This is a genomic window from Silanimonas sp., from assembly GCF_027531545.1.
Lineage (GTDB): Bacteria > Pseudomonadota > Gammaproteobacteria > Xanthomonadales > Xanthomonadaceae > Silanimonas.
Genome location: NZ_JAPZSC010000007.1, coordinates 1 through 56,511 on the forward strand (window position 1 = coordinate 1; position 56,511 = coordinate 56,511).

The 56,511-nt window shown below is 68.2% G+C and carries 49 protein-coding genes and 3 tRNA genes (1 of these 52 only partly in view); 12 read left to right on the forward strand and 40 right to left on the reverse strand.

Annotated elements, in window-relative coordinates; translation table 11 throughout:
* Nucleotides 1–1,105 precede the first annotated feature (1,105 nt).
* The 29 genes from O9280_RS07125 to O9280_RS07265 form a co-directional block, all read right to left on the reverse strand.
* Entirely contained in the window at nt 1,106–1,690 is a 585-nt protein-coding gene (locus O9280_RS07125; RefSeq protein WP_298340638.1) for a hypothetical protein, read from the reverse strand.
* 42 nt (nt 1,691–1,732) lie between these two features.
* Nucleotides 1,733–4,411, reverse strand: coding sequence for a DEAD/DEAH box helicase family protein (locus O9280_RS07130; protein WP_298340640.1), 2,679 nt, complete (start codon nt 4,409–4,411; stop codon nt 1,733–1,735).
* 155 nt (nt 4,412–4,566) lie between these two features.
* Nucleotides 4,567–6,450, reverse strand: coding sequence for an ATP-binding protein (locus O9280_RS07135; protein ID WP_298340641.1), 1,884 nt, complete (start codon nt 6,448–6,450; stop codon nt 4,567–4,569).
* The gene (locus O9280_RS07140) at nt 6,447–9,731 is read right to left on the reverse strand and encodes a DNA methyltransferase (RefSeq protein WP_298340644.1); all 3,285 of its coding nucleotides are present in this window, start codon (nt 9,729–9,731) and stop codon (nt 6,447–6,449) included. Before O9280_RS07140 ends, O9280_RS07135 begins: the two co-directional genes overlap by 4 nt.
* Before the next feature lie 561 nt (nt 9,732–10,292).
* Nucleotides 10,293–12,713 carry an EAL domain-containing protein gene (locus O9280_RS07145; protein WP_298340647.1) on the reverse strand — a complete coding sequence of 807 codons (2,421 nt, stop codon included), beginning with the start codon at nt 12,711–12,713 and terminating at the stop codon, nt 10,293–10,295.
* Nucleotides 12,710–14,107, reverse strand: coding sequence for an HD-GYP domain-containing protein (locus tag O9280_RS07150; RefSeq protein ID WP_298340649.1), 1,398 nt, complete (start codon nt 14,105–14,107; stop codon nt 12,710–12,712). The genes O9280_RS07145 and O9280_RS07150 overlap by 4 nt, the downstream gene beginning before the upstream one ends.
* Before the next feature lie 106 nt (nt 14,108–14,213).
* Nucleotides 14,214–14,300: transfer RNA gene (locus O9280_RS07155), tRNA-Leu, on the reverse strand.
* Nucleotides 14,301–14,364: 64 nt separating this feature from the next.
* Nucleotides 14,365–14,438 (reverse strand) — tRNA-Cys (locus tag O9280_RS07160).
* 46 nt (nt 14,439–14,484) lie between these two features.
* Nucleotides 14,485–14,560: transfer RNA gene (locus O9280_RS07165), tRNA-Gly, on the reverse strand.
* A gap of 80 nt (nt 14,561–14,640) precedes the next feature.
* Nucleotides 14,641–15,222: a CDP-diacylglycerol--glycerol-3-phosphate 3-phosphatidyltransferase gene (gene pgsA / locus O9280_RS07170; RefSeq protein ID WP_297874903.1), complete on the reverse strand. Its 582-nt coding sequence runs from the start codon at nt 15,220–15,222 to the stop codon at nt 14,641–14,643.
* Nucleotides 15,219–17,093: an excinuclease ABC subunit UvrC gene (uvrC, locus tag O9280_RS07175; protein WP_298340651.1), complete on the reverse strand. Its 1,875-nt coding sequence runs from the start codon at nt 17,091–17,093 to the stop codon at nt 15,219–15,221. Before uvrC ends, pgsA begins: the two co-directional genes overlap by 4 nt.
* Nucleotides 17,090–18,535, reverse strand: coding sequence for a redoxin domain-containing protein (locus O9280_RS07180; protein WP_298340653.1), 1,446 nt, complete (start codon nt 18,533–18,535; stop codon nt 17,090–17,092). The genes uvrC and O9280_RS07180 overlap by 4 nt, the downstream gene beginning before the upstream one ends.
* A 27-nt stretch (nt 18,536–18,562) precedes the next feature.
* The gene (kdsB, locus tag O9280_RS07185) at nt 18,563–19,327 is read right to left on the reverse strand and encodes a 3-deoxy-manno-octulosonate cytidylyltransferase (protein ID WP_298340655.1); all 765 of its coding nucleotides are present in this window, start codon (nt 19,325–19,327) and stop codon (nt 18,563–18,565) included.
* A complete protein-coding gene (gene lpxK / locus O9280_RS07190; RefSeq protein WP_298340657.1) occupies nt 19,314–20,339 on the reverse strand; it encodes a tetraacyldisaccharide 4'-kinase in 1,026 nt (341 codons plus the stop codon). The genes kdsB and lpxK overlap by 14 nt, the downstream gene beginning before the upstream one ends.
* On the reverse strand, nt 20,332–22,089 hold the full coding sequence (msbA, locus tag O9280_RS07195; protein ID WP_298340659.1) for a lipid A export permease/ATP-binding protein MsbA: 1,758 nt from the start codon (nt 22,087–22,089) through the stop codon (nt 20,332–20,334). The genes lpxK and msbA overlap by 8 nt, the downstream gene beginning before the upstream one ends.
* A complete protein-coding gene (locus O9280_RS07200; RefSeq protein WP_297866386.1) occupies nt 22,086–22,508 on the reverse strand; it encodes a biopolymer transporter ExbD in 423 nt (140 codons plus the stop codon). The genes msbA and O9280_RS07200 overlap by 4 nt, the downstream gene beginning before the upstream one ends.
* Nucleotides 22,505–23,146: a MotA/TolQ/ExbB proton channel family protein gene (locus O9280_RS07205; RefSeq protein ID WP_297866387.1), complete on the reverse strand. Its 642-nt coding sequence runs from the start codon at nt 23,144–23,146 to the stop codon at nt 22,505–22,507. The genes O9280_RS07200 and O9280_RS07205 overlap by 4 nt, the downstream gene beginning before the upstream one ends.
* An 85-nt stretch (nt 23,147–23,231) precedes the next feature.
* Nucleotides 23,232–25,520 carry a ComEC/Rec2 family competence protein gene (locus O9280_RS07210; protein ID WP_298340661.1) on the reverse strand — a complete coding sequence of 763 codons (2,289 nt, stop codon included), beginning with the start codon at nt 25,518–25,520 and terminating at the stop codon, nt 23,232–23,234.
* 1 nt (nt 25,521) lies between these two features.
* On the reverse strand, nt 25,522–26,220 hold the full coding sequence (gene lolD, locus O9280_RS07215) for a lipoprotein-releasing ABC transporter ATP-binding protein LolD (protein ID WP_298340662.1): 699 nt from the start codon (nt 26,218–26,220) through the stop codon (nt 25,522–25,524).
* On the reverse strand, nt 26,213–27,457 hold the full coding sequence (locus tag O9280_RS07220; RefSeq protein WP_298340664.1) for a lipoprotein-releasing ABC transporter permease subunit: 1,245 nt from the start codon (nt 27,455–27,457) through the stop codon (nt 26,213–26,215). Before O9280_RS07220 ends, lolD begins: the two co-directional genes overlap by 8 nt.
* Before the next feature lie 2 nt (nt 27,458–27,459).
* Entirely contained in the window at nt 27,460–27,849 is a 390-nt protein-coding gene (locus O9280_RS07225) for a hypothetical protein (protein ID WP_298340666.1), read from the reverse strand.
* A gap of 28 nt (nt 27,850–27,877) precedes the next feature.
* Entirely contained in the window at nt 27,878–28,132 is a 255-nt protein-coding gene (locus tag O9280_RS07230) for a succinate dehydrogenase assembly factor 2 (protein ID WP_297866392.1), read from the reverse strand.
* Between the two features lie 28 nt (nt 28,133–28,160).
* On the reverse strand, nt 28,161–28,589 hold the full coding sequence (locus tag O9280_RS07235; RefSeq protein WP_298340668.1) for an MAPEG family protein: 429 nt from the start codon (nt 28,587–28,589) through the stop codon (nt 28,161–28,163).
* Complete coding sequence (locus tag O9280_RS07240; RefSeq protein WP_298340670.1) at nt 28,589–29,377, reverse strand: succinate dehydrogenase iron-sulfur subunit; 789 nt, start codon at nt 29,375–29,377, stop codon at nt 28,589–28,591. The genes O9280_RS07235 and O9280_RS07240 overlap by 1 nt, the downstream gene beginning before the upstream one ends.
* 14 nt (nt 29,378–29,391) lie before the next feature.
* Complete coding sequence (locus O9280_RS07245) at nt 29,392–29,760, reverse strand: Mpo1-like protein (RefSeq protein ID WP_298340672.1); 369 nt, start codon at nt 29,758–29,760, stop codon at nt 29,392–29,394.
* 1 nt (nt 29,761) lies between these two features.
* Complete coding sequence (gene sdhA, locus O9280_RS07250; protein WP_298340674.1) at nt 29,762–31,555, reverse strand: succinate dehydrogenase flavoprotein subunit; 1,794 nt, start codon at nt 31,553–31,555, stop codon at nt 29,762–29,764.
* Nucleotides 31,556–31,562: 7 nt separating this feature from the next.
* Nucleotides 31,563–31,946, reverse strand: a complete 384-nt coding sequence (gene sdhD / locus O9280_RS07255; RefSeq protein WP_298340676.1) for a succinate dehydrogenase, hydrophobic membrane anchor protein — start codon at nt 31,944–31,946, stop codon at nt 31,563–31,565.
* Nucleotides 31,943–32,338: a succinate dehydrogenase, cytochrome b556 subunit gene (gene sdhC, locus O9280_RS07260; protein WP_298340679.1), complete on the reverse strand. Its 396-nt coding sequence runs from the start codon at nt 32,336–32,338 to the stop codon at nt 31,943–31,945. Before sdhC ends, sdhD begins: the two co-directional genes overlap by 4 nt.
* Nucleotides 32,339–32,383: 45 nt before the next feature.
* On the reverse strand, nt 32,384–32,497 hold the full coding sequence (locus O9280_RS07265; protein WP_297866399.1) for a DUF1674 domain-containing protein: 114 nt from the start codon (nt 32,495–32,497) through the stop codon (nt 32,384–32,386).
* A 96-nt stretch (nt 32,498–32,593) separates the two neighbouring features.
* On the opposite strand from O9280_RS07265, the gene O9280_RS07270 reads away from it, so the two are divergent.
* Both O9280_RS07270 and O9280_RS07275 read left to right on the forward strand, forming a co-directional pair.
* Nucleotides 32,594–33,490, forward strand: a complete 897-nt coding sequence (locus O9280_RS07270) for a folate-binding protein (protein WP_298340681.1) — start codon at nt 32,594–32,596, stop codon at nt 33,488–33,490.
* 80 nt (nt 33,491–33,570) lie between these two features.
* Nucleotides 33,571–34,467 (forward strand): PhnD/SsuA/transferrin family substrate-binding protein, encoded by an 897-nt coding sequence (locus O9280_RS07275; RefSeq protein WP_298340683.1) that lies wholly within the window; start codon nt 33,571–33,573, stop codon nt 34,465–34,467.
* Nucleotides 34,468–34,491: 24 nt separating this feature from the next.
* On the opposite strand, the gene O9280_RS07280 is transcribed toward O9280_RS07275, so the two are convergent.
* Both O9280_RS07280 and O9280_RS07285 read right to left on the reverse strand, forming a co-directional pair.
* Entirely contained in the window at nt 34,492–35,379 is an 888-nt protein-coding gene (locus O9280_RS07280) for an adenylate/guanylate cyclase domain-containing protein (protein ID WP_298340685.1), read from the reverse strand.
* Between the two features lie 31 nt (nt 35,380–35,410).
* The gene (locus O9280_RS07285) at nt 35,411–37,690 is read right to left on the reverse strand and encodes a thiamine pyrophosphate-dependent enzyme (protein WP_298340687.1); all 2,280 of its coding nucleotides are present in this window, start codon (nt 37,688–37,690) and stop codon (nt 35,411–35,413) included.
* Between the two features lie 118 nt (nt 37,691–37,808).
* Here O9280_RS07285 and O9280_RS07290 point away from each other — a divergent pair, with 118 nt between their 5' ends.
* Nucleotides 37,809–39,125 carry an MFS transporter gene (locus O9280_RS07290; protein ID WP_298340689.1) on the forward strand — a complete coding sequence of 439 codons (1,317 nt, stop codon included), beginning with the start codon at nt 37,809–37,811 and terminating at the stop codon, nt 39,123–39,125.
* A 2-nt stretch (nt 39,126–39,127) separates the two neighbouring features.
* Here the strand turns inward: O9280_RS07290 and O9280_RS07295 are convergent, their stop codons facing one another.
* From O9280_RS07295 to O9280_RS07310, 4 genes are all read right to left on the reverse strand, one after another.
* Nucleotides 39,128–39,721, reverse strand: a complete 594-nt coding sequence (locus O9280_RS07295; protein ID WP_298340691.1) for a glutathione S-transferase family protein — start codon at nt 39,719–39,721, stop codon at nt 39,128–39,130.
* Nucleotides 39,718–40,287 (reverse strand): GNAT family N-acetyltransferase, encoded by a 570-nt coding sequence (locus O9280_RS07300; RefSeq protein WP_343228734.1) that lies wholly within the window; start codon nt 40,285–40,287, stop codon nt 39,718–39,720. The genes O9280_RS07295 and O9280_RS07300 overlap by 4 nt, the downstream gene beginning before the upstream one ends.
* Before the next feature lie 40 nt (nt 40,288–40,327).
* Nucleotides 40,328–41,491, reverse strand: coding sequence for an acyl-CoA dehydrogenase family protein (locus O9280_RS07305; protein ID WP_298340693.1), 1,164 nt, complete (start codon nt 41,489–41,491; stop codon nt 40,328–40,330).
* 114 nt (nt 41,492–41,605) lie between these two features.
* A complete protein-coding gene (locus tag O9280_RS07310) occupies nt 41,606–42,295 on the reverse strand; it encodes a glycine zipper 2TM domain-containing protein (RefSeq protein WP_298340695.1) in 690 nt (229 codons plus the stop codon).
* Between the two features lie 136 nt (nt 42,296–42,431).
* Between O9280_RS07310 and O9280_RS07315 the strand changes: the two genes are divergently transcribed.
* Both O9280_RS07315 and O9280_RS07320 read left to right on the forward strand, forming a co-directional pair.
* Complete coding sequence (locus O9280_RS07315) at nt 42,432–42,704, forward strand: DUF6116 family protein (RefSeq protein WP_298340697.1); 273 nt, start codon at nt 42,432–42,434, stop codon at nt 42,702–42,704.
* Entirely contained in the window at nt 42,705–43,466 is a 762-nt protein-coding gene (locus O9280_RS07320; protein WP_298340699.1) for a TatD family hydrolase, read from the forward strand. It abuts the gene before it with no gap.
* Between the two features lie 38 nt (nt 43,467–43,504).
* On the opposite strand, the gene O9280_RS07325 is transcribed toward O9280_RS07320, so the two are convergent.
* Entirely contained in the window at nt 43,505–44,335 is an 831-nt protein-coding gene (locus O9280_RS07325) for a tRNA threonylcarbamoyladenosine dehydratase (protein ID WP_298340702.1), read from the reverse strand.
* Between the two features lie 105 nt (nt 44,336–44,440).
* Here O9280_RS07325 and O9280_RS07330 point away from each other — a divergent pair, with 105 nt between their 5' ends.
* Complete coding sequence (locus tag O9280_RS07330; protein ID WP_298340704.1) at nt 44,441–44,926, forward strand: glycine zipper 2TM domain-containing protein; 486 nt, start codon at nt 44,441–44,443, stop codon at nt 44,924–44,926.
* 58 nt (nt 44,927–44,984) lie between these two features.
* Nucleotides 44,985–45,383 (forward strand): hypothetical protein, encoded by a 399-nt coding sequence (locus tag O9280_RS07335; protein WP_298340706.1) that lies wholly within the window; start codon nt 44,985–44,987, stop codon nt 45,381–45,383.
* Here O9280_RS07335 and O9280_RS07340 read toward each other — a convergent pair.
* Nucleotides 45,373–46,182 carry an alpha/beta hydrolase gene (locus O9280_RS07340; protein ID WP_298340708.1) on the reverse strand — a complete coding sequence of 270 codons (810 nt, stop codon included), beginning with the start codon at nt 46,180–46,182 and terminating at the stop codon, nt 45,373–45,375. The two genes, O9280_RS07335 and O9280_RS07340, sit on opposite strands and share 11 nt — an antisense overlap.
* Nucleotides 46,183–46,242: 60 nt before the next feature.
* On the opposite strand from O9280_RS07340, the gene O9280_RS07345 reads away from it, so the two are divergent.
* From O9280_RS07345 to O9280_RS07355, 3 genes are all read left to right on the forward strand, one after another.
* Nucleotides 46,243–48,525, forward strand: coding sequence for a DUF5916 domain-containing protein (locus O9280_RS07345; RefSeq protein WP_298340710.1), 2,283 nt, complete (start codon nt 46,243–46,245; stop codon nt 48,523–48,525).
* A 94-nt stretch (nt 48,526–48,619) separates the two neighbouring features.
* A complete protein-coding gene (locus tag O9280_RS07350) occupies nt 48,620–49,774 on the forward strand; it encodes an HD domain-containing phosphohydrolase (protein ID WP_298340712.1) in 1,155 nt (384 codons plus the stop codon).
* Between the two features lie 8 nt (nt 49,775–49,782).
* A complete protein-coding gene (locus O9280_RS07355; RefSeq protein ID WP_298340715.1) occupies nt 49,783–50,283 on the forward strand; it encodes a DUF456 domain-containing protein in 501 nt (166 codons plus the stop codon).
* Between the two features lie 54 nt (nt 50,284–50,337).
* Here O9280_RS07355 and O9280_RS07360 read toward each other — a convergent pair whose 3' ends face one another.
* Together O9280_RS07360 and O9280_RS07365 are read right to left on the reverse strand one after the other, a co-directional pair.
* The gene (locus O9280_RS07360; RefSeq protein WP_298340717.1) at nt 50,338–52,857 is read right to left on the reverse strand and encodes an FtsX-like permease family protein; all 2,520 of its coding nucleotides are present in this window, start codon (nt 52,855–52,857) and stop codon (nt 50,338–50,340) included.
* Nucleotides 52,854–53,558 (reverse strand): ABC transporter ATP-binding protein, encoded by a 705-nt coding sequence (locus O9280_RS07365; RefSeq protein WP_298340719.1) that lies wholly within the window; start codon nt 53,556–53,558, stop codon nt 52,854–52,856. Before O9280_RS07365 ends, O9280_RS07360 begins: the two co-directional genes overlap by 4 nt.
* A gap of 4 nt (nt 53,559–53,562) precedes the next feature.
* Here O9280_RS07365 and O9280_RS07370 point away from each other — a divergent pair, with 4 nt between their 5' ends.
* Together O9280_RS07370 and O9280_RS07375 are read left to right on the forward strand one after the other, a co-directional pair.
* A complete protein-coding gene (locus tag O9280_RS07370) occupies nt 53,563–54,345 on the forward strand; it encodes an arylesterase (RefSeq protein WP_298340721.1) in 783 nt (260 codons plus the stop codon).
* Between the two features lie 102 nt (nt 54,346–54,447).
* Nucleotides 54,448–55,899, forward strand: a complete 1,452-nt coding sequence (locus O9280_RS07375; RefSeq protein WP_298340723.1) for a solute:sodium symporter family transporter — start codon at nt 54,448–54,450, stop codon at nt 55,897–55,899.
* Here O9280_RS07375 and O9280_RS07380 read toward each other — a convergent pair.
* Nucleotides 55,815–56,511 carry the 3' portion of a DUF2189 domain-containing protein gene (locus O9280_RS07380; protein WP_298340725.1) on the reverse strand. It continues 95 nt past the right edge of the window, so only the last 697 of its 792 coding nucleotides appear in the window; the start codon falls outside the window, past its right edge — the gene reads right to left on this strand; its stop codon occupies nt 55,815–55,817. The genes O9280_RS07375 and O9280_RS07380 overlap by 85 nt on opposite strands.

Below are 56,511 nucleotides of genomic sequence, written 5' to 3' on the forward strand. Positions count from 1 at the left end.
GCCCTGACGGGCCAATACCTTGATCTCCACCGACTCCTCCTGGCTCAGCATCCAGGCGACCTCCAAAAGGTCGCCATCCTCGCCGGGGTGGGTCAGATTTACTTCGGCGACGGTGGGTCAGTTTTCAGTCGGCGGTGACACTTCCGCACGATGTCACCAAGTCGCCCAACTGGCGACGAGCCTCCGGGAACGCGATTAAGCTCGTGATTGACCTCGCATCACAATTCAACGGAACGAACAACGGGGATCTTTCCGCCCCGTTCTCGTCCATGAAGGCGCGCGGCTGGAAATCGTCAGGGACACTCAAGCGGGCCGAACAGGAGGCCTTGCACTACGGGCTGATCGAGAAAACGCGTCAGGGCGGCCTGAACTGCTGCAATCTCTATGCACTCACGTGGAAACCCATTGACGAGTGCAAAGGGAAGCTTGATGTCAGTCCAACGCGGGTTGCTAGCGGGGCCTGGCGAACGGACGCTCCGCGCTTCGAAAACAAAGCGCCAGTTCGGAAATCGAACATGCCCAATGCTGTTTTCGGACCAGTGAGGCTAAAGGATGCCCGAGCGCAACATCGAATTTCGAACAAGTCAAACGCTTTCTCGGTGACTGATCAGTTCGAAAATCGAACGCCTTTATAGATTTACCAAGCGCAGCCAAGTCAGTGAGCGAAGAACATAGTTCAACGCACCAACGGACTGCCAGTCTTTCTCGGCTCGGCACTGATCGAGCTTTAGATCAGCCAGCCCGCCCCACCAACTCAACACCGAGGCGCCAATGCCTAGAGCCCCCTACGTCATGTTTCCCTTCGATGAGATTAGGAGTCTAGTGGCAGAGCGCTGCCCAACCGGGGAGCTTTCTCTGCTCCATGAAGAGCTTGAGCCCGAGGCCGAACGGATAACGGGGCTCCCTCTGGATCACCCTGAGCGCCAACTCCTAGCGCTGCTTCGCCTGCGAGCCACCTTTATCCGGAGCCCGCTGTACAGAACGCCTGACCGGCTCAACGACCTTCGCAGTTGGATGATGCTGCAGAGCGGCCGCCCGCTCTCGGCCTAAACGCATCATCGGCGAATTGGGCGGAGTAAGGGACGGATCTACGCTTGCCACGAACCTAAATCGGCAAGAACATCGCGTGCTCTTCGTATTCGACCAGCCTATCCGGCCCAGGACCAACATCAATGCGAATGCCTTGCGCCCTTATCGAATCGATGAGCTTTTCCGCGTCTTGCTGAGAGTATGCGGGCCGACAAATCAAGGCGCCGACTTTCGCTGAGATGTTTGCCAGACTTGCAGGCCGCTCCTCATCGTCAAGCAACTTACAGGCAACAAAGAATGCAGCTTGTTCGTGCGACAACTTGCTCGTGAGCGCTGCTGCGAAAGCAGAAAGAAACATTACGTAGCTTGAGGGATCGTTCGGCACACGCGTGAGGGCAATAACTGCAGTCGCGACAGCGAACCAGTTTACGTTCAAGAACGATGTGCGAGTTGCTTGAACGGACTCCTTGCCCACGATGAGAAATCCTAGGTTCTCACCGTGATAGCTCGGATCAACGTGGACGATCTTTGGGTTCGCCACAATTAGTAGTAATGCGAGGTCAATTTCGGACTTTGGCTCCAGTTGAGATTGAGCGAGAGCACTGCGAGCCGCACCGCGCACATGATGCTTTAGCGTGGCTTCCGTAATTCCTAGTGGCATGAGGCCTCCATTATTGACTTACGCACCTACTCCTCAACCTGCTCAGCTCTTGGTGCGAGTCCCCGAAGAGTGCGCAGTTATGACATCTTGAGTGAGCGCCGGATCGAACAGCACATCCACCGCCCACCGACCGAACCCACCCTTCTGATTGACGCCTTGCACCCACGCGGACAGCGCGGCACGCTTGGCGCGATTCTGGTCGTCGTCCACACCCTTGATCTCAAGCACCAGCGTGACGCTGTTCTTCAAGCGCACGAGAAAGTCCGGAATGAATCGACGGCGTGAGCCGCGCCACATGTAGTAGATCTGGAAGCCGAGGTGATCATTCTTGGCGTAAGCGCTGACCAGCGGCGAGGACTCGAGCACGTTACAGACGTGCCCCTCCCATGCGCTGTCGCCCACGACATGGCTGATCTGGGACTTCACCGTCTCGATCCTCGGGCGTGTCGTGAACCACGTCCGCATGTCGCGGGTGGATCCGATCGGAGCGCCCTCGTCGAAGATCAGCTCGATGCGCTCGGCGTTGTGCTCGTCCACGTAACGCAGCAGGTGGGCGACCACGCGATCCAGATTCAGGGAGATCAGAACGCGTCGACGCACTGGCTCCTGGTGGAACAAACCGGGGATCTCGAGGCGATCGGACGCGAGGAACTGCTCCACGAGCCGGACGAGCTGGGTCAGCAGGTAGTCCGTCGAGCCGCTGAAGCGCTGGCGGAGTTGGTCGGCCGCCTTGCGGGCAGCAAGGAAAATCAGCCGCTGCAATCGGAAAGCCTCGGGAATCGCCGCAAGGTCCACGGTATGGATCTTGCTCCAGTCGGTCGCCCCGCCCAGCGCGGGCGCGAACTCGGCCGTGATCGGCGTGTTCTGCGGTTCGAGCGCGAGGACGTCCACCTTCTCCCACGGCACGACCAGTTCGGGTCGGACGATGGGGTCGACGCGGAGGACATTGGGCCAGCGGATCTCGTACTCGCCCCGCTCCTTGAGCGATTCGATCTGGGTGCTGTTTTTCGGTGGCGGCGGCGCTTCGCCGCCCTCGCCCACGTCCTGGAAGATCGACAGCGGTACGCCGAACACGTTCACGTACTCAGGTAGGAAAAGCTGCCGCTCGACGCCGTCCGGCCCGATCACCGGCTCTGTGTCGTAGCTCACGCGGCGCAGGCCTCGGCCGATCACCTGCTCGCAGAGCAACTGGCTGGTGAAGGCACGCAGGCCGAGGATGTGGGTGACGTTCTTGGCGTCCCAGCCCTCGGAGAGCATGGCGACCGAAATCACCTTCTGCAGGTTCTGGCCGGCCGTTCCCCGTTTGCCGACGTTGTCGACGATGGCCCGGAGAATGTCCTCCTTCTTCTCGCTCAACAGCGCCTCGCGGCGATCGATGGGCAGGCCCGAGGCCTCCACGATCTGATGCAGCCTCGCCTCGTAGTCCTTGTCGGCCGCAGCGGCCTCGCCAATCTCAGCCTTCTCCAGCACCTTGGAGTCCACCCGGAGCGTCCGGGTGGGCGCCTGTAGTTCCGGCCAGTGGACGTCGCCTCGCTTGAAGTAGTGCTCGATACGCGCCGCTGTCTCCGTCCGGTTGCAGACCGTCAGCATCACGGGGGGGGCTGGATGCCCGGCCTCCTTCCACTGGCGGGCCGTCTCGCGCCAGTCCGCCCCTAACAGCGTGTAGGCGTCCTGGACAAGCTGAGGCAACGGATCGGTAGGAATCGCTCCCTTGCGGTTCAGGTCCTCCCCCACCTCCTTCTCGCGATAGAGGTGGTAGAGCTTGGGCTTGAGCGTGGCGGCGTTTGGCACCGCGCCATCACGGACCACCACGCGCGGCGTCTTCACTAAGCCGGCCTCGATGGCGTCGTTCAGGCCGAAATCCGAGATGATCCAGTCGAACAGGCCCTCGTCGGTGTTGGTCCGCCCTGTCGGCGCAAAGGGCGTCGCGGAGAGATCGAAACAGCGAATCAGGCGGCGGGTCTTGTGGATCCGGTCGAGCCCTTCGATCCAGCGGGTCGCCTCCTCGAGGTCGATACCCCGCTCTTCGGCCTCTTTCTTGCTGATCTTGAGGTCGGCCGGCTTCCGGTAGGCGTGGTGTGCCTCGTCGTTGATGACGATCAGATCCTTGTACCCAGCGACCTTGCCCAGCACGCGGCGCGTATAGGCCTCGTCGGACTCCTTGCCCTTGCGGACGACGCTGCGCTCCTGCTCCTTCGCTGGCATCAGCGTGTGCCAGTTCTCGATCAGCACCTCGGCCTGATTCAGTCGCTGCCGGAGCGTGTCACTGGGGCACAGGTGGAACTCGTCGTAGGCGTTGGCCGTGTTGCCCGGCTGGAGCACCTGCAGGCGCTCGCGCACCGTCAGGCCGGGCGCAACGATGAAGATGGCTCGGCTGAAGTCCTTGGTTCGCTTTGGGTAGGTCAGCGCGTTCAAGACCTGCCACGTGATGATCATCGCCATCACGGTGGTCTTTCCGCTGCCGGTCGCCATCTTGTTGCAGAGGCGCTCCCACGCCCCGCCGTCGCCGGGCACGTGGATGCCCTGCTTGAACTCCGGCGCCGACTCCACCCACCAGATCAGGGTTTCGATGGCCTCGAGCTGGCAGAAGTAAAAGGGCAACGTGCGGGCCGAGGCGTCGTGCCAATGTGCCAACAGGTCGCGCGTTACCGAGGTGACGCCGGGGTGGCCGGCCTCCCGCCACGCGTCCACGCGTTCACGGATGCGGTTGACCTGATCCAAGGTCTCCACGCGCTTGGTGTTGTTGCGCGTGTCGATGACCTCGTAGGACGCCGGCCGCCGCCCGTGGACGAGCGTCAGCGTGGTGCCTGCCCCTTGCTGCCAGTGGAAGGCCGGGCGTTCGTAGGGCGAATTGATGATCAGCGAGCGCGGCGTAGTCACGCTGATCCCTCCGATAGGTTGACTCGTGTTCGGTAAGCCTGCTCCGGGTGGCTACGGTTATCTGGATACCGAAGCTCCAGCAGGCCCTCGTCAGCCAGCTTTGCGACGTAGCCATCGCGTAGCGTTTCAGGTGTTCGCCCTAGCAGCTCGGATAGTTCGCGGACACTTAAGAACCGCGCCGAGCAGAGCCGCAGGATAGTGGCGCGCACCAGTCCTGCCGGTGCCTTTCCCATCTCCCGCACGCGGGTAGCGAGATCCAGGAGCGCGCGATCCCCATCATCGCCCGTTTCCGGTGGGGCCAAATCCGGGGGGCTCGAGGCCAAATCCGGGGGGCTCGGGGCCAAATCCGGGGGGCTCGGGGCCAAATCCGGGGGGCTTCCACCGAGAAGGTAGCGGGTTCCGCGAGTACGGCCTTCTGGGCGCAGCAGCCCATCGCGCACCAGGCCCTGAAGCATACGGGTGATATCCACGCTGTGCATGACTAGCATGTCTTGCAGGCGCTGGTTGGTGACCACCCCCTCCTCCAGTGCTGTCACCAGCGCTTGGATCTCGTCACCGGTGCGCGCGAGTACGCCTTGACCGAATCGTCGGTCCAGCTCGGTCACTGCCTCCTCGGGAAGGGTACTCACCATCGGAAGGGTGAGTTGCACCCGATCGGGCGAAGTGGTCTCGGCGATGCTTGGCGATTGCCAGCGCTGCTCCTGCCAACTCTTGCGGATCTTGTCGATGCCCGAACCGGCTTTATCGCCCGCACCAAGCATCTGGAACATCTTCTGCAGTGCAGGATTGCGGCATTCGCTGACGCCCCCCTGAAGCAACTGCGCACGCGAAAGCAGTAGCGTTCCCGGATTAGAAAACTCGAAGCGATCCAGGTAGCGGTCGATCACCACTCCACCCTGTCCGCTGTAATCAGCGTGGATCAGCGCATTGACCAACGCCTCCTGTAACGCCTCGTGTACCGGTGTGGCGCTTCGCCGATAGCCTTCTTCATCCCGCTGAAAGGGCCGCCTTAGGCCCGGTCCCGCGCTGAGGCTAACCATTACTCGTTGGTAGAACTGGAACAGATTCCCTTCCCAAGTCCCGTCCAGCGTGATGCGGTCGCTCCACCGCACATCGGGGGAGTCGGCAAGGCGCTCGCGGTAATCCAAATGGAAACGCGGCCGCGCTCCTGGATCGCGAATCGCCAACTCCTGACCGAACATCAGAAGCCCGGCGACGGTGAGCCCCTCCTTGCCTGACTGACGGTCTCGTCGGAACCCACCAAGGCGCAGCAAAAGTCCAACATCGTCTTCGACCAGCCAGGCGTGATTGGGGAACGAGACGCTGAAGCGCGCGCGGAACTGCCGAAGCGATTCCGCATGCAAATCGTTGAACCCAAACCCCTCAAGGATGCGTCCGTCCGCGGGTTCATCCGATTGGTCGGCAAACATACGCCGCACTTCGTCATCGGTGCAGCGGTAGTCCCCGTCGTGGTTGCGTCGGTACGTGCCGGAGAACGGATTGGGGCCGACATGCACAGGCCGCTCCCTGCGGCTCGCTCGCGGCACGACGATGCAGACAAGGTGACGCCGTTCCGAAGGGTCCTCGATGACCCTGACCGACTCCTCAGAGAGAAGGTTGGCACTGATCTTCTGTCTATTGTTCGCAAGATTGAAGATTTCAGCCCGGATCTTTTGGGGCTCTGGTACGCCCTGAACGACCGGCACGCCGTTCTTCTCAGCGACACCGAGCCAGATCGTGCCACCCCCGGAGTTCGCAAAGGCGCTGTAGGTCTCCCAAAGGCTGGCGGGAAGCCCACCTGCGGCGGACTTGTATTCCACATCGACGCCTTCGTACAGCGAAAACTCATCGAAAAGTGAAAGCTGTTGGGTCGGGCTCACTTCAGCTCCATGATCTTTAGCGACTCGATACCCCGGTCGTCCACGATCTTCACCGCCACCTTGCGGTTCTCACCGGCCTCGAAGGGAAGACTGACTGTGCCGTGCAGATGCTCGATCAGGCGCTCATCCAGCTCGGCCTTGATGTCCTTTTTGAGCTTGTGCCACCCATCCTTCGCCCCGGCCATCGGAAAGAAGACCTGGCGGGGGAACAGGCTGCGCTCGTTGTAGTCGGTGTCCAGCGACCACGCCGCGATCTTGCCCTTGCCGCCGGAAACCAGTTCGCCGGAGGTCGGATCGAAGTAGTCGAAGCCATGGACTTCGACCTCCCACTGGCCGTCCTTACGTTGCCGCAGTTCGACGTCCGGCTGGCCCATTAGCCAGAAGCTCTGATTGTTCGACCGCGCCTTCTTCAGGTCTTCGGTCAGCAGATCGGTGTTCATCTGCACCTTCAGCGCAGTGATGCCCTTGGTGGCGTCGATGTCCTTGGCCGCTTCCGGGTCGAAGGTGAAGGCGCAGAACAGGATCATCTTCGGGCGCGGGAAGAGGTCGCCGGCCTCACGCATGGCCAGCTCCACCTGCCGCTGCTCCAGCGCCGCGTGCTCCGGCCCGAAGCTCACCACAACGCGCTCGCCGCTCTCGGCGGCTGTGCCGGTGCAGTGCAGGTAGCGAGTGTCCGGCAGCGGCTCAAGGTCTGAGAGCTTCAGCATCTGGCCGCCCTTGCCGCGCACGCCGGTCTTCACCAGCTCGGCGCGCCACTGATGCTGGCGTGACGACTCGCCCTCGCGGGCCACGCTGGAATCGGCCTCGGCGGGCGGTGCGGCCTCGTCCAGCGCCTTCACCGTCGGGAACGGCACGGCCTCGACGGTGAACGGGCCGGTGATGCGCAGCTTGTTCTTGTCCACCTGCGGCTGGTCGTAAAGCGTCTCCTGCTCGGCATGGGCGGCGATCGAGTCGTCCATCGCTCTCTGCCGCACCTGACGGGCCGCGTGGAAGATATCGAGCAGGCGTCCGACGTCCTCCGACCACGCCGTCGGCGTGTCGAACGGCACCTCCCATTCAAGCAGCGCATCGGCTGGCACCGTTTCGCCGCTGGGCAGCGTGCGGGACTTGCCGCTTGTGCTGAAGTCGACCGCTTTGCCCTTCCAGCCACCCTCGGTGATGGTGAACGCCGGCGCCTTAGTCGCCTTCAGCGCGGTGTTGAGCTTGGCCAGTGCCACGTCGACCGCGGGCTGGTGCTTGTCCCACAGCGTGTCGATGTCGGGGTTGTTGGCGATGCTTTTGAGCGTGACGTGCGGCACCGTCTTGTAGATGAAGCCGCCGCGCAGGCCGTCGTGCGGGTACTTCAGCGCGTAGTAGTCGAAGCTCGCCGTCATCAGCCGCTGCTTGGCCAACGTCACTGCAACGCGCGAGGTATCGCAGGTGATCCAGCGGCGACCCCATTTCTCAGCGACAAAGGCCGTGGTGCCGGAGCCGCAGGTCGGATCGAGCACTAGATCGCCGGGGTCAGTTGTCATTAGCAGGCAGCGCTCAACGATCTTCTGCGAGGTCTGCACGACGTAAGTCTTTGTCTCTGAGAAGCCAGTGATCAAAACATCGCGCCATAGGTTGTTGATGGGCGAAACAGGAAAGTCCCGGAGAAACCTCTTGTACATCGGCGTATTGCCAAAGGCCTTTATCCGCTTTGCCTTGACGATGCGGCTTACTCCAAGCTTGTTGGTCTTCCAACCACCCTTCGACGGCGAGAAAGGCATTCCTTGATCGACGAAAGTGAAGGTTGTCGTCTCACCAGCCGACTGGCTCGTCATGTTGTCAGGTGCAAAAACTGACGCTAGAGCAACATCGCCGCCAGCGATCTCCGTTTGCGAGAGACGACGATCTTCACCTATCTCGTCGACCACGAATTTGTACTGCGTGGTTCCTTCTTCACCCAGCAATTTCTCATCGAACTGAGGCAGGTACTTCACGCGACTTCGGTCCTTCGCGTACCAAAGAACGTAGTCAACAACAGACGCAGTCACTTCTGTTCCGATCGCAGGACTTCCAGCTCCAGTCGTCTTCTGAGCAACGATCATCGAGCAGAACGAGCTTGTCCCGAGAACCTCGTCAAGAACATTTCTGACCAGATGGACGTTCTCATCTGAGATCTGCACAAACACGCTGCCCGACTCACTCAGAAGCTCTCTCGCCAGCAGCAAACGATCGCGCAGATACGTCAGATACGAGTGGATACCCAGCTCCCACGTGTCGCGGAACGCCTTGATCATCTCCGGCTCTTGCGTGAGGTCCTCGTCCTTGCGGTCCTTGACGTCGCGTTTGTTGACGAAGGGCTGGAAGTTGCTGCCGTACTTGATGCCGTAGGGCGGATCGAAATAGATCATCTGCACCTGCCCGGCCATACCCTCCTTCTGCAGCAGGCTGTTCATCACCAGCAGCGAGTCGCCGGCCACCAGACGGTTGGCCCAGCCGCGGTCGTGCTTGTAGAACTCGATAGCCTCACGCCACGCCAAAGGCTCCTCGAACCACGCACGGAAGAAGTCGCCCTGGCCGGTGCCGCTCGGCGCGTCCTTCATGCGCTTGCGGATCACCCCAAGGATGGTCGCGGGGTCGATGCGCTCATGGACGTGCAGGCTCACCGTGTCCACCGCGAAGCTGGTGCGCTCGGCCTTGCCCGTCCAATGCAGGTAAGGCATGGCCATGCGCTTAAGCGACTCCAGCGCCTGCCGCATGGTGTCGGCATCGCCGGAGGCCAGCGCGTCGTCCACCAGCGACTCGATCTGCGCCCGGCCGACGTCGAAGTTCAGCACGGGGTCGAGGTGCGGGTCGTAGGCCCAGCGGGTAGTGCCGGCATCGGCGTCGGTGTCCGGCGTGACCATGCCGACTTCGGGGTTGTTCTTGCGGGTCTCGCGGTGCCGGTAGGACAGCACCGTGGCGTCGTCCTCGGTCTTCTTGCCGGCGGCGGGCTGTGCCTTGGCGCGCTTGGCATCGGCCAGCGTCATCGCCGCCTGCTTCGGTTTCGGCGCCTTGGCCGCCTCCGGAACGGCCTGGGGCGTCAGCGACAGGGCCTCATCCCCGGCCGCGGTGCGGGCGACGGAGCCCCCGCGCCCCTTGCCCTTCACCAGCCGTCCGGCGTCCACCAGTGCCTGCTGGGCCTCGAAGTACTCGGCTTCGGAAACCTCGCGGCCAAGGTGGTCGGAGAGCGCCTTGCGGAGCGATCCATTGCCGATGGTGGTGCCATCGGCCGGGACGAGGGCGTAGAGGGTGTCGGTCAGGTCCTTGGACATAACGGCCTAATGCAGAGTGCTCTAGGGAGCCCCGGAAGACCGTCGAGCCATCCGTGGCCAAGGCCTCGAGCATACCCGTTGAGGACTCGCGAGGACTCGCGAGAGGTCGCGAGAGGTCGCGAGAGGTCGCGAGGGGTCGCGAGGGGTCGCGAGGGGTCGCGGAAGGCTCTGCATTCGACGGCGTCTCCACACGGAGCATTTTCTCGGCTCACGCAGTTGGCATTTTTTCCACACCTCAGCCGACAACTTCACAGATGAATTACCGCGAGCCTGTGCGCGCGGACCGCAGCGCGACCTGAGGCGCCTGCCCCATCCTGGTATCGACCAAACGTCAGCACCGACTCGATTCACCCAAGCTGATCGATGGTCTCGGAGTCGCCCCCATGTATCCTCGACGTACCCTAGACCTGACCCAGCAGGCCTTACGTGGGGGCATTTTTGGGGGCATCTCGCACCATCAACTCAGCAGGAGTTGCGCAGTTACTGCCTCTCCGGCTCAAGTTCGAGTGACGCCACCACCATCTCCACCACGCGACCCGCCGAAAGGCGGGTTTCGTGTTTTCAGCCGGCCTTGCGCTGGCCCGGATCACCGCCGAAGCGCTTCGAGAACACCTCGGCCGTCAGTGCGGGCGCCATCAGCCAACCCTGCATCTCGTGGCAGCCGGCCGCGTGCAGGAGCTCGCGCTGGGCTTCGGTCTCAACGCCTTCCGCGGTGACGGACAACCGCAGTGCGCGACCCATCTGGATGATCGCCACCACGATGGCCTCGCTTTCCGCGCTTCCCGGCAGGTCGGCGATGAAGCTGCGGTCGATCTTGATGCGCTCGATCGGGAACCGCTTCAGGTAGGACAGCGACGAGTACCCCGTGCCGAAGTCGTCGATGGCGAGGCGCACGCCCAGGGCGCTCAGCGCCGTGAGGCGGCGCATGGCGTCCTCGACGTCGGAGATGAGGATGGATTCGGTGAGCTCCAGCTCCAGTGCTTCGCCCGGCAGGCCGTGGCGGCGCAAGCCCTCGGCGACGGACTCGACGAAATCACTCTGGTGGAACTGCAGGGCGGAGACGTTGACGGCCACGGCGACGCACAGACCGGCGCGCCACCACTCGCTCAACTGGGCCAGCGTCGTATCGAGCACGAAGCGGCCGAGCGGGATGATCGCACCGCTTTCCTCGGCGACCGGGATGAAGCGCCCCGGCGAGACCGCCCCGAGCTCGGGGTCGTTCCAGCGCACCAGCGCCTCGGCACCGATCAGGCTGCGGTCTTCGATGCGGAATTTCGGCTGGTAGTGGACCTCGAGGGCCCCTTCGACCAGCGCATGCCGCAAGGCATGGTCGAGCTTCATCCGCGAGAGGAGGCCGATGTTCATCTGCCGCTGGTAGAAGCGGAGGTCGGCCCGGCCGCGCTCCTTCACCGCGTACATCGCGCTGTCGGCGTTCTTGGTGAGCTCGTCGGCGTCGGCGCCGTCTTCCGGGTACATGGCGATGCCGATCGAGACGGTGAGGGTGAAGCTCATCCCGTCGACCACCACCGGCTGGGAGATGGCATGCAGGATGCGCCGCGCCGCGACCTCGGCCCCGGCGGCATCGACGCCGGCGAGGATCAGGATGAATTCGTCGCCGCCGACGCGCGCGGCCGTGTCCACCTGGCGCACGCATTCCTGCAGGCGCTCGGAGACACTCACCAGCACGCGGTCGCCGAAGCCGTGCCCCAGCGAGTCGTTGATCTGCTTGAAGCGGTCGAGGTCGAGGAACAGCACCGCGAAACTGCCACGCTCCCGCTTCGCGTAGTTGATGGCCATCTCGAAGCGTTCGCGGAGCAGCACGCGGTTCGGCAGGCCGGTGAGCGGGTCGGTGAACGCCAGCTCCTCGATGCGCTGGCGCGCCGCCATCGCCTCGCTGAGGTCCTTGGCGAAGCCGATCATGTGCAGGGTGCCCCCCGCGTCATCCGCGACGCGCACCAGGGACAGCAGGCAGGGGTACGGAGAGCCGTCGTTCCGGCGTGTCCACAGCTCGCCCTGCCAGTAGCCCTCATGCATCAGGGCCTTCCGGATGGCGCGCGCCTGGGCGCGCGATGCCACGTTCGAGAGCAGCGAGGCGGCCGGCTTGCCCTCGATCTCGGCGGACTGCCAGCCGGTCTGGCGCTCGAAGGTCGGGTTTGCCGCCACCATCCGGAAGCGCGCGTCGGTGACGAAGATCGCGTCGAGGCTGGATTCGAAGACGCGTGCGGCGAGTTTGAGACGGGCTTCGTCGGCAAGCCGCTGCGTGATGTCTCGGAACGAGAACACGCGGCCGATCGGGCGTCCGCGCGCGAACTGTGGGAGCGTCACGCGCTCGAGCACCCTTCCGCTGCGCAGCACGAGCACGTCGTCGGCTTCGAGCAGGGGCGCGCGGGAGATCTGCCCCATGCGGTCGCGGTAGCCCTCCGCGTCGCGCACGTGCTCGGTGAGCCAACCGAAGATGGCGGCGTCGTTACGCTCGCTTAGCATCGACTCCGGCAGGTCCCAGAGCTCGGCGAAGCGCTGGTTGAAGCCGCGGATGCCACCGTCCATGTCGACCACGAGGATGCCGTCGGCGGTGGATTCGAGCGTGGCGCGCAGCTCGGCGATGATGTTCTCGAGCTGCTGTTCGGCGCTGCGCTGCTCGCTGCGGTCGACCATCGCCACCATGTAGACGGCGGCGCCCTGCTCGATCTGCACGAGGCTGACGCGACGCTCGATCTGGCGGATATCGCCGTTGCCGCGTTTGAGCAGGGTCTCCGAGCGGATGGCACGGGAGCGGCCGGCGGCCACGTCTTCCCAAAAGAACAGATCCTGCGATGTGGAGGCGAAATCGACCACAGGGCGGCCAACCAGCTCCGCGCGCGGCAGGCCGATCATGTCCTCGGCGGCACGGTTGACCGCGAGGATGCGCAGGTCGACGGCGTCAACGAGCCAGACGGCCTCGATGACGCTCTCGATCAGCATCTGCGGCAACTTCGCCGTCATGGCGAGGCGTCCCTCCCGCCCCCCGAGAGCGAGCGCTCGAAGAAGTAGCACATGCGCTTGCGCGGCGAGAGGTAGTCGAAGACCGCGCGCGGCAGCTGCAGGGGCTTGATGGCGCGCTGGATGCCGAGCTCCGGGTGTTGCTCGAGGTCGAAGACGAGGGCTTCGTCGGACGGCACTTCGGGCTCGTGGATCAGGATGCGCGGCTTGAGCGGACGCTCGGAATTCACCGAGACAACGATGGCGTAGCGCTCGTCGTTGAGCTGCAGCACCGAGCCCGGCGGATAGACGCCCATCATGCGGATGAAGGCGGCGAGCACGGTGGCGTCGAAGGCGTCGCGTTGGCGCGCGAAGATCAGGGCCAAGGCGTCATGCGGCGTGAGTGACTGCGCCGGATTGCCGGGATTGCACAGGTTGTCGTACTGGTTGACGAGCCCGACGACCCGGGCGAGCGGCTTGATCTGTTCGCCCTTCAAGCCGGAAGGGTAGCCGCTGCCATCGGCATGCTCGTGGTGCTGGGCGATGACATCAAGGACCTCAGCCGGAAGCCCCATCTTCTTGCCCAGGGTCATGCCCTGCGCCGCATGGCCCTGGAACAGCCTGCGCTCGACGGCGGGCGCGTGGTCGTCGCGCCAGCGCAAGCGGTCAGGCAGTTCGAGCTTGCCGATGTCGTGCAGCAGCGCCCCCATGCCGAGGCTGGCGAGGCGCGCATCGTCGAATCGCAGCGCACGCCCGAGCAGGATCGAGAGCACGCTGACGTTCATCGCGTGGAAGGTGGTCTCCTGCCCGGCCTTTTCCGACAGCAGGCGGATCGCCACCTCCCCCATCCCGGCGACTTGGCCGACCATGGCATCGACCTGCGCCTGTGCGACTTCGCGGGCTTGGCCGGGATTGGACTTGGCGTTCTGCAGCACGCCGCGCAGTTGGCGCGTGGCTTCACTGAACTGGTGTTCGCAGCGGTCGAGGCTGGCCTGCTGGTCGGCCAGCAGGGCGCGGCGCTGCGCCGCGGGCGAACGGACAGGCTCGGGCGCAGGGGTGTCCGGGCTGGCCGAGGCGTCGTCCACCGGCGTGGCAACGCCATCGCCGGCGTCGCCCTCCGCGGCAGCCGGCGCGTCCAGCGCGACGGGATCCGGCGGCGGATCATCGAAGCGCGGCACGCCGAGCGCCGACCAGGTGGGGACCACGCCTTGCTCAGGCAAAGGTGGGACTTGGCTCTGCTTCGGGGAATAGCGCACGCGCTTCAATCCCGAGGCGCGAAGCTGGGCCAATTGGGCGTCGCTGGTGATCAGTAAGCCGCCGGTCGGGAGGGAACACGACGCATCGTGCAGGTCGACCTGCACATACATCCCTACGCGAAGTCGACTCACGTCGATCAGTTCAAGCGTGGTTTCCGCCATGGCCGTCCTCGTGCTGGCCTCACAAGCCTGAACGTCTCTTCTGGATGTTGCAAGTGCAGCATCGCCGCGGATGCACGCGCCGCTCACCGATTGAAGACCTCCTCCTTGGTGCCCGGGGCGGGACTCGAACCCGCATGGCCTTGCGGCCGAGGGATTTTAAGTCCCCTGTGTCTACCGGTTTCACCACCCGGGCATGCGGCGATCATACGTGCCGCCATCGGGCAAAAAAAAACCGCGCGATGCGCGGCTCGATTCGATGGAGGCCTGGGTCGGAATTGAACCGGCGTACGCGGATTTGCAGTCCGCTGCATAACCACTCTGCCACCAGGCCCCGCTGAAAAAACAAGACCTCGGCGAACCGAGGTCTTGGGAAAACGTGGAGCGGGAAACGAGACTCGAACTCGCGACCCCGACCTTGGCAAGGTCGTGCTCTACCAACTGAGCTATTCCCGCACCGGAGACGCACATTATGGCGATTCCGACGACGATGTCAACACCGTGACGGGTATCGAAGTGGTTCGGATCGCGGCGGTTCAGCGCCCGTCACGGGCGAAGGACGGCCAGGCCGCACGCAGGTAATCGGCGCCGGACCACAGCGTCAGGGCGGCCGCCAGCGCCAGCAGCCATTCGCCGAGGGCCTGTGCCGGCAGCGCCGGCAGGTGCGGCCCCAACCAGAGGCTCGGGCCGATCAGCAGCGCCACGATCGCCACCATCTGCACGATGGTCTTGAGCTTGCCGACCCAGGCCACCGCAACGGCACCGCGCGCCCCGATCTCCGCCATCCACTCGCGCAAGGCCGAGATGGTGATCTCGCGGCCGACGATCACTGCGGACAGCAGGGTGAGCCAGATGGTCGGGTGCGCCTGCACGACGATGAACAAGGCCGCGGCGACGGCGAGCTTGTCGGCCACCGGATCGAGGAAAGCACCGAACGCGGAGTACATGTTGAAGCGACGGGCGATCCAGCCGTCGAGCCAGTCGGTCAAAGCGCCGACGGTGAAGATCACCGCCGCCCAGAAGCGGGCGTTCTCCATCGACGAATAGAACACGATCACCATCACCGGGATCAGGACGATGCGGAACAGCGTGAGCGCGGTGGGGATCGTCAGCGTCAAGTCGGGGCTCCTGAGCCGCCCTCGTCGGGAAGGCCATGCAGGAAAGCATAGATGCGTGAGGCCAAAGCCGCACTCACGCCGTCGGCCCGGGCGATTTCCTCGATGCCGGCATCCTTCAGGCCCTTGAGGCCGCCGAAGTGCTTCAGCAGGGCTTGGCGGCGCCGCGGGCCAACCCCCGGGATGTCCTCGAGACGGCTGGTATCGCGGGCCTTCGCGCGGCGCTTCCGATGCCCGGTGATGGCGAAGCGGTGGGCTTCATCGCGCGCCTGTTGCACCAGTTGCAGGCCCGGTGACGCCGCTCCGGGACGCAATTCACGGCCGTCGGGGAACACCAGGCGTTCCTCGCCGGCCTTGCGCGCCTCGCCCTTGGCCACGCCGATGACGGCCACGCCCTGCACGGCCAGTTCCTCCAGCACCTCCAGGGCCTGCCGCAACTGGCCCATCCCGCCGTCGATCAGCAGCAGGTCGGGCAGCACCCCCTCTTCCACCCCGCGCTTGAAGCGCCGGTTCAGCGCCTGGCGCATGGCGGCATAGTCGTCGCCCGGCTCGATACCGGCGATGTTGAAGCGCCGATACTGGGAGGTCTGCGCCCCATCCGGGCCGAAGACCACGTTGCTGGCGACGGTCGCCTCGCCCATCGTGTGGCTGATGTCGAAGCACTCGATGCGCTGCGGCGGTGCCTCAAGGCCCAGCAACTGCTGCAGGTCGTCGAGGCGCGCCTGCTGGCTGGCCCGCGTGGCCTGCTCGGTGGCGAGCGCGAGGTGCGCGTTGCGCACGGCCATCTCGAGGTAGCGCGCGCGGTCGCCACGCACGCTGGCCTTGATCTCCACCGCGTGCCCGGCCTGCTCGGCCAGCGCCGCTTCCAGGGTTTCCGGATCGTCGAGCGCATGGCTCAGCACCATCTCGCGGGGCGGCTTGCGCGCCGCATAGTGCTGGGTGATGAAGGCTTCGAGGATCTCGCCTTCCGCCACGTCACGGTCGATGCGCAGCGGGTGCGAGGCCGTGCCGAGGTTCACGCCGTCGCGGAAGCTCAGGACCAGCACCACCGCCACGCCGGCCTGCTGCACGCAGGCGAGCACGTCGAGGTCGGGGCGATCGCCATCGACGTACTGGCGCGCCTGCACCTTGCGGATCGCGGCGATCTGGTCGCGCAGGCCTGCAGCCCGTTCGAACTCCAGCGCGGCGCTGGCGCTCTCCATCGACTGCCCGAGTTCGCGCACCACGTCGTCGCTGCGACCGTCGAGGAAGAGCCCGACACGGCGCACGGCATCCGCGTAGTCCGGCGCGGCCACCAGGCCCACGCAGGGCGCGCTGCAGCGGCCGATCTGGTGCTGGAGGCAGGGGCGCGTGCGGTTGCGGAAGACGCTGTCCTCGCAGCTGCGCAGGCGGAACAGCTTGAACATCAGGTCCATCGTCTCGCGCACCGCGAGCGAACCCGTGTACGGGCCGAAATAGCGGCCCGGCTGCCCGCGGGCGCCACGGTGGTAGGCGAGCCGCGGCCAGGCCTCCTGGGTGAGCAGCACGTACGGGTAACTCTTGTCGTCGCGCATCAGGATGTTGAAGCGCGGCTTCAATGCCTTGATGAGCTGGTTCTCGAGGATGAGCGCCTCGCTCGCGGTGCGCGTCACCGTCGTCTCGATGCGGGCGATGCGCGCGACCATCATCGCGATGCGTGGTGCGTGCTGCTTGCTGAAGTAGCTGCCGACGCGCTTCTTCAGCGATGCCGCCTTGCCGACGTAGAGGATTCCGCCGTCGGCGTCGAACATCCGGTACACGCCGGGCGCCGTCGTCAGGCCGCGGACGAAGGCACGGGGATCGAAGGGTTCAGGCGTCGCGGGGGGAAGCGCGGCGCCCATGGCCGCGTCGTTCATTCGCCGACCGGCAGTCGGTGCATCTCGCCGGCATCGCTGTCGAAGCGCCACACCAGGTGGTTGCCGGCGTCGGCGATCCACAACTGCCCCTGCCAGGCCGCGAGGGCCGTGGGCCGATGCAGCGCGGTCGGCAGCGGCACGGTGGATAGCGCCTGGTTGCGCGAGACCCAACGCCGCAGCACGCCGTTGCCCGTATCCGCGATCCAGAGCCCCTGCCCGTTCGGCAGCGCGGCGAGCGCCGTGGGGTACTGCATCAGGGCCTGACGGCCGCCGCCATCCTTGAGACCGAACTCGAAGAGCCCGCGGCCGAACAGGTTGCGCACGCTGCCATCGGCGAGCTTGACCTCGCGCAGGCCCGACGCCGCGGCATCGAGCACGTAGGCCCGGTCGCCCACCACGACGAGGCCGGTGGGCCGGGCGAAGCTGGCGTCGCCGGCCGCGCCTTCGTCTTCGCCGAAATGGCCGCTGCCGCTGACGAGGCGCAGGGTGACGGTGCCCAGCTCGATGGCCCAGAGCTGGTGCGATGCCGCGAGGGTGACGAGGAGCGTGTTCTCGGCGACGGCGAGTGCGTAAGGACGATCGAGCACGCCGTCCTTGGGCAGGCGGAAGACCCCCGCCACCGGATCGCCACTGCGCCCGCTGCCCACCAGCGTGTCGACTTCGCCGGTCCGCGTATTGATGCGGCGGATCGCGTGGTTGCCGGTATCGGCGACGTACAAGCGGTCCTGCAGCAAGGCCAGGCCGCGCGGCGAATTGAAGCCGGCCACATCAGCGAGTCCGTCGACGAAATCGCGATTGCCGGTGCCGATGCGACGGAGAATGCGGCCGTCGTGCGTGCATTCGAGGATGCGATGGTTGCCGGTGTCGGCGATGTACAGCCGGGAGGCATTCGCGACCAGACCGCCCGGCGCGACCAGCGCGCTGCGGGCCCCCGCCGTGTCGAGGCGCGGCGTGTCCACGTGGCCGGGCGAATTGAGGAAGTTCGCGTCGATCTCGGCTTCCAAGGCCGGCTGCAGGGCCTCGATGGCGCGATCGCCGACGAGGCGTTCACGGATGAACCCTTGCGCATCGACGAGGACGACGGTCGGCCACGCACTCAGGGCGTACTGCTGCCAGGCCGCCCAGTCGCCATCGTTGACCAGCGGGAGCGCCGCGCCCTCGCCTTGCAGCACATCCCAAGCGGCGGAACCGTCGCGCTCGTGGTCGAACTTCGGCACGTGCACGGCGATGAAGGCGGCGCTTTCACGGAATCGCGCCGCCAGCGCGCCGACCGTCTGCAGGGCGTTGTGGCAATGCGCCGACCCGGCATTCCAGAACAGCAACACCACCGGATGGCCGCGCAGTCCCGCGAGCGTGATGGGCGCGGTGTTGATCCATCCCATCGAGGGATCGAACTCGGGCGCGATGCTCAGGGCGAGGCCGGAGGGTGCGGTCGAAGCCATGCGGGACCACCTGGAGGGATGGGCCGATTATGCGTCCCGCAGCGCGGCTTCGGCACGCAAAAGATCATCCTCGGTGTCGATGCCCGGCGGGAAGGCCGCGGGACTCAAGGCCACGGCGATGCGGTGCCCCGCCTCGAGCACGCGCAACTGTTCGAGGGCCTCGAGCTGCTCCAGGCGGCCCGGCGGCAGCGACTGGAACACCCGGAGGAAGCCGGCGCGATAGGCGTACAAGCCGATGTGGCGTAGGCAGGGGGCGGCGGGCGCGGTCACGCGGTCGGTCGCGTACCGGTCGCGGTGCCAGGGGATGGGGGCGCGACTGAAGTACAGCGCATGGCCCGAGGCGTCGGTGACCACCTTCACCGCATTCGGATCGAACAGCGTCGCCGTGTCGGTGATCGGGCTGGCCAAAGTGGCCATCGGCGCGGCGCTGGCCGCCAGCGTCGCCGCCACGCACTGCAGCGCCGCGACCGGCGCGAAGGGCTCGTCACCCTGCAGGTTCACCACCAGCGCGTCATCGGGCCAGCCGCACTGCTCGGCGCACTCGGCGAGCCGATCGGTGCCCGAGGGGTGGTCGCTGCGGGTCATGCACACGCGGACGGCGAGGCCGGCGACCGCCTCGGCGATGCGGGCATCGTCTGTGGCCAGCACCACCTCGGCAGCACCCGACGCCAGCGCGCGGCGCACGACGTGGCGGACGATGGGCTCGCCCCCCAGGAGGCGCAGCGGCTTGCCGGGCAGGCGCGAAGCGGAAAAACGCGCCGGGACGGCGACGATGAATTCAGGGTTCGACATGGCGGGGCGATTCGCGAAGACGGTGGTCGAGGGCGTCGATGAACGAGGTGGGAAGCACGGCCATGACCGGCACCTCCCAGGCGTCGGGCAGATCGAGTTGGCGGCACTTCACCGCGTCCTTGCCGGTCATCAGCACGGGCGCGTCGCGCATCGCCGCGAAGTCGGCGTCGGTGAACGCGTGATGGTCCGGGAAGGCGTGCTCGAGCACGGCGAGCCCCGCGTCGCGCAATGCGCGAAAGAACCGCGCTGGATGGCCGATGCCGGCGACCGCATGCACAGGACGGCCGACGAAGCCGGACAGCGGGCGGCTCGACGGCGCCGCGCCTCCACCGACGCGACGGGCGTCGCCGAGCTCGAGGCGCATCGGCACGTCCGTGCCGCAGGCCTCCCGCCCGTGAACGACGCGGAAATCCGCCGGACGGGCCGGCAGCGGCTCGCGCAGCGGCCCCGCCGGCATCACCCGCGCATTGCCGAGGCCGCGCACGTCCTGCACCTCGATCTCAAGAACGCGACCGAGGCGCAGGTGCTGCAGGCCGTCATCGGCGATGAGCACATCGCAGCCTGCCGCGATGAGCGCGTTGGCAGCGGTGATCCGGTCGGCATCGACGGCCACCGGCGCGCCGGTGGCGAGATGGACCAGCAGCGGCTCATCGCCCACCGTGTCGGCATCACTGCCGCCATCGACCCACTGCAGGCCCGTGCTGCGCCGGCCGTAGCCGCGACTGAGCACGCCGGGGCGCCAGCCGCGCTCGCGCAAGGCGCCGACCAGGGCGATGACCAGCGGCGTCTTGCCCGCGCCGCCGACCGTGCGATTACCGACCACGACCACCGGCGTCTCGAGGCGATGCTGGCGGCGCAGTCCGACGCGGTAGGCCCAGCGACGCCAGCGCATCAGCGTGCCGTACAGCGCACCGACCATGCGCAGCGCGATGCCGGGCGGCGCATCGCCGTACCAGCGCGCCAGCAGGCCCTCTTCGAGCACCGCCCGCAGCGTGGGCCGGGCTTCAGGCATCGCGGAACTGGGCGCGGTGCAGCTGCGCGTAGAGGCCGCCGCGCGCGAGCAGCTCGGCGTGGGTGCCGGCCTCGACGATGCGGCCCGACTCCATGACCAGCACCTGGTCGGCACGCTCGATCGTGGAAAGCCGGTGCGCGATCACGAACGTGGTGTGGTTCGGGATCAAGCGCTCCAGCGCCGTCTGCACGAGGCGCTCGGACTCGTTGTCGAGCGCCGCGGTGGCCTCGTCCAGCACCAGGATCGGCGCGTCCTTGAGCACGGCCCGGGCGATGGCGATGCGTTGGCGCTGGCCGCCGGACAGCCGGTTGCCGTTCTCGCCGATGCGGGTGGCCATGCCCTCGGGCAGTCGATCGATGAATTCGCTGGCATTCGCGGCATCGGCCGCCGCTCGGACCGCCTCGGGGGACACTTCGCCCGCGGCGCCATAGGCGATGTTCGCGGCCACGCTGTCGTCGAACAGCATGACCTTCTGCCCCACCAGCGCGATCTGCCGGCGCAGGGCCGGCAGCGACCAGTCGCCCAAGGGAACGCCATCGAGGGTGATGCGCCCCTCACTGGGTTCGTAGAAGCGCGGCAGCAGTCGGGCCAGCGTGGTCTTGCCACTGCCCGAGCGGCCGACGATGGCCGTCACGGTGCCCGGCTCGGCGCGCAGCGACACGCCCTCCAGCGCGGCCAGTTCCGCCCCGGGATAGCGCAGGCCAACACCCTCGAACAGGACGACGCCGCGGGCGCGTTCGGGCGCATGGGTGCCGTGGTCGCCTTCCTCCAGCTCGTCGAGCAGGCCGAACAGGCGCACCGCCGCGGCGATGCCGCGCTGCACGAGCGCCTGCACGTTCGCGAGGCGCTTCAGCGAGGGGATCAGCACCATCATCGAGGTCATGATCGCCACGAAGGCACCGGCCGAGAGGCGGCCCTTCGAAGCCTCCATGCTCGCCACGCCGAGCAGCACGGCCAGCGCGATGGCGCCCAGCAGCTGGATCACCGACGAGGCGCCGGCGCGGGTCGACTCGACCTTCATGTTCAGCAGCAGGTTGGCGTTGGCCAGCACGCGGTAGCGCGCCACCTCGGCCGGCTGCCGGCCGTAGACCTTGGTATCCTGTTGGCCGGCGAGGATTTCCTCCGCGCCCGTGGCAAGTTCACCGACGCCTTCCTGGATCCGCCGGTTGAGCCGCCGGTAGCGCCCGCTCACGTAAGCGGCGATCACGGCGATCAGCGGCACGATGACAGCGATGGCCGCGGTCACGGTCGGGCTGTGCCAGAGCATCACGCCCACCAGGGCGATCACGGTGAGCGTGTCGGTGATCAGCACCTTCAGCGCCTCGGTGCTGGCCTGCGCGACCTGTTCGGTGTCGAAGTTCAGGCGCGACACCAGCGAAGCCACGGGCTCGCGGTCGAAGCGCGCGCTCGGCAGCCGCAGCATCTTGTCGAGCACCGCCACGCGCAGGTCGCGGACGACGCTGCGGCCCGCGCGGGCCATGCCGTAGTCGGTGATGAAGGTGGCGATGCCGCGGAGAACGAAGATGCCAACGATGACCAGCGGCAACTCCCAGCGCGCGGCGTCGTTCTGCGAGACCAGCGTCTCGTCGATCATCGGCTGCATCAGCGAGGTGAAGGCGCCGGCCGCCGCAGCCTCGATGATCATGCCCACGAAGGCGAGGCCGAGCAGAAGGCGATAAGGCAGGGTCCAGCGCAGCAGCCGCTTGTAGGTGATCCAGCCGGAGGCCTCCGGCGCTTCCGGCTCCCTCACTCGCCATCCTCCGGCATCGTGGCGATGGAGAGGCGGGCGAAACCGGCCTGGCCGAGCGCATCCATCGCCGTCACGACGGCCTGGTGCGGAGCCCGGGCGTCGGCGCGGAGCACCACGCGGGTCGACGCGTGATCTCCCTCGACGCGCGACAGTGCCGCGATCAGCGCCGCGCGATCCTCCTTCGGCAGCTCCACCGTGCCGAGGTAGAGCCGCCCTTCGGCATCGACGACCACCGTCAACGGGTCGTCCGAGGCTTCCATCGTGGGGCCGGCGGCCGTCGGCAGTTCGAGGCGCAGCGACGTGCGGACGTCGAAGGTGGTGGTGACGACGAGGAAAATGATGATGCAGAAGATGACGTCGATCAGCGAGATCAGGTTGATCTCGGGTTCGTCGCCTTCGTTGGCACGCTGCAGCCTCACGCCGCGGCTCCCTTCCCCTTCGCCTTGCCGCTGACCGCGTGGTCGTCGATGGCATCGAGGAGGGCAATGGCTTCCTTCTCCATCTCGATGACGAAACCCGCGACGCGGGCCCGGAACCAGCGGTGCGCAACGAGCGCCGGGATGGCGACCAGCAGGCCGGCCGCCGTCGAGATCAGGGCCTGTCCGATGCCACCGGCCAAACGGTTGGCATCGCCGACGCCGGCCTCAAGGATGCCCATGAACATCGAAATCATGCCGAACACGGTGCCGAGGAGGCCGAGCAGCGGCGCCACCGCGGCGATCGTGCCCAGCGTCGGCAGGAATCGCTCGAGGTCGTGCAGCACATGGCGGCCGGTGTCTTCGACGCGCTCCTTGATCAGGTCGCGGGAGCGGTGGCGGACATCGAGCGCCGCGGCGAGCAGCGTCCCCAGCGGCGAATTGGTCCGCAGTACGTCGATGTGCTTCGGGTCGAGCTGGCGGCCGCGCGCCCACTGGCGCACTTCATCTCCGAGCCCGGGCGGCAGGACCTCGCGACGGCGGAGCGTCCAAGCGCGTTCGATCGAGATACCGATGGCACCCACCGCGAGCAGCAGGATCGGCACCATGACCCATCCGCCGGCGATGACCAGTTCAAGCATGGCGAAACCTCATGAGGGGAGCGGACAGCATAGCCGCTCGCGATGCCGCCCTGCCCCGCCCGGCGCGGCGGCGGGTCGCCACGCGTCAGGGTGAACCGGGGTGCCACCAGCGGGTCGGGCCGTTTCGCGCGCGTGTCGGCGCATCGGGCGCGGACGAGTGCCACGACAGCGCGCCCTCGCGGTCGACGCGATGGAGGTCGTCCGGCCATCGACGGGCGAGCGACGGACCCGGCGCGCGGGTCGCGATGCCCCCGGACGCGCCAAGCGCAGCGCGCCAGTGCCCGAGGGTCGCCGGCGCGCCCATCACCCACGCCCCGGCCGAGGGCGACGCCAGCCGGTGGGCCACCCATCGGCCGGCATCACTGGTGAGCCACGCAACACGGCCGGACGCACTGGACACGCGGAGCACGCAGGCCTCGTCCGCCGACGTGCCCGCCGCTTCCGGCGTCGGTGACAGCGCCTCGATCACGACGCCGTCCGCCGACCAGCGCCGGCCGGCCTCGCAGCGGGTGCCCGGGGTCGAAGCTGTCGTGCTTGGCGCGCGCCAGCGATGCCGGGGCAGGAAGGCCCGGTCGACTGCCGCGGCGCCGCCCAGACGACCGGCATTCCGACGGGTTTCGATGCGCAGGTCGATGGACTCGACGCCGGCGGCCCGCAGTCGGCGCGCCAGGTCCACGGGCTCGGGCCCGGCATCGACGAGCACGGTGCGCGTGGCCGTGCGCAAGAGGAGCGCATCGCCTCGCGGAAGCGCAAACGCGGTCACCGAGAACTCGTCGCGCGGGGGCAAGGTCAGCGGCGGGAACAGCATCGGTAGGACCAGCAACGCACCGGCGTAGCGCCAGCGGAGCCCACGCGGCAGCAGGACGATCGCCACGCCAAGGACGGCGAGGGCCAGCGACCACCCGGAGACCTCCGGCAGCCAGCGGCTGGACGACCACGCCTCAGGCACCTGTCCCATCACCCACCAGAACGCGTCCATCGCCCACGCGCCCACCTGCCACGCTACCTTCGAGAGCGTGTCCGACACCGGCATCAGCAGCGTGCCGAGCAGGCTCAAGGGCACCACGACCAGGCTAATCCACGGGATCGCGACCAGGTTCGCGAGCGGCCCGGCCACCGGCACCTGCAGGAAGAACGCCGCACCGAGCGGCAGCAAGCCCAGCGTCGCGACCCACTGCGCCTTCAGGAAGGTGCGCGGGCTCCATGGATCGGCCGAGCCCGGCAGGCACCACAGCAGCCAGGCCACGCCACCGCAGGACAGCCAGAAGCCCGGCGTCAGCAGCGAGAAGGGATCGCTCATGACGAGGAGCGCCATCGCAAGCAGCAAGGGCTGGGCGGTCGGGCTTCGGCGACGGCGGCCGATGACGAAGGCGACCACGGCGATCATCAGCACGGTGCGCACCGTCGGCAGGCTGAAGCCTGCGAGGGCTGCATACCCGGTCGCCACCACCAAGGCCGCGGCGGCGGCGGCCGGTCGACGCCGCATCCGGTGCGCGAGGGTCGGCCACCACCACCAGAACAGGCGCACCAGCACGACACCCAGCCCCGCGACCATGCCGACATGGAAACCGGAGATCGCGATCAGATGGGTGAGACCGAACTGTCGAAGCTGCTCCCAGTCGTCGTCCGACAAGCCGCGCGTGTCGCCCACGGCCAACGCGGCAACGAACCGTGCACGTTCGCCACCCAGCGCCTCGATGATGCGATCGGAAATGCTGCCGCGCAGGGCGTGCAGTCCACCGGGAGCCCCCAGTCGCAGCGGTCGATCGCTGGCCAGCACCACGCCCTGCGCATCGATGCCGGCCACCAGCGCGCGACGCGCTTCATCGGGATCGCCGGGATTCATCGGACGCGACCACGGGCGCAGTCGCACCGCGAACCGCCACACCTCGCCGGGTCGCAAGCTGCGCCCGCCGCCATACCAGTCGAGCGCGATCCGCCGCCTGGCCAGCGCATCGGCCACCGCTTCGGACGCACCGACGACGCGTTCGATGTCGGCCCTGAAGCGCGCGCCGTTCTGGCGGAACTCGCTCAAGCCGACGACGCGGACGTCGATGCGGACCGTCGTGCCGTCGAGGACGGCTGGCGGACGACGATCCAAGGCGGCCTCGCCGTGCATCGCACAGAGCCCGGCGCCGAGGGCGAAGGCGGCAAGCCACGCCATCGCCACGCTGACGGCCTCGCCGCCTGATGCCGACGCGCGCACGGCGAGGTGGCGCGCCAGTGCCCAGGCCGCGATGGCGAACGCGACGACACCGACGGCCAGGCCGTGCGGCAACAGCGCCGGCGCCTGAAGCTGCGCAAGCACGCCCGCGCAGAGCGCGGCGATCCATCCGGCATCGAGGGTCGAAGGGCGTCCTTGCCCGGGCGTCATGTCAGTCCGGCACCCAGGGCTGCAGACGCCCGCCCTTCAGTTCGAGCACGCGGTCCAAACGCTGTGCGAGGCGGCGGTCGTGGGTGACCATCACCAGCGCCGTGCCCTGTGCGCGGTTCAGCGAGAGCAGCAGATCGAACACCACGCGCGCCGAGTGTTCATCGAGGTTGCCCGTGGGCTCGTCGCCGAGCACGCAGGCCGGCTTCGTCACCAGCGCGCGCGCCACCGCGCAGCGCTGCCGCTCGCCACCGGAAAGCTCGCCGGGCTTGTGCGTAAGGCGATGCCCGATGCCAACCGCCTCGAGCAGCGCACGGGCCGGGGCTTCCGCCTCGTGCGGCGCGGCGCCGCGCACCAGCAGGGGCAGCATCACGTTCTCGAGTGCGGTGAATTCCGGCAGCAGGTGGTGGAACTGGTAGATGAAACCCAGCGCGCGATTGCGCAGCTTTCCGCGTGCCGCGTCGTCCAGCGCCGCCATCGACTGCCCGTCGACGCTCACCTCACCCGAGGTCGGCGTGTCGAGGCCGCCGAGCAGGTGCAGCAGGGTGCTCTTGCCCGCGCCGGAAGCACCGATGATCGCAACGGTCTCGCCGCGCTTCACGTCGAGGTCGAGGTCGTGGAAGACTGGCGTTTCGAGCGAGCCTTCGCGGTAGGTCTTGGTGAGGCGCCGGGCCTCCAGCACGGTCGTCATCGCGTCACTCATAGCGGAGGGCCGTCGCCGGATCGGTGCGCGAGGCGCGCCAGGCCGGGTACAGCGTGGCGAGGAAGCTGAGCAGCAGGGTCATGCCGGCCACGGCGGCGACATCACCGGGGTAGACGGCGGTTGGCACGCCGGTGATGTAGTAGACGTCCGGGGGCATCAGGGTCACGCCGAGCAGGCCCTCGACCCAGCGCACCACCGCACCGAGGTTGACGCCCAGCAGCACGCCGCCGATCACGCCCAGCGTGGTGCCGACGAAGCCAATGACGCTGCCCTGCACGATGAACACGCCCATCACCTGGCGCGGCGTGAGGCCCAGCGTGCGCAGGATGGCGATGTCGGCCTGTTTCTCCTGCACCAGCATCACCAGCGAGGAGACGAGATTGAACGAGGCGATGGTCACCACCAGCGACAGCAGCAGGAACATCACCGTGCGTTCGAGCGCCAGCGCGCTGAAGAAGTTGCGGTTGTCGCGCATCCAGTCGCTGGCGATCACCGGCACCGGAATGCGCGTTGCAAGATCGTCGGCCACGGTGCCGGCGCTCCACAGGTCGGCCACCTTGATGCGGACGCCGCTGACGCCCTCGCCCATTCGCAGCATGCGCTGCGCATCCCCAAGCGCGATGAAGGCGAAGCTGCTGTCGGCGGTGTGCTCGCCCATCGAGAAGGTGCCGACGACGGTGAAACGCTTCGAACGCGGGATCGCGCCGATCGGCGTGCTGGTGAATTCGTTGAGGGTGACGTTGATGCGGTCGCCGACGCGAACGCCCAGCGCGATGGCGAGCTGGTCGCCGAGCAGGATGCCGAAACCGCCATCGACCAGATCATCGATGGAACCGCTGCGCATGCGCGTGGCCAGTTCCGAGACGCCACGCTCTTCGCCCGGGCGGATCCCCATAACGAGTCCCGCGCTCGTACGTGCGCCGCTGAGCAGGCCCTCGCGCTGCACATACGGCGCGGCGCCGACCACGCGAGCATCCTCGCGCGCCACCTCGACCACCGTGGACCAGTCTTCGAGCGGGCCGCCGTAGCCCGCCACGGTCACATGCGCCACCGAGCCAAGCAGGCGGTCGCGGATCTCGCGCTGGAAGCCGCTCATCACGGCGATGACCGTGATCAGGGCGACCACGCCGACGACGATGCCGAGGATCGACGCGGCGGACGTGAAACTGATGCGGCGGTCGCGACGGCGAGCGCGCAGGTAGCGCAGGCCGATGGCCAGCGGAAGCGGTTGGAACATTCCTAGCCCATCCAGAACTGCGGGAGCGGCGACACCGGCGTCGCCGAGCGGGCCCAACGTCGCAGCAGGCGGCGTCCGGGCGCGCACAGGGTATCCGGCCAGAAGACCACCGTGGTGCCACAGGTGGGGAATCGGACCGTGGTCACCGGCCACTGTTCATGCGCGGCGGCCGGACCTTCCACCGGCGCGCCCACCGCCAGCGACCAACGCGCCCGCCGTTCCGGCAGCAGTTCGAGCACGCCGCAGGGCTCGCTTCGGACAGCCTTGGCGCGCCACAGCCCGAGGCCCATCGCAACGACGACGAGCAGCCACGCCAGCGACGTCGGCACGTCCACGGCCCAGCGCGTCGCCAGCAGGGACGCGGCGACGAAGGGCCAAAGCACCACGATCATCGCCGCGTGGCAACGCGACGGTCGCCACTCAAGGCGGGAGGGTGAGCAGTCGGTCGACGAATCCAGCAAGGGCGGGGTCCTCCGGGCGCTCGCGGCCCATGCACCATCGCCACAGGATGTCGTCTTCGGTATCCAGAAGCTTGAGGAAAAGCGCTCGGTCGGCTTCGGAAGACGTCGCGAACGAACGATCGAGGAATCGTTCCATCAGCTGGTCGAGTTCACGCATGCCGCGGCGGCAGCGCCACTTCAGCCGCTTGAGTTCGACGGGATCGACGTCGGTCACGATGCGAGCCCCTGCTCCGATCCGGCGGTCAGAGCACGCCGGCCCAGTGCAGGGCGAGCTGGAGCCAGAGGAACAGCAGGGCCGTGCAGCCGGCGATGAAGGCCTGGAAGCGGCGCATCACCTTGTTCCGGCCGCAGGCCTCGAAGGCCATCAGCAGGCGCGCGCCGACGAAAGCCCAGGCCATCAGCAGCACGCCGGTGGTCGCCACGCCCGTCTGCATCGCCGCGAGGCAGCCGGCGTAGAACAGCACCGGGGTCTCGAAGAGATTCCGGAAGTGATCCGCCGCCCGGGTGTCCTCCATCGCCTCGGCCATCTGCTTCGCCGAAGCCACGGCCTGCGGATGGATGCTCCGGCGCTTCATCTCCGGGATCCGGGTGAGGAACAAGCGCACGGCCACGGCGAACACCAGCGCGACCATCGCCAGCATCGGCCACGCGAGCGACGAGGCGGCGAGCATCAGGCGCCCCGGCGCACGAGCATCAGCTTCTTGATCTCGGCGATCGCCTTCGCGGGGTTCAGGCCCTTCGGGCAGGTCCGCGCGCAGTTCATGATCGTGTGGCAGCGGTAGAGCTTGAACGGGTCCTCGAGGTCGTCGAGTCGCGCACCGGTGTCTTCGTCACGCGAATCGATGATCCAGCGGTAGGCCTGGAGCAGGATGGCCGGGCCGAGGTAGCGGTCGCCGTTCCACCAGTAGCTCGGGCAGCTCGTGCTGCAGCAGGCGCACAGGATGCACTCGTAGAGGCCGTCGAGCTTCTTGCGGTCTTCCGGCGACTGCAGGCGCTCGCCGCTGGCCGGGGCGGCGCTCTGCGTGCGCATCCACGGGCGGATCGAGGCGTACTGCGCGTAGAAGTGCGTCAGGTCCGGCACCAGGTCCTTGATCACCGGCATGTGCGGCAACGGGTAGATCGGCACGTCCTTCTTGCCGCACTCGTCGATGGCCTTGGTGCAGGCCAGCGTGTTCGTGCCGTCGATGTTCATCGCGCACGAGCCGCAGATGCCCTCGCGGCAGGAACGGCGGAAGGTCAGCGTCGGATCGATCTCGTTCTTGATCTTGATCAGCGCGTCCAGAACCATCGGGCCGCAGCTGTCGAGGTCGACGTCGTAGGTGTCGACGCTGGGGTTCTTTCCGTCATCCGGATTCCAGCGGTACACCTTGAAACTGCGGACGTTCTTCGCCCCGGCCGGCGCGGGGAAATGCTTGCCCTTGCCGATCTTGGAGTTCTGGGGAAGGGTGAACTCAGCCATCGTGTGACCTCGGGTCAGTGGTGCCCGGCGGGGCGCGTGACGTTGCGCATCCAGCCGCCGGAAAGGACGAAACGGGGAAAGGTGACGAACTGCTCGGCGAAGACGCGCTTCAGGAAATCACCGGGGCCATCGAAAGGAACCGGCGCCGACGCCTCGCGCTTGTGGCCGATGCCCTGGATGAGGAAGGCGAGCACCACGAAAGAAAGCGACGCGACGACGCCAACGAGGCTGAGCGCGAGCAGGTTGAGCCCCGCCGCGAGCGTGCCGGCGATGAAAGCCGGCACCGCGTAGAGGTGCAACCAGAGGTTGAGCTTGTCCTGGTGGCGTTCCGCGTAATCGCGGAACTGCCAGGCCAGCAAGCCGCCTTCGCGCTCGGCGCCCATGTCAGTACTTGCGCGCCTTGGGCGGGATGGTCTGCACGGCGTCGGTCTGGGTGTACAGGTGCACCGGACGGTAGTCGATGCGCGTGTCGCCCTTCTCGTCGATCCAGCACAGCGTGTGCTTCATCCAGTCGGCGTCGTTGCGGTCCGGGAAGTCCTCGCGGGCATGGGCGCCGCGCGATTCCTTGCGGTTCTCCGCCGAGACCATGGTGACCACCGCCTGCGAGAGCAGGTTCTGCAGCTCCAGCGTCTCGATGAGGTCGGAGTTCCACACCAGCGAACGGTCGGTGACTTTGACGTCCTCGAAGCTCTTGAACGCGGCGTTGATCTTGCTGACGCCCTGCTGCAGCGTTTCGCCGGTGCGGAACACCGCGGCGTCGTTCTGCATGATGCGCTGCATGTTCAGGCGGATGTCGGCCGTCGGCGTGCCGCCCTTGGCGAAGCGCAGCTTGTCGAGGTTGGCGAGCGACTTGTCGAGCGCATCGGAAGCGAGGCGCTTGTGCGGCTGGCCCGGCTTGATCGTCTCGGCGCAGCGGTTGGCCACGGCGCGACCGAACACCACGAGGTCGAGCAGCGAGTTCGAGCCGAGGCGGTTGGCGCCGTGCACCGACACGCAGGCCGCTTCGCCGATCGAGTACAGGCCCGGCACGACCGAATCCGGGTTGCCGTCCGTCTTGGTGACGACTTCGCCGTGGTAGTTGGTCTGCAGGCCGCCCATGTTGTAGTGGACGGTCGGCAGCACCGGGATCGGCTGCTTCTCGACGTCGACGCCGGCGAAGATCTTCGCCGTCTCCGCGATGCCCGGCAGGCGCTCGTGGATGACCTTCGGATCGAGGTGGGTCAGGTCGAGGTGGATGTGGTCGCCGTTGGCGCCTACGCCGCGGCCTTCGCGGATCTCGATGGTCATCGAACGGCTGACCATGTCGCGCGGCGCGAGGTCCTTCACGCTCGGCGCGTAGCGCTCCATGAAGCGCTCGCCCTGCGCGTTGCGCAGGATGCCGCCTTCGCCGCGCACGCCTTCGGTGATCAGGCAGCCGGCCCCGTAGATACCGGTCGGGTGGAACTGCACGAACTCCATGTCCTGCAGCGGCAGGCCGGCGCGCAGCGCCATGCCGCCGCCGTCGCCGGTGCAGGTGTGCGCCGACGTCGCCGAGAAGTAGGCGCGGCCGTAGCCACCGGTGGCCAGCACCACGCCGTGGGCGCGGAACACGTGGATCGTGCCTTCGGCCATGTCGAGGGCGATCACGCCTCGGCACACGCCCTCTTCGTCCATGATCAGGTCGAGGGCGAAGTACTCGATGAAGAAACGCGCGTCATGCGCCAGCGACTGCTGGTAAAGCGTGTGCAGGATGGCGTGGCCGGTGCGGTCGGCGGCGGCGCAGGTGCGCTGGGCCGGAGGGCCCTCGCCGTAGCGGGTGGTCATGCCGCCGAAGGGGCGCTGGTAGATCTTGCCTTCCTCGGTGCGCGAGAACGGCACGCCGTAGTGCTCGAGCTCGATGATGGCCGGGATGGCCTCGCGGCACATGTACTCGATGGCGTCCTGGTCGCCCAGCCAATCCGAGCCCTTCACGGTGTCGAAGAAGTGGTAGCGCCAGTCGTCCTCGCCCATGTTGGCGAGCGCGGCGGAGATGCCGCCCTGAGCCGCCACGGTGTGCGAGCGGGTCGGGAAGACCTTGGAGATGCAGGCCGTCTGCAGGCCCTTGGCGGCGAGGCCGAAGGTGGCGCGGAGACCGGCGCCGCCCGCACCGACGACGATCATGTCGTACTGGTGTTCGGTGATCTTGTAGGCAGTCGTCATGGGGGACTCAGGCGGTGAAGGCGATGCGGCCGATGGCCACGACGGAAGCGAGGGCGGCGAGCGCGTAGGCGAACTTCACGACGAGCTGCAGCGCGACTTCCAGCCACGGGGTGTGGATGTAGTCCTCGATCACGACCTGCAGGCCGAGGCGAGCGTGCCAGGTGACGGCGAGCACGAAGGCCAGCATCAGGGTGGCGTTCATCGGCTCGGCGAGGAATGCGCGGGCATTCGCGTGGTCGAGGCCGATGAGCGACACCGCGGTGATCACGAACCACGGCACGAGGAAGAGCAGCGCCGCGGCGCTGACGCGCTGCGCCCACCAGTGGGCCACGCCTTCCTTCGCGCTGCCGAGGCCACGGGCCACGGCCCAGGGATGGCGAAGACGGCTCATGCGGCACCTCCGACGCTCAGGCCGGCGTACCAGAGCAGGCCGGTGAAGACGACCGCGAGCGCGATCACGGTGTAGCCGGAGCGGTAGACCTGCGGAATCTCGAAGCCGAGGCCCATGTCCCACACGAGGTGGCGGACGCCGTTGAGCAGGTGGTAGACGAGGGTGGCGGCGAAACCGAACAGGGCGACCTGGCCCGGGAGCGAGCCGGCGACGGCGATGAACTGCGCGTAGGCCTCACCGCCCGAGGCGAGGGCCACCAGCCACCACGCCAGCACGAGCACGCCGAGGGCATTCACGATGCCGGTCATGCGATGCAGGATCGACATCGTGGAAGTGATCTGCTTCGCGTAGATCTGCAGATGCGGTGACAGGGGTCGTTGCTGCGTGGCCATGGGCTCCGCTCGTTCGGGTGTCGGATGGGGGACCGCGTCCTGCGGTCAGAAGTCGATGCAGCGGCCGTTCTTTTCCCAGTCGCCGAAGCGGGTGGGTTCCGGGCCGTCGCGACCGCCGACCTCGGCCGGCGTGCCGGCTCCAGTGGCAGCCGAGGGCATGGGGCTGGATGCGTCCGCCTCGGCGTGCGTCGATTCAGGCCGACGCTCGGCTGGATCGAGGTCGCCTAGAATGTGCGTCTGCGGAAGCATCCGTGGATGTTAAGCACCCGTTCCCCGACGTTCAAGCACGGCACCGTGAAATCCACTGAAAACGCCCTGATCGGCGATCTCACCCTGTTGTCGATGCAGGGCCCGGACGCCGAGGCCTTCGCGCAGTCGCAAACCATGAACGACGTGCAGGCGCTGGCCGTCGGCCATTGGCATTGGAACGGCTGGCTCAATGCAAAGGGCCGCGTGCTCGCCCTGTTCGCCTTGGCGAGGCCGGCCCCGGGCGAACTGCTGCTCGTGGTGCTCGACGAATCGGCCCCTGCCCTGCGCGATGGACTGCAGCGCTTCGTGTTCCGGAGCAAGGTTCGCCTCATCGTCCGCGACGACCTCGGCGCCTTCGCCGAAACCACGGAGGCGCCCAGCCCGCTGGAGGCGCGCGATCGCTGCATCCAGGCGGCCGATGGTGGCCTGATCCTCGACCTCAGCACCGAACACGGGGCGCGGCGCCTGCGGATCGCCGCACGGGGCGACCACGCGATCGACGCCGAAGCCACCCGCCGCTGGCGGGAAGCCGATCTCCGTCACGGCCTGCCGCGCTGGCCGGCGGGACGCGAGCATGGCTGGACCCCGCACATGCTTTCCCTCGACCGGCTCAAGGCCTTCAGCACCCGCAAGGGGTGCTACCCGGGCCAGGAGATCGTCGCCCGAACGCATTTCCTCGGCCAATCCAAGCGCCAAGCCTGGTGGCTGGACGGGGTGGGCCTCGCCACCGGGCAGGCCGTGTCCGACGCGGAGGGGCGCTCGATCGGCGAGGTGGTCGAGGCCACGGCAGATGGGCGCGGCGCCCTCGCCGTTGCCGCCCTGCCCGCCGCGGGCCCGGTGGGGGGCGTCCATGGCCCGGCGCTGGCTTCACCGCTGTTGACGGGCCTCGCGCGCCCTGCCTGAGGAAAAGCTCTAAACTGGCCGCGAGCGGTCTGCGCTGCCGGGGGGCGGCGCGGGGCACCGTATTCCGGAGGCAGTGAGCGATGTCGAATGTGTTCCGCGGCGCCTGGGGCGCCGTTCTCGTGGCCGGCCTGATGGCCGGTATGTCGGCGGCCGCCCAAGGGGCGAACTACACCCTGACGGTCGAACCCAACTACCCCGCGGACCAGATCCGCGAGGTGTACGGGCCGCTGGTGGGCTATCTCAACCGGACCACTGGCCATCGCTTCACGGTGCGATCGGCGGCCAACTTCAACGAGCACTGGCGCGACCTCCGCTCGGGTGCCAAGCACCAGTTCGTCTTCGAAGAAGGGCACTTCTTCGACTACCGCCGCAAGCGCAGTGGCGCCATCGGCGTGGCGCGCACGCAGGAGAACTCGGCGTTCGTGATCGCCGTGGCCGACCCCGAGATCGCCGCCGAAGGCCTCGAGGGCATCGTCGGCCGCACCGTCGCCAGCCTCGGCGCGCCGAACCTGGCCTACGTGCTCGTGTTCGACGCCTTCCGCAACCCGCTGGCGCAGCCCGAAGTTCGCTCGGTCAGCAGCAAGTGGTCGGACGGCCCCGACCTCGTCTTCTCCGGGGACGTGGAGGGCACCCTGCTGCCGGCCTACATGGCGAGCGAGAACCCGGCACTCACCGAGATCTGGCGCAGCCGCGAAGTGCCCGGCCGCGTCTTCAGCGCCTCGCCGGAACTGCCGCAGGACGTCCGCCAGAAAGTAGCCGACGCGCTGCTCAAGCTGCACGAGGATCCGGAGGCCTACGCGGTGATGACCGAACTGCGCACCGAGCGCCTCGTGGCGGTCGACCAGATCGCCTACGACGGACTCGAGCGCTTGCTGGTGAATTCGTTCGGCTACGTGGCGCCTGCCGAACCGGCGGCACCCGCAGCCGCCCCGGCCGCGGCGGAAGCGCCTGTGGAAGCCTCCGCGCCCGCCAACTGAGGCGGGCTCCGTCACGCTGCCCAGTCAGGGGCAGCGGAAGTAGATCAGGGCATCGGCATTCTGCGCCGAGCCCTTGCCGAGACTGATCACGCCCGAGCGACGGAGCTTGGCCTCGTCGCGGTGCACGCGCTGCTCGTCGTCGCCCTCGATGCGGAAGAAGCTGCCGTTGGTGGAGCGGTCGGTCAGGATGTACTGGCCACGCTGGAACTCGATCACGGCATGGCTACGGCTGACGCAATCGGACTCGACGACGATGCTGCTGCCCGGATCGCGGCCGAGGGTGAGCGGCGGCGAGGTTGGCGTCAGTTCGATCGTCCGTCCCTTGAACTCGAGGATCAGGCGGCTGTCGAGGCCGGGTGTCCCGATGCCGAGCGCGCTCTGCACCATCGTCATGCCGGCGGGATTCTCCTGCCAGATGATGTCGACGATATCGATGGCCTGCAGCTTGCCCGACACCTGGGCCGTGCCCAGCGAGCGGAAAGGCGTGTGCCTGAGGCCCGCCACGGTGGAGGCCGTGGTGACGATCTGTTCACGACCCGCCAGCTTGGCCATCCGCGCGGCGGTGTTGACGGCATCGCCGTAGACATCGCCATCGTCCTCCACAAGGCATTCGCCGAAGTGGAGGCCGATGCGGATCGCGAGGTGGTTGGCAATGCAGGTCGGGTCTGTCGCCACATGGCGCTGCATGGCCACGGCGGCGTCGACGCCGTCCATCGCCGTCGGAAGGGCGCACATGATCTCGTCGCCGATGGTCTTGATGACGCGCCCGTCGTACTTGCGGCACACCACCGACAGGCCCTCGAGGATCTGCGCGATGAGCTGGCGGGCGACCACGTCACCGCGCTGCTCGAACAGCTTGGTGCTGCCACTGACGTCGGCAAACAGCAATGTCAGGGGCCTGGACTGGGGCATCGGGCGAACTCCTTCCGGCGGGAAGCTTACCTCAGGCCAACCCGGCGGCGGCGGCCACGATGTCGGCTTCGGACGGCAGCACGAGGAAAGCCGCGCCGGCCAGCGGCGTGTAGGTGTCGGCGCCGCAGACGCGGGCCAGCGGCGTCGCGCCGAGGCCGCCCTCGACCAGCGCGGTGATGATGCCCTCGCCCACCCCGGCGCTGCGGCGGCCCTCGTCGACGACTAGGATGCGCTTCGCGGTTTTCGCCTGCTCGAGGATGAACGCCTCGTTGAGCGGCAGCAGCCAGCGCAGATCGACCACGCGGACCTTCCAGCCTTGGGCAGCTTCGATCTGCCGCGCGGCCTTCAGGCTCATCGGCACGCCGTTGCCGAAGGTGTAGATCACCAGATCATCGCCCTCGCCATAGACCTTGCCCTCGCCCACCGGGATGGCGCGGTCGGGTGCCGGGTACTCGGTGAGCCACCCGCCGTCGCCGGCTTCGTGCAGGTCCTTCGTCATGTAGGTGGCGATCGGCTCGAGGAAGGCGCAGACGCGCCCGTCGACGCGGGCCAGGGCCATCATCGTGCGGAGCATCATCGCCGCATCGTCGCCACGGCTGGGGCAACCAATGACCAGGCCCGGGATGTCACGCAGCGCGGTGATCGAGTTGTCGTTGTGGAAGTGCCCGCCGAAGCCTCTCTGGTAGCCGAGGCCGGCGATGCGCACCACCATCGGGTTGCGGTACTGGCCGTTCGAGAAGAACTGCAGCGAGCAGGCCTCGCCGCGGATCTGGTCGCAGGCGTTGTGGAAGTAGGCGAGGTACTGGATCTCCGGCACCGGGATCATGCCGAGGTTGGCGTAGCCCTGCGCGAGACCGAGGATGATGGTCTCGTCGAGCAGCGTGTTGAACACGCGCGCCGGGCCGAAGGCCTTGTGCAAGCCCTTCGTCACCGTGTAGACGCCGCCCTTCTGCGCGACGTCCTCGCCGAACAGCAGGGTCTCCGGGTACTTGGCGAACAGGTCGTGCAGCGCCTGGTTGATCTGGATGGCGAGGTGTTTGGCCGGCTGCTTTTCGGGCAGCTTGGCCTCGCCGCCGAAGGCCTTCAGGCGGGCGTCCGCATAGTCGTTGCGCGTGGCCTCGCGGTGCACGAGCTCCGGATGGTGCGGGGCCAGCGGCGCGATGATCTCCTCGAGGGTCTCGATCTTCGGGCGGCGGTCGGCCTCCTCGGCGGCGGCGAAGCACTTGCCGCGGAAGGACTCGTAGTACGCCAGCAGCTGGTCCTTCGACATCAGGCCCGACATCAGCGCGATCTCGGCGGAGCGCAGCAGCGGGTCGCTGGCCTCGACCTGCACGAGTTCATCGATCGAACGCCATTCGATCTCGAAGTCGGTGCCGGCGTGGCCCATGATCCGCGTGGTCTTCAGGTGCAGGAAGGTCGGGCGGCGCGTGCGGCGGCAGTGCTCGACGGCAGCGGCCACCTGCCCGTAGCCGGCGGCGAGGTCGAGGCCGTCGGCGAAGAAGTAGTCGAGGCCATGCATGTTGCGGTAGCGCTCCGCCACCCAGCCGGTCGGCGTCTTCACCGAGATGCCGATGCCGTTGTCCTCGCAGACGTAGAGCACCGGCGCCGGCAGCTTCTGGTGTGCCGTCCACGCCGCGGCGTTGAAGGCCGTCTGGGCGGTCGCGTGGTTGCTGCTGGCATCGCCGAACGAACAGATCGCGATCGAGTCCTCGGGGATCGGCAGCGCGTGGCCGATGCGGCGCGCCTGTTCAATGGCGACCGCCGTGCCGAGCGCCTTCGGCAGATGCGAGGCGATGGTCGAGGTCTGAGGCAGCACCCACAAGGGCTTGCTGCCCCAGACCTTGTGGCGGCCGCCCGAGGCCGGGTCGTCCTTGCTGGCCGCGAAGCTCAGCGCCGAATCCATGATCGGGTCCATGCCCGGCAGCTTGCGGAAGCGCTCGGCCATGAAGCCGCCCGAGCGGTAGTGCAGGAAGGCCGGATCGGTGTGGCGCGTGGCGCGCGCGACCATCGCGTTGCCTTCGTGGCCACTGGAGCCGATGGTGTAGAAGACCTTGTTCTGCACGCGCAGCACGCGCGCCATCAGGTCGAGGTGGCGGCTGATCAACTGCGACTCGAACAAGTGCAGGAAATCGGTGGCCGTGAGCGTGGCACCGGGCAGCACCGCGGCATCGGCGGGCGGCGCGGCCTGGACCGGGCCGTCCCAGGCCTTCACGAAATCGCTGAAATTCTGGTCGCAGATCTCGGCGCGATTGAGGCCACGCATGCGGGCGGGGACCGGACGGGGAATCGCGGGGGCGTAGACGGCGGACATGGCGGGGGCGGAATCGGGAAAACGGCCATTGTAGGCGCTGCGTGATCGTGCGGCGCGGCAGCCGTTCCCGGCGGACGGGGCTTCCGCTACGGTGCCGCGAGCCTTGGAGACGCCCCGGATGAGCCCGACCGCCCTACCCCCGCCTTCGCCCCTGCAGCGCTGGACCGCGCTGGTTTTGGTCAGCCTGGCGATGTTCGGCAACTACTACCTCTACGACGCGCTCGGCCCGGTGGTCGACCTGATGCGCTCGCAGCTCGGCTTCAGCCACAGCCAGGTGGGCTGGCTGTACACCGCCTACAGCATCGCCGCCCTGCTGGTGCTGCTCGCCGGCGGCTGGTTCATCGACCGGTTCGGCACTCGGTTGGCCCTCGTGGTGTTCGCGGTGGTCTGCGTGATCGCCGCGGCGATGACGGCGCTGGGGCCCGATTTCGAAACGATCGTGGCCGGTCGATTCCTGCTGGGCCTGGGCGCCGAACCGATGATCGTCGCTGCGGTGACCGTGCTCGCCCGCTGGTTCAAGGGCAGCGAGCTCAGCTTCGCCTTCGGCCTGAACCTGTCGATCTCGCGGCTGGGTTCGGCCTCGGCCGACTGGTCGACCGGATTCGCGGCACCGCTGTACTCGAACTGGCAGGACCCGCTCTGGCTGGCCACGGCCATCGGCGGCGTCGCGGTGGCGGCGGCGATGCTGTACTGGATGCACGAACGCCGAGTCGAAGGCCGGGCCCACCTCGGCGAGCGCGCGCCACCGGACGAACTCAAACTCTCGCAGATCTTCCGCTTCCCGCGCACGTACTGGACCATCGTCGCGCTCTGCGTGGTGTTCTACGCGACGGTGTTCCCGTTCCGCGGCTTCGCCATCAACTATTTCCAGCAAGCGCACGGCCTCGACCGCGAGAGCGCGGGCGCGCTCTCCAGCCTGCTCCCGCTGGCCGCCATCGTCGCCACGCCGATCTTCGGCCTCATCGTCGACCGCGTCGGGAAGCGCTCGCTGTTCATGGCGGGCGGCTCGCTGCTCATGCTGCCCTTGTTCCTCGCGGTCACCTACCTGCCGCCGGGGCCGCTGGTTGGCCTGCCGGGCGGTGCCGAGGTGCCCCTGACCCTGCTGGTCTGCATCGGCCTGTTCGGGCTCGTGTTCTCGCTGATCCCTGCGGTGCTGTGGCCCTCCGTGCCACAACTGGTGGACGAGGAGCGGCTGGGCTCGGCCTACGCGATGATGACCTTCTGCCAGCAGGTGGGCATGGCCGCGGTGCCGGTGGTGATCGGCAAGCTCAACGACTGGGCCGGCGCCTCGCCGGAGAACCCCGCCGGCTACACGCCGGGCATGTGGTTCTACACCGCGCTCGGCGCCTGCGGGCTGGTGTTCTCGTGGCACCTCTGGTGGTCGGGGCGTGGACCGTCTCCGGCCCACGCGCTCGACCTTGCGCCGGCTCGATAGCCCTATTGCGTCAGGAAACCGGGCTGCGCGCGCACGCGCTCAAGCCATTGCGTGACGTGGGGAAACTCATCGAGCGCGATACCGGCCGCTGGCGCGTCGTGGGTGTAGGCGAACAGCGCGATGTCGGCGATGCCGAAACCGGTGCTGGCGAGGTAGGGCCGCTTCGACAGCGCCGTCTCCATCACGCCGAGGGCATCGCGCGACTTCTCGCGCAGGCGCGGCAGGTCGGCGCGACGCGGGTGGTCGGCGGGCAGGAACTTCGCGATGAAGCGCGCGACGGCGACATAGGGCTCGTGGCTGTACTGCTCGAAGAACAGCCATTGCAGCACCTCGGCGCGCTCGAAGCGGCCCTGCGGCAGCAGCGGCGAGCCTTCGGCGAGGTAGCAGAGGATGGCGTTCGACTCGGGCAGCACGCGCCCGTCGTCGAGTTCGAGCATCGGCACCTTGCCGTTGGGGTTCTTGGCGAGGAAATCCGGCGAGCGCGTCTCACCCTTGAACAGGTCGGTCTCGACCCACTCGAGCTCGAGGCCCAGCAGCGAAGCCGCCAGCAGCGCCTTGTAGCAGTTGCCGCTGGCGCGCATGCCGTAAAGCTTCATGCGCCTGCCCCCGCAGTGCCGCGCTTCGCGGCGAGCCATTCGGCGCGGGTTTGCCCCCACACGTCGATGGGCACGTCCTCGAACGGCGGCGGCAGTTTCCCCGGGCCGCGCTTCCGCGAGCCCAGCCGCTGGGCGACCTTCTGCGAAGGCACGTTGCCGGGATCGATGCAGTGGATGGCGTCGTCCCAACCGAGCGTCTCGAAGGCCCAATCGCGGGCGGCGAGGCCGGCTTCCACGGCGAAACCCTGCCCCCAGGCGTCGGGATGGAAGGAGTAGCCGATCTCGTTGCCGGGCCAGCCATCGGGGCGCCACGGCCCCATCTGGCCCAGCCAGCGGCCGCTGGACTTCTCGACCACGCTGAACATGGCGAAGCCCTGCAGCAGCCACGCCCCGGGCATCTGCAGGAACTTCCGCCAGGCGGGCGCACGCAGCAACGCGCCGCCGATGTATCGCGCCGCGTCTTCGCTCGCCAGCATCTCGGCGTAACGGTCGAAATCCGCCAGCACCGGCACGCGCAGCAGCAGCCGCTCGGTTTCCAGCGTCGGGCCCAGGACGGCCATCGTCATTCCCCGGATAGCGATCGGGCCCGTTGCCGGGCCCGATGGATCAGAACGCGTTGATGCCGGTCAGCTCGCGTCCGACCACCAGCTGGTGCACCGTCTCGGTGCCCTCGTAGGTGATGACCGACTCGAGGTTCAGCGCGTGGCGGATCGGGCAGTACTCGGTGGTGATGCCCGAGCCGCCCAGCAGGTCGCGGGCCTCGCGGGCGATGTCGATCGCCATGCGCACGTTGTTCCACTTCGCGAGCGACACCTGCGTGGGCTGCATGGTGCCGGCATCCTTCAGACGACCGAGCTGCAGCGAGAGCAGCTGCGCCAGCGTGATGCGGCGGGCCATGTCGGCCATCTTGACCTGCGCGCTCTGGTTGGCCGACACGGGGCGGCCGAACAGGATGCGCTCCTTGGTGTAGTTCACGACTTCCGTGAGGCAGGCCTGCGCGGCGCCGATCGGCCCCCAGGTGATGCCGTAGCGGGCCTGCGTGAGGCAGCCGAGCGGGCCCTTCAGGCCCTTGACGTTCGGCAGGCGCTGGCTGTCCGGGATGCGCACGTTGTCGAAGAACAGCGCGCTGGTGACCGAAGCGCGCAGGCTCATTTTCTTGTGGATTTCCTGGGCCGCGAAGCCCTTGGTGTCCGTCGGCACGATGAAGCCCTGGATGCCGTCGTCGGTCTGCGCCCAGACGATGGCGATGTGGGCCAGGTTGCCATTGGTGATCCACATCTTGGCGCCGTTGATGACCCAATCACCGCCGTCCTTCTTCGCGGTCGTCTTCATGTTGGCCGGGTCGGAACCACCGTGCGGCTCGGTCAGGCCGAAGCAGCCGATGATCTCGGCCTTCGCCATGCCCGGCAGGTAGCGCTGGCGCTGCTCCTCGCTGCCGTAGGCGTAGATCGGGTACATGCACAGCGAACTCTGCACCGAGACGAAGCTGCGGATGCCGGAATCGCCGCGCTCGAGCTCCTGGCAGATCAGGCCGTAGCTGACGGCATTGAGGCCGGCGCAGCCGTACTGCTCCGGCAGCGACGAGCCGAGCAGGCCCATCGACGCGATCTCGGGCACCAGTTCCTTCGGGAAGCGGCCCTGGTCGAAGGCGTCGCCGATGATCGGGATGACCTTCTCGTCGGTGAAGCGGGCGACGGCATCCTGCACGGCGCGCTCTTCCTCGGTGAGCAGCGAACGGATGTCGAACAGATCGGTCGGGTTCAAGGGCATGGCGGGGGCTCGCTCGGAATGGGAAGAGGCCGGAAAACCGGCCTCTTCGGGACCCGCGGATTGTAGCCCAGCCAGCCGGGGACCTGCCGCCCCCGGGGTGACGGCGGCGTGCGCTCAGCCCTGGGAATCGGCCAGCGGGGCCGGGTTGGCGACGATGATCACGCCGTCCTTGATCGGCAGGCGCTCGCCCGGCTTGTCGAGGGTCCGGACGGTGCCGCCCTGGCCCTCGTAAGTCCACTGCACGTCGTAGCCGATCACCTTGTCGCGCTCGCCGAGCTGGATCGTGTCGCCGGGCTTCTCGCCGAGGCGGAGGCTCTTCACCTCGCCCTCCAGCGCGTACTGCACTTCGTAGCCCACGACCTCCTCACGCGGCTCGCTCACCGTCCGGCAGTCCTGCACGGTTTCGTTGTAGCGGCGGCCGCCGGTGTGATTGCGGTCGATCTCACGCCCGGCGTAGCCGCCGGCGACGGCGCCCGCGACAGTGGCGACGTCGCGGCCTCGGCCACCGCCCACCTGGTTGCCGAGCAGGCCCCCCACCAGGGCGCCCACGACCATGCCGTCCTTGTCCCCGAAGCGCTCCTGCGCCCGGCGCTCGACCACGCGGTCCTCGCAAACCCGGCGCGTGCCGGCGACCATTTCCTTGATCGGGGTCGCGGCCAGCACGTTGGCGAGGATCGGCTCCTTCACGGTGATGGGCTCGGCCGAGACAACGTCGGCGTAGGTCGGGCCGAAGACGTTGTAGGCGCCGACAGCCGCACCGGCCGCGAAAACAACGCCAATGGCGATGAGAGTCTTGGTGTTCATGGCATTCCCCGTCGTGGACAGCGCAATCGCGCGCTGGCCAGAAACATGCCGCGCCGAAACTGAACACGCGCCGAAACTGTCAATCCATGTGTTCAGCCCCAGTGTATCGTCCGGTCATCGCCCAAGGAGGTCCCCCATGCGCGCCTTGCTCGTCCCCGCCATCACGAAGTTCCTCGGCGACCTGCGCTTCCGCAATCTGTTCCTGATCACGGCCACGCTGTTCGCGATCAACCTCGTCGTTCCGGACTTCATTCCCTTCGCCGACGAACTGCTGCTCGGCCTCGCGACACTGGTGCTCGCCCGCTGGAAGGATCGCGAGGCACCTCAGGCCGAAGCGGCCCCGGCCGCGCAGGCGGCGCCGCGCGACGTCATCGACCTGCCGCGCGACCAGGTGCGCCGCGAGGGCTGAGTGCGGCTCTACGACAGCCACAGCCACCTCGACGCCCCCGAGTTCGACGCCGACCGCGAGGCCGTGATCGGCCGCGCCGAGGCCGCCGGCGTCATGCAGCAACTGGTGCCCGCCGTCGCCTTCCAGGCCTGGCCGGCGCTGAAAGCGACCTGCGCCCTGCGGCCCGGCTTGAAGGCCGCCTACGGCCTACATCCGATGTACCTCGCGGAGCACCGGCCCGAGCATCTCGACGCCCTGCCCGACTGGATCGAACGCGAACGCCCCGCCGCCGTCGGCGAATGCGGGCTGGATTTCTTCGTCGAGGGGCTGGATCCGGAGTCCCAACGGCGCTACTTCGTCCGCCAACTGGAGATCGCCCGCGATTTCGGCCTGCCCGTGGTGCTGCATGCCCGGCGCGCGGTGGACGAGGTCATCGCCACAATCCGCCGCATCGGCGGCCTGCGCGGCGTGGTGCACAGCTGGTCGGGCAGCGAGGAGCAGGCGGCGCAGCTCTACCGGCTCGGCTTTTCGCTCGGCATCGGCGGCCCGGTGACTATCGAGCGCGCGCAGCGTTTGCGGCGCACCGTGGCGACGATGCCCATCGAACGCCTGCTGCTCGAAACCGACAGCCCAGACCAGCCGGACGCGACGCGGCGCGGCCAGCGCAATGAGCCCGCCTTCCTCGTCGACGTGCTTCGCGAGGTGGCCCGGCTTCGCGGCGAGGCCGAATCAGTGGTCGCCGAGGCGACGCGACGCAACGCGGAAGCGCTGTTCGGCACCTGAACAGGACGGCGCTTCGCGAGCGCCAAACCCGTGGCGTTTCAGTCCGCCTTCTTCAACAGCATCTCGATGGCCTTGCCGGCCGCGACAAAGGCGAAGGTGCCGGTGAGGTGCGTCGCCGCCCCGAGGCCGGTGCCGCAGTCCAGCTTCAGGGCCGCATCGGGATCGAGCGAGGGCCGCAGGCCGCACACCGAGCCGTCCGCCTGCGGGTAGCGGACGTTCTCGAGGGAGTAGACCGCCGGCACGCCAAAGTAGCGGTCCTTGTTCTTCGGGAAATTGAATTCGCCGCGCAGCTTCTTGCGCACCAGCGCGAGCAGTGCGTCGTGCTCGGTGCGCGAGAGATCGCGCACGCGCACCAGGGTCGGGTCGATGCGGCCGCCGGCCGAGCCGACCACGACGATCGGCTGCTTGCGGCGCCGGCAGAAGGCGATGGTCTCGACCTTGGCCCGGAAGCTGTCGAAGGCATCGAGCACGAGGTCGAAACCGCCATCCAGCCGCTCCGCGAGGTTGGCCGGGGTGACGAAATCCGCAACCGCGCGAACCTCCAGCGCGGGATTGATGCGACGGAAGCGCTCGGCCAGCACCTCGACCTTCGACCGGCCGTACTCGCCCTCCAGCGCATGCAACTGCCGGTTGGTGTTCGAGACACAGAGGTCGTCGGCGTCGATCAAGGTGAGCCGGCCGACGCCGCTGCGCACCAGCGCTTCGGCGGCCCAGGAGCCGACGCCTCCGAGGCCGACGACGGCCACATGCTTGCCGGCGAGGCGGGCGACGGTGCCGGCACCGTAGAGGCGGTCGATGCCGGCGAAACGGGGATCGGGCGGCGCGGTGCGCTCGGGCGCGACGGCCGGAAGGTCTGCGGGGCGGGACATCATCGGCACAGTGTAAGCCGCGTCATCATTCGCCCCGAAGCGACGGCTTGCGTTCAGTTCGCACGGACTAGCGTTCAGGCACCACCGCCCCCCGGGAGAACCGCCATGACGACGCCCCGCTCCATCCCGCGCCCCGCGCTCGCCCTCGGGCTCATCGCCACGGCCGTCCTTTCGGCCTGCAGCACCCAGCCGACCACGCGGCGCTATGCGCAATACGAGCCGGCGCCCTACCAGGAGCCGCAGCGCTGCTACGACTGCGGCACCGTCGAAACCATCGTCCGCGTCTACGGCGCGCGGGATAACACCCGCACGGGTGCCGTGATCGGCGGCGTGCTTGGGGCCATCGTCGGCCGCGAACTGGCCGATGACAGCAGCCGCGGGCGCCGCAACACCGCCACCGTCGCGGGCGCCGCGGCTGGCGCGTTGGCCGGCAACGCCATCGAGAACCGCGCCAACGAAGAAAGCTTCGACGTCACCGTCCGCATGGACGATGGCCGCCGCCTCACCGTCAACGTGACTGCGCTGCCGAACGGCGTGCGCAACGGCGCCTACGTGCGTTACGACGGCCGCCGCCTGCAGGCGCTGCGCTGACGGCCTGCTATCGTTCCGACGCCGGCAGGCCGCCGGTGTCGGAATGGAGCGGAAAGCAATGCGTAGCGTGGTGACCCTGATCATCGGACTGTTCGTGGGCGCCCTGCTCACCGTCATCGCCCTCAACAGCCTGAAGAAGGGCACGGCCTACCCGAACGGCGTCATGGCCGTGATGGCGGCCCAGATGGGACAGCTCGACGGCCGAATCAAGGCGAAGGCCTGCGCCGGCCCCGATCTCGAAGCCAACCTCGGCACGCTGGTGGCGCTGGGCAACGACCTCGAACCGGCCTTCCTGCCGACGCCCGACGACGAAGCCTTCAGCAAGTACGCCTCGGATTACCGCGCGGCGGTCGATGCCGCCTTGGCCACGGCGCCCGCCGACTGCGACGCCGCAGCGAAGTCCCTCAACGACATCAGCGCGACCTGCAAGGCCTGCCACCAGCAGTTCAAGAGCTGAGGCCGCCCCGCCCGTCGGGCCACCACCCGGCGATCGCATCGGCCACCGCCCGCGGTTCGCGCATCCACGCGAAGTGATCGGCCGCGACACCGAGGTGCCCCTTATCGAGCAAGTGCTCGCTGGCTGAGCGGCTGCCGGTGGCGCTGATCAAGGCCTGCAACGACGCGGCGGGCACCAATCGGTCTTCGGCCAAGCGCACACCAAGGAAAGGCACCTGGAGCGCGGCGATCCGCTCGCCGAGCTGGTCGGGCAGCCCGGGCAGGCCGTCGTAGTGGCCGCGGCGGACCGTCTGGGCCCAATCCCGCATCAGTTGTCCGGCCTCGCGACCGGCGAAGCCGAGGCGATGGCCGGGATAGCTGCCGACCGCACGCGTCAGCGGCGGCAGCGCGTGGCCGAACACCCCCACCAGCCAACGCAGCGGCCCCGGGAACAGGCGCCAATGCGGCACGCCGCTGCCCACGGCGACGAGACCCTCAGCGCCGCCATGCAAGGCCGCCGCCAACACCGCGAACTGCGCGCCGATGCTGTGGCCGCCGTAGAGCAGCGGCAGTCCCGGATGCGCCGCCGACAAGGCCGAACGGGTCGCGGGAATGTCCTCCACCAGCAACTCGCGGTAGCCCCAGTCGTGGCGTCGCGAGGGCCGCGCCGGATGCGCGCCGGTGCCGCGCCACTCATGCACGCCGAGGGCGATGCCCCGGGCCGCGAGCGCCGCTCCGAGACGGTCGTACTTGCGCGCGGGAACGCCCAGCGCGGGGAGCCACACCAGGGCCGCGCAGGCCGGGATCGGAGCATCGGACATGGGCCGAGCATGGCCGAAGGCACATGCCGGCGTCACGTGACGGACGACATCCTTGCGTCCATGACCGCTGCCAACTGCATGACGGGCGCCGCCCCGCGCCGCCTGCCCCTTCCGTTCGCCCTCGCCGTGGCCTTGGCCACGACGTCCGCCACAGCCCGTGCCGCAGACGCACAGGCGCTTGCCATCGACGGCCGACTCGACGAGGCGGCCTGGGCCGACGCCCGCGTCTTCGACCAGTTCGTCATCGTCGAGCCTTGGACGCAGGCCGCGCCCGACCCGGCCCTGGCCACCGAGGCCCGCCTGCTGTCGACGCCGGCGGGCATCGCCCTCGGTTTCCGCATGAAGCAGCCGGCCGACGTGCCCCTGCTGGCGCCGAAGGTGGCGCGCGACGAGATGACCACCGCGGACCGCGTCAACGTCTACCTGGATTTCGATGGCGACGGCCGCGCCGCCTACAACTTCACGGTGCTGGCCTCGGGCTCGATCCAGGACAACACGATCACCAACGAGACCCAGTTCAGCCCGGACTTCGACGGCGATTGGAAACACGCCGTGCACCTCGAGGACGGCGGCTGGAGCGTCGAGATCCTCATCCCGTGGACGACGGCGGCCATGCGCGGCGCCGATGCGCCGGAGCGCACCATCGGCCTGCACCTCGACCGCGTGGTGGCCAGCCGCAACGAACGCCAGGGTTGGCCGGCGACCTCCTTCTACCGCGGCCGCTTCGTCTCGGAGTTCGCGAAGGTCGAGATCCCGCAGTACCCGGCCTCGCTGCTGCACGTGTGGCCCTATGCAACGGTGATCCACGACCAACTCGACGGCGACACGCGCTGGAAGACCGGTGCCGACCTGTTCTGGAAGCCCTCGGCGAGCTTCCAGCTTTCGGCCGCGCTGAACCCCGATTTCGGCCAAGTCGAAGCCGACGACCTCGTGGTGAATTTCGAGGCCGTCGAGGTGTTCTTCAGCGACAAGCGGCCGTTCTTCACCGAGAACCAGACCTTCTTCGACCTGCGCACGCCGGACAGCGGCCAGCTCGTCTACACGCGGCGCATCGGCGGCCCGGCCGACGACGGCCGGGGCGTCTCGGACATCGACCTCGCGCTGAAGGCCAACGGCAGCTGGGGGCGCTTGGGCTATGGCGTGTTCGGCGCCACCGAGGACGGCGACGCCGGCCGCGACTTCCGCGTGGGGCGCCTGCTCTGGGACGCCAACGAACGCCTTGGCCTCGGTTGGCTGGGCACGCAGGTGGAGCGTCCCTTCCTCGACCGCACGGCCGACGTGCAGGCCGCCGACCTGCGCTGGCAGGCCGGCGAGTCACTGCTGGTGAATGCGCAGGTGATCGGCTCGCGGGTCGAGCAGGCCGGGCGCGAACGCAGCGGCCAAGGCGGCTGGGTTCGCGCGAACTGGAACCCGAACTCCGCCTGGCGCTACGAGCTGGAGGCCACCCACTTCGGGCAGGGCCTCGACTTCAACGACCTCGGCTTCATGCGCCGCGGCAGCCTCAACGAAGTCGAACTGACCGGCGAGTACAACCACACCATCGACGACGCCGGCAGCGCGCTCGCGTCCACCCGCTGGTACGCCGAATTGCAGGCGCGTCGCAGCGACAGCGGCGTGCGCCTGCCCACGTGGTTGATCCTCGAGCACGGCACCACGTTCCGAAACGGCGACCAGTTCGAGGTCGGCCTGATTCCGCGCAGCGACGGCTTCGACGACCTGCTCTCGCGTGGCAACGGGTTGGTGTGGCGCTCCGCGCGCGCCGAGGCCTACGCCGGCTGGTACCCCAGTCGCGAAGGCAAGCTGGGCTGGGACTTCAACATCGGCGCGAGGCCGGAAGGCGTGTCCCGCGCGCTGGCCGTCGAGACCGACCTGCAGCTGTACTGGTTCCCGAATGAGCGCGTGAACCTGATGCTCGAGATCGAGCCGATGTGGAGCCCCGACTGGCTGATCTGGAAGGGCGGCACGCGCTTCGCCCGCCACAGCCGTCGGCTCGATGCCGCCAACCTCGGCCTGAACTGGTTCCCGGCGCCGAAGCACGAGATCCGCGTGAAGGCCGAATGGCTGGCCATCCGCGCCCGCGAGGGCCGCCGCTACCAGCTCGGGCCGGACACCCGCCTGCGGCCGGTCGCGGGCGCCGAGCCGGATTTCGATATCAACAACTTCGGCGTGCAGGTGCGCTACCGCTGGGAGTTCGCGCCGCAGTCGGACGTTTACCTTGTCTGGTCGCGCGGCGGCTTCCTTCGCGAGGAGCGCAGCGGTGAGTCGACCCTCGACCTTCTGGACGAAGCCCTGGCCCTGCGGGACGCCGACCAGTTCCTCGCAAAAGTGCGTTACCGCTTCTGATCGACGCCCGGCCTTGCGCTAATCTGGCGCGTGAAGTCCCACCCACAAGCCTTTGCCCAGTCTGGATTTTCGGATCGCCGACGGAGGTCACCCGATGCGTTACCGGCCCATGCCCGACATCCAGATCAGTGTCGGCGAGGCATTGCCCTTCACGGTCTTCGACCGCACGGGACAGCCGCTGCTCGTCAAGGGGCATCCGGTGGAAAGCGACCTCATGCTGGCGCGGCTTTACGAGCGCGGCTTGGTGGAGGACGGCGGACCGGGGGCACGCACCGATACCCGCGAATCGGAAATCGCGCAGCGCACGCGCTACGCCGCACGTCCTTCGGCGCGTCTGCGCGACGCCGAAGACGAGCTCACCCTGCTGCACCGCGACCTGCAGGCCGGCGTTTACCGCGACACACGCAACCGCATCGTCGAGCTGGCCCGCGACCTGCAGGACGCCTGGGAGAACGATCCCGACCAGGCGATGGGCCTGCTGCAGCTCGAGGCCATCGACCACCGTCTGTCTCGGCGACTGATGCATGCCGCCTTGCTGACCCAGGTCCTGTCGGTGCCCCGCGGCCTCGACGAGTCCCGGCGACTGGCGCTGATGTGCGCGGCTCTCACCTATGACGTGGCTCTTGCACAGATCAGCGAAACGCTGGCGAACCAGGCGGTCCCCCTCAGCGAAGCACAGTGGCGGTCGATCCAGACGCACACGTCGGATGGGATGGAGATGTTGCGGCGTGCCGGCGTCGACGACGAGGTCTGGCTCACTGCGGTGCTCGACCACCACGAACGCGTCGACGGCACCGGCTACCCTCGCGGGCTGCGTGGCGAGGATGTTTCGATCGAGGCGCGCATCCTCGGCATCGTCGACATCTACACCGCGATGATCCGCCCGCGGGCCTACCGGGACGCACAGCCTTCCCGCGTCGCCCTGCGCGACATCTTCCTCGAGCGCGGTCAGCGCATCGACGAAGGACTGGCGACGCTGTTCATCAAGGAACTGGGCGTCTACCCACCCGGGACCATGGTCAAGCTCACCAGTGGAGAAATCGCCGTGGCCGTTCGACGCACCGCCGAGGGCGCCCACCCGCAGCTTCGCTCCGTGATCGGCAAGGACGGCGCGCCCTTGGCTTACCCGCAGGTTCGGGACAGCCGCATGCCGGAGACCGCGATCGTGGAAATCGTGCCGGTCTCGCAGTACCGATCGGCCTTGGGTAGCCTCAACGTCCTCTGGGCGCGCGGTGCGACCGCGGGATAAGGACGACGATGGACATGACGGTGTGGCTGTACGTGCTTGCGGGCGCGTTGATCGTGATCGGGCTGCTGGGCACCTTCCTGCCCGCCCTGCCCGGCATGCCGCTGATTTTCGGCGGCATGCTGCTGGCGGCGTGGGTCGGTGATTTCCAGATCATCGGCGGCTGGGTGCTGCTGGTGCTTGGCCTGATGTCGCTGTTCGCGCTGGGCATCGACTTCCTCGCCTCGACGCTCGGCGTCAAGAAGGTGGGCGCCTCGAACAAGGCGGCCATCGGCGCGGCGCTCGGCACGATCGCCGGGCTGCCCTTCGCGATCCCCGGCCTGCTGATCGGCCCCTTCGTCGGCGCCGTGGCCGGCGAGCTGATCCACCGGCAGGCTTACGACCGCGCCAACGTAGGCGAAGCCGCGAAGATCGGCCTCGCCACCTGGCTGGCGATGGCCATCGGCGCTGCGCTGAAACTGGCGGTGGCGTTCACCATGCTCGGCATTTTCGCGCTGGCGATCTGGCTGTAATCGCCGGCCGTCGGGGCGCGGCAAATGCCGCGCCCTCCCAGCGCTCGCGCCGACTCACAGTTCGCGCAGAGTCACCGAGGGCGGGGCATCGAGGATGCGCCGCGTGGCCCAAAGGCCAGCCAGCAGTGCCACGACCACGCCGACCAGCGCACCGGTGGCGGCAAGGCGCGGGTCGGGCGTCCACGGCAGATCCAGCACCTGCAGCGCGATGACCCCAGCCAGCACCGTCGAGGCGATGGCGGCGACGAGCCCGGAGATCAGCCCCAACGCGGCGAACTCACCCGCCTGCGCAAGGCGCAACTGGCGGCGACTGCCGCCCAGCACGCGCATCACCGCGCCCTCGCGCAGGCGTTCGTCCTGGCTGGCGCCGACGGCGGCCAGCAGGACCAAGGCACCCGCGAGGAGCGCGACGAGGAAGACGGCCTCGACCACGGTCGACACCTGATCGACGGTGCTGCGCACCTGCTTGAGGATGGCGTCGACGTCGATCACCGAGAGGTTCGCGAAGCGGTCCAGCAGCGCCCGGGTGAAGCCATCGCGGCCCGGCGGCAGATGGATCGCGGTGATCGCGCTGCCCTGCAGGCCTTCCAGCGCGCCCGGTGAGACCAGCACGAAGAAATTCGGGCGCACGCTCTCCCACTTCACCTCGCGGATCGACGTGACCTCGCCCTCGAGGCGCGTGCCAGCGATGTCGAAGACGACGCGATCACCCAGCGTCCAGCCCAGCGAGGCCGCGAGGCCCTGCTCCACGGAGAACTCGGCGGGCGCATCGGCGGCCATCGACGCGTCCCAGAACCGGCCTTCGAGGATCGTGTTGCTGTCGTCGAGGGTGTCGGCGGTGCTCAGGTTGAACTCGCGCTCGGCGAGGCGGCGGGCTCGCCCGTTGCCCTCCGGCAGGGCCTGGGCGTTCATCGGCGCGCCGTTCTTCTCGATCCAACGGCCGCGGATCATCGGGAAGATTTCCGGGTTCGTGATGCCCTCGCTTTCGAGGAAGGCGCGCAAGGGTTCGATCTGCGCCGGCTGCACGTTGACGATGAAGCGGTTTGGCGCATCGGCCGGAAGCGCCTCGCGCCAGCGTTCCAGCAGGTCGGTGCGCACGAAAACGAGCAGCAGAAGCGCCATCAGGCCCAGGCCCAGGGCACTGACCTGGGCCACGGTCGTGGACGCACGGCGGCTGATGTTGGCGAGGCCATAGCGCCAAGGCCCGCGCAAACGCGGCCGCAGCAGGTCAACGCCGCGAACCAGCGCGTAGCCGAGTGCGGCGAGGATGGCGAAGGTGATGACGAGGCCACCCAGCATCGCACCCGCGAGCTCCGGCGACTTCGCCTGCCACCACAGCAGCGCACCGAATCCGCCCAGGGCCAGCGCCGTCAGCGCCAGCGCGCTCGGCGAGCGCACGTCGAGGTCACGGCGCAGCACGCGCAGGGCCGGAACACCGCGCAGCGCCAACACCGGCGGAACGGCGAAAGCCAGCAGCACGACGAGGCCCACGGCGTAGCCGCTGAGCACCGGAACGAGGCTGGCCGAGGGCACGGCGATGCCGAGCGCGCTGCCCAGCCACTCGCCGATCGCGAACGACAGTGCCCAAGCCAAGGCCACGCCGAGCGTGCTGCCGAGCAGGCCCAGCAGCATCAGCGCGCCCACCTGCACGATCACGATGGTGCGCTGGCTGGCCCCGAGGCAGCGCATCACCGCGCAGGCATCGAGATGCCGCGCACTGTGTCGTCGTGCGGCCATGGCCACGGCGATCGCGGCGAGGATCACCGACACCAGCGTCGCCAACCCGAGGAAACGTCCGGCGCGATCAAGCGCGCGGCGCACTTCCGGCCGCCCCTCGGAGGCGGTCTCCAGCCGCTGCCCGCGGCCGAGCGCATCGCGCGCCTCGGCGCTGAAGGTCTCGACGGCATCCGGCGTTCCGGCCACGACGAGCCGGTAGGCGATGCGGCTGCCCGGCTGCACCAGGCCTGTCTCGGGAAGATCGTCGAGGTTCATGACGACCTTGGGCGCGACGTTGAAGTAGTCGAGCGCGCCGTCGGGCTCCTGCTCGATGAGCGCGGCAAGGCGCAGCGTCGATTCGCCGAGGGTGATGGGGTCACCGAGCTTCGCGCCGAGGGTGTTCGCCCCGGCGCGGGTCATCCAGACCACGCCGGCCGGCGGGCCTTCGGCGAGTTCGCGGCGGCCCGCGTCGTCGCTGATGACGAAGCTGCCGCGCAGCGGGAACTCGCGACCCACGGCGCGCAGTTCGCCGAGGCGGAAGCGGTCGGCCACGCGCAGCATGCTGGGGAACTCGACGGTGTCGACGGCCTTCAGGCCCGGTCGATCCGCCAACGCACGCAGCTCGGGCGCGAGCGGGGCATCCGCACGCAGGACGGCATCCCCGCCCAGCAGTCGGTTGGCCTCGAGGGCCAACGCACGCTCGGCACGGTCGGTGAGGAAGCTGATGGTGGTGACGGAAGCGACCGCCAGTGCGAGGGCCGCGATCAACAGGCGCACCTCGCCGGCCGCGAGATCGCGCAGGGCTTGGCGCCACGCCAAGCGCCACGGGCTCCCCGCGCGTGCCGTCGCGGTGCTCACGCCTGCACCCGCCCGCCGGCGAGGCGCAGCTGACGGCCACAGCGGGCGGCCAGGCGTTCGTCGTGGGTCACGAGCACGAGCGTGGTGCCGGCCTCGGCGTTCAAGCGGAACAGCAGCTCGATGATCTGCTGCCCGGTGGTGGTGTCGAGGTTGCCCGTCGGTTCGTCGGCAAACAGCAGGGCCGGCCGCGTGACGAAAGCCCGCGCGATGGCCACGCGCTGCTGCTCGCCGCCGGACAGCTGGCGCGGGTAGTGGGTCATGCGCTCGGCCAAGCCCACCTGTTCCAGCACCTTGCGCGCCGGGCCCTCGGCATCGCGGTCGCCGCGCAGTTCCAGCGGCAGCATCACGTTCTCCAGAGCCGTCAGAGCAGGCAGCAACTGGAAGTTCTGGAAGACGAAGCCGACTTTCTCGGCCCGCAGCGCGGCGCGGCCGTCCTCGTCGAGCGCGCCGAGGTCCGCGCCACCGAGGCGAACCCGGCCGGTGCTGGCGACATCGAGGCCGGCCAGCAGCGACAGCAGGGTGCTCTTGCCTGAACCGGAGGCCCCGACGATGGCGAACGCTTCACCCGCAGCGATGCTAAAACCGACATCGGCGAGAATGGTGAGCGGTCCCGAAGGCAGGGCGACCTGCTTGCCCAAACCCTCCACATGCAACAGCGGCGTCGTCGACGCGGTCAGGTCAGGATTCAGAAAGGCGGTCATCGGAATGCGTTCATCCAGCAAAGTTCAACGCGCACTGTGCGCGCAACAGGCTCTACAGGGCGTCATGGTGCTGCGCGCGTTGCTGCTCGGCATGGGCCTTTCGGCAGGGCTCACCGCCTGCGGGCAAATCGACGACGGCGCAACGCCCGAGGCGCCCCTGCGGGCCGCGGCCACTTTGGCGCCAGCCCCCGCGCCCCCGGCCGGCACGACGGAAAGCGTCGACGCCACGACCGAGGCACGCACGGTGCTGGTGATGGGCGATTCGCTCTCCGCCGCCTACAACCTTGCGGCGGAACAGGGCTGGGTGGCACTGCTCGACACGCGGCTGCGCACCGAGGCCCCGGGCTTCCGGATGGTCAACGCCTCGATCAGCGGCGAGACGACTGCCGGTGGTGCGTCGCGGATCGATGCCGCGCTGGCGGAGCATCGCCCCGCCCTCGTGGTGATCGAACTCGGCGCCAATGACGGGTTGCGCGGCCTGCCGCTCGAGGAATCGCGCGCGAACCTGGAACGCATGGTCAAGGCCTCGAAGGCGTCGGGCGCTGAGGTTCTCGTGGTGGGCATGCGGCTGCCACCGAATTACGGCGCGGACTACACCGAGGGCTTCTTCGCCATGTTCGGCGAGATCGCGCAGGCCGAGGGCGCGGCCCACCTGCCCTTCCTGCTCGAGCCGATCGCCTTCGACGAAGCGGCGTTCCAGGGCGATCGCCTGCATCCGACCGCCGAGGCGCAGCCGGTGCTGGCCGACCACGTCTGGGCCGCACTGCGGCCGATGCTCGCCGACTGACGCGACTCGCCCCGCGCCCAGCGAGGCGTGAATACGTATGCAGTGCTGGGTTTTCCCGGCGTGACGGGCTAGCGTTCCCGGACTTCGGTTCGGGGGAAACGAATGGGCGCCGGCGCCATCCAGTGGGGAATCTTCATCGGCCTGACGGCCGCGATCGCACTGCTCACCTGGTGGCGCTGCCGTCAGGAAGTGCCCTCGACCGACGCTTCAAAGGAGGTCTTCCTCGCCGGCGGCACGCTCACCTGGCCCTTCATCGCCGGCTCGCTGCTGCTCACCAACATCAGCGCCGAGCAGATCGTCGGCATGAACGGCACGCAGGTGATGTTGACGGCCTGGTGGGAGATCGGCGCGGCGGTGGGCCTCGTCATCCTCGCCCACGTGCTGGTGCCGATGTACTACCGGTACGGCTGCACCACGACCACCGAGCTGCTCGAAAAGCGTCTCGGCGACGCCAGCATCCGCACGGCGGTGTCGATCCTCTTCCTGCTGGGCTATCTCTTCATCCTGCTGCCCGTCGTGCTGTACACCGGCGCGGTGTTCCTGAAGTCGATGTTCGCGCTCGAGGCGTCGATCCTCGCCATCGCCATCGTCTACGCGCTGGCGGGCCTGGCCTACGCGGCCTTCGGCGGCCTGCGCGCCATCGCCATTTCCGACACCTACAACGGCGTGATGCTGGGCGCCATGGGACTGTTGGTGACCTTCTTCGCGTTCAAGGCCATCGACTTCGACCTCTCGGGCATCCCGGCGGAGCGCCTCACGCTCATCGGCGGGCCGGAATCCGACATCCCGTGGCCGACCCTGCTCACCGGCATGGTGTTCATCCACCTGTTCTACTGGGGCACGAACATGGTGATCGCGCAGCGCGCGCTGGCCGCGCCCACCATGCGCGAGGCTCAGAAAGGCATCTACGCCGCCGCCGCGATCAAGCTGCTGATGCCGCTGATCGTCGTCGTGCCGGGCGTCCTCGCGTACAAGCTCTACGGCGATGTCGGCGACGTGACCTATGGCCGCCTCGTGGCCGACGTGCTGCCGCCGTGGCTGGCCGGCGCCTTCGCCGCGATGATCTTCGGGGCCGTGCTGTCGAGCTTCAATTCCTGCCTGAACTCAGCCGCGGCGCTCTATGCCATGGACCTGCACGTGAAGTACGTGAACCCGCAGGCCGACGTGCGGCGGATCGGGCAGCGCGTGGCAATCGCCTTCACGATCGGCGGCGTCGCGCTGGTGCCGCTCTACCAGAACGCCGAAAGCATCGTCGCGACGATGCAGAAGATGAACGGGCTGTACTCGATGCCCGTGCTGGCCGCCTTCCTCGTGGCCGTGGTGGGGCGCCGGGTGCTGTCGATCGCGCTGCGCGCGGGCCTGCTGTTCGGCGTGGGGCTGTATGCGGTGTTCACCTTCGCCTGGCAGCCCTTCGGCCTGCACTACATCCACCTGATGGCGATCACCCTCGCCAGCACGATCGCGATGATCTACGCGCTCGACCGCGTGCTGCCGGGCTCGGCGCCGTCGGCGTCCAGCGAGGGCCAGGCGGAGGCGTCCAGCGCCTCGCGGTAACCGTGCCAGGCCGCGTAGGCCAGCCACGGCATCACGATCCCCAGCCCGACGAAGGCCGTGGCGATGCCCACGGCGGTGAGCAGGGCAATCAGCGCGGCCCACACCAGCGCAGTGCCCTTGTTGCGCAGCACCGCATTCAAGCTGGAGATGCCGGCCGTGACCATGTCCACGTCGCGGTCGGCGATCATCGGCAGCGAGAATGCCGCGATGGCGAACGTGGCCACCGCGAACACCGAGCCGAACAGCGAACCCAGCGCGAGGAACTCCAGCAGCGAGGCAAGGCTGCCGTCCTCGATCGGCACGAAGGCGTTCACCAGCATGCCGGCGCGCGACCACAGCAGCAGGATGACCATCTGCACGAGGGCAAACACGCCGGCCTGCCCGACCACGCGGCGCATCAGCGCGAGGCAGTCCTTGAGTCGTGGCACCTCGCCGCGCTCGAGGGCTCGGCTGACCGCGTAGAGCCCGACGCCGATCAGCGGCGCCACGAACACGAAGCCCGACAGAAGGGCCGCCAACAGCGCGAAGCGGCCGAGCTGCCAGGCCATCGCCGCCACGGCCAGACTGACCACGACGACGATGGCGCCAAAGACCGACGTGAGCACGGGGGCG

What these genes read in the sequence shown, in the direction of transcription:
- O9280_RS07355 (WP_298340715.1), top strand. Translation starts at nt 49,783, where the DNA reads ATGGACATGACGGTGTGGCTGTACGTGCTTGCGGGCGCGTTGATCGTG.
- O9280_RS07350 (WP_298340712.1), top strand. Translation starts at nt 48,620, where the DNA reads ATGCGTTACCGGCCCATGCCCGACATCCAGATCAGTGTCGGCGAGGCA.
- sdhA (WP_298340674.1), bottom strand. Translation starts at nt 31,555, where the DNA reads ATGACGACTGCCTACAAGATCACCGAACACCAGTACGACATGATCGTC.
- O9280_RS07365 (WP_298340719.1), bottom strand. Translation starts at nt 53,558, where the DNA reads ATGACCGCCTTTCTGAATCCTGACCTGACCGCGTCGACGACGCCGCTG.
- O9280_RS07300 (WP_343228734.1), bottom strand. Translation starts at nt 40,287, where the DNA reads ATGACGATGGCCGTCCTGGGCCCGACGCTGGAAACCGAGCGGCTGCTG.
- O9280_RS07345 (WP_298340710.1), top strand. Translation starts at nt 46,243, where the DNA reads ATGACCGCTGCCAACTGCATGACGGGCGCCGCCCCGCGCCGCCTGCCC.
- O9280_RS07225 (WP_298340666.1), bottom strand. Translation starts at nt 27,849, where the DNA reads ATGATCGTGGTGCTTTGGCCCTTCGTCGCCGCGTCCCTGCTGGCGACG.
- O9280_RS07150 (WP_298340649.1), bottom strand. Translation starts at nt 14,107, where the DNA reads ATGGCGGAAACCACGCTTGAACTGATCGACGTGAGTCGACTTCGCGTA.
- O9280_RS07180 (WP_298340653.1), bottom strand. Translation starts at nt 18,535, where the DNA reads ATGGCTTCGACCGCACCCTCCGGCCTCGCCCTGAGCATCGCGCCCGAG.
- O9280_RS07210 (WP_298340661.1), bottom strand. Translation starts at nt 25,520, where the DNA reads ATGACGCCCGGGCAAGGACGCCCTTCGACCCTCGATGCCGGATGGATC.
- O9280_RS07125 (WP_298340638.1), bottom strand. Translation starts at nt 1,690, where the DNA reads ATGCCACTAGGAATTACGGAAGCCACGCTAAAGCATCATGTGCGCGGT.
- O9280_RS07335 (WP_298340706.1), top strand. Translation starts at nt 44,985, where the DNA reads ATGCGTAGCGTGGTGACCCTGATCATCGGACTGTTCGTGGGCGCCCTG.
- O9280_RS07295 (WP_298340691.1), bottom strand. Translation starts at nt 39,721, where the DNA reads ATGAAGCTTTACGGCATGCGCGCCAGCGGCAACTGCTACAAGGCGCTG.
- sdhC (WP_298340679.1), bottom strand. Translation starts at nt 32,338, where the DNA reads ATGGCCACGCAGCAACGACCCCTGTCACCGCATCTGCAGATCTACGCG.
- uvrC (WP_298340651.1), bottom strand. Translation starts at nt 17,093, where the DNA reads ATGAACGACGCGGCCATGGGCGCCGCGCTTCCCCCCGCGACGCCTGAA.
- O9280_RS07330 (WP_298340704.1), top strand. Translation starts at nt 44,441, where the DNA reads ATGACGACGCCCCGCTCCATCCCGCGCCCCGCGCTCGCCCTCGGGCTC.
- sdhD (WP_298340676.1), bottom strand. Translation starts at nt 31,946, where the DNA reads ATGAGCCGTCTTCGCCATCCCTGGGCCGTGGCCCGTGGCCTCGGCAGC.
- O9280_RS07305 (WP_298340693.1), bottom strand. Translation starts at nt 41,491, where the DNA reads ATGCCCTTGAACCCGACCGATCTGTTCGACATCCGTTCGCTGCTCACC.
- O9280_RS07325 (WP_298340702.1), bottom strand. Translation starts at nt 44,335, where the DNA reads ATGTCCCGCCCCGCAGACCTTCCGGCCGTCGCGCCCGAGCGCACCGCG.
- O9280_RS07240 (WP_298340670.1), bottom strand. Translation starts at nt 29,377, where the DNA reads ATGGCTGAGTTCACCCTTCCCCAGAACTCCAAGATCGGCAAGGGCAAG.
- O9280_RS07220 (WP_298340664.1), bottom strand. Translation starts at nt 27,457, where the DNA reads ATGTTCCAACCGCTTCCGCTGGCCATCGGCCTGCGCTACCTGCGCGCT.
- O9280_RS07270 (WP_298340681.1), top strand. Translation starts at nt 32,594, where the DNA reads ATGTTAAGCACCCGTTCCCCGACGTTCAAGCACGGCACCGTGAAATCC.
- O9280_RS07310 (WP_298340695.1), bottom strand. Translation starts at nt 42,295, where the DNA reads ATGAACACCAAGACTCTCATCGCCATTGGCGTTGTTTTCGCGGCCGGT.
- O9280_RS07140 (WP_298340644.1), bottom strand. Translation starts at nt 9,731, where the DNA reads ATGTCCAAGGACCTGACCGACACCCTCTACGCCCTCGTCCCGGCCGAT.
- O9280_RS07245 (WP_298340672.1), bottom strand. Translation starts at nt 29,760, where the DNA reads ATGGGCGCCGAGCGCGAAGGCGGCTTGCTGGCCTGGCAGTTCCGCGAT.
- O9280_RS07290 (WP_298340689.1), top strand. Translation starts at nt 37,809, where the DNA reads ATGAGCCCGACCGCCCTACCCCCGCCTTCGCCCCTGCAGCGCTGGACC.
- O9280_RS07285 (WP_298340687.1), bottom strand. Translation starts at nt 37,690, where the DNA reads ATGTCCGCCGTCTACGCCCCCGCGATTCCCCGTCCGGTCCCCGCCCGC.
- O9280_RS07275 (WP_298340683.1), top strand. Translation starts at nt 33,571, where the DNA reads ATGTCGAATGTGTTCCGCGGCGCCTGGGGCGCCGTTCTCGTGGCCGGC.
- O9280_RS07145 (WP_298340647.1), bottom strand. Translation starts at nt 12,713, where the DNA reads ATGACGGCGAAGTTGCCGCAGATGCTGATCGAGAGCGTCATCGAGGCC.
- O9280_RS07265 (WP_297866399.1), bottom strand. Translation starts at nt 32,497, where the DNA reads ATGCCCTCGGCTGCCACTGGAGCCGGCACGCCGGCCGAGGTCGGCGGT.
- O9280_RS07235 (WP_298340668.1), bottom strand. Translation starts at nt 28,589, where the DNA reads ATGCTCGCCGCCTCGTCGCTCGCGTGGCCGATGCTGGCGATGGTCGCG.
- O9280_RS07205 (WP_297866387.1), bottom strand. Translation starts at nt 23,146, where the DNA reads ATGCTTGAACTGGTCATCGCCGGCGGATGGGTCATGGTGCCGATCCTG.
- lpxK (WP_298340657.1), bottom strand. Translation starts at nt 20,339, where the DNA reads ATGCCTGAAGCCCGGCCCACGCTGCGGGCGGTGCTCGAAGAGGGCCTG.
- O9280_RS07375 (WP_298340723.1), top strand. Translation starts at nt 54,448, where the DNA reads ATGGGCGCCGGCGCCATCCAGTGGGGAATCTTCATCGGCCTGACGGCC.
- kdsB (WP_298340655.1), bottom strand. Translation starts at nt 19,327, where the DNA reads ATGTCGAACCCTGAATTCATCGTCGCCGTCCCGGCGCGTTTTTCCGCT.
- lolD (WP_298340662.1), bottom strand. Translation starts at nt 26,220, where the DNA reads ATGAGTGACGCGATGACGACCGTGCTGGAGGCCCGGCGCCTCACCAAG.
- O9280_RS07280 (WP_298340685.1), bottom strand. Translation starts at nt 35,379, where the DNA reads ATGCCCCAGTCCAGGCCCCTGACATTGCTGTTTGCCGACGTCAGTGGC.
- O9280_RS07370 (WP_298340721.1), top strand. Translation starts at nt 53,563, where the DNA reads ATGCGTTCATCCAGCAAAGTTCAACGCGCACTGTGCGCGCAACAGGCT.
- O9280_RS07315 (WP_298340697.1), top strand. Translation starts at nt 42,432, where the DNA reads ATGCGCGCCTTGCTCGTCCCCGCCATCACGAAGTTCCTCGGCGACCTG.
- O9280_RS07340 (WP_298340708.1), bottom strand. Translation starts at nt 46,182, where the DNA reads ATGTCCGATGCTCCGATCCCGGCCTGCGCGGCCCTGGTGTGGCTCCCC.